51 protein-coding genes and 1 tRNA gene (2 of these 52 only partly in view) are annotated in these 56419 nt (G+C 61.1%); 28 read left to right on the top strand and 24 right to left on the bottom strand.

Going from position 1 to position 56419, the window contains the following annotated elements:
• The 3 genes in view from LNV08_RS21175 to LNV08_RS21165 are tightly spaced (at most 54 nt apart) and all read right to left on the bottom strand, a layout consistent with a single transcriptional unit that may run on beyond the window.
• A protein-coding gene (locus LNV08_RS21175; protein ID WP_263535725.1) for a septation protein A crosses the window boundary here: on the bottom strand, positions 1-215 show its 5' end (the start). Its footprint begins 451 nt before the window's first position; 215 of the gene's 666 nt are visible here — the first part of the coding sequence; the start codon lies at positions 213-215; its stop codon lies off the left edge, out of view.
• A 54-nt stretch (positions 216-269) separates the two neighbouring features.
• The gene (msrB, locus tag LNV08_RS21170; protein ID WP_263535724.1) at positions 270-692 is read right to left on the bottom strand and encodes a peptide-methionine (R)-S-oxide reductase MsrB; all 423 of its coding nucleotides are present in this window, start codon (positions 690-692) and stop codon (positions 270-272) included.
• A complete protein-coding gene (locus LNV08_RS21165; RefSeq protein WP_263535723.1) occupies positions 689-2194 on the bottom strand; it encodes a protein adenylyltransferase SelO in 1506 nt (501 codons plus the stop codon). The genes msrB and LNV08_RS21165 overlap by 4 nt, the downstream gene beginning before the upstream one ends.
• Positions 2195-2397: 203 nt before the next feature.
• On the opposite strand from LNV08_RS21165, the gene LNV08_RS21160 reads away from it, so the two are divergent.
• Positions 2398-4044, top strand: a complete 1647-nt coding sequence (locus LNV08_RS21160; protein ID WP_318014142.1) for a 3-(methylthio)propionyl-CoA ligase — start codon at positions 2398-2400, stop codon at positions 4042-4044.
• A 25-nt stretch (positions 4045-4069) separates the two neighbouring features.
• On the opposite strand, the gene LNV08_RS21155 is transcribed toward LNV08_RS21160, so the two are convergent.
• Entirely contained in the window at positions 4070-5356 is a 1287-nt protein-coding gene (locus tag LNV08_RS21155) for an esterase/lipase family protein (protein WP_263535722.1), read from the bottom strand.
• A gap of 76 nt (positions 5357-5432) precedes the next feature.
• Positions 5433-6362, bottom strand: coding sequence for a DUF3667 domain-containing protein (locus tag LNV08_RS21150; RefSeq protein ID WP_263535721.1), 930 nt, complete (start codon positions 6360-6362; stop codon positions 5433-5435).
• A 147-nt stretch (positions 6363-6509) separates the two neighbouring features.
• On the opposite strand from LNV08_RS21150, the gene LNV08_RS21145 reads away from it, so the two are divergent.
• Complete coding sequence (locus tag LNV08_RS21145; protein WP_263535720.1) at positions 6510-7850, top strand: UDP-glucose dehydrogenase family protein; 1341 nt, start codon at positions 6510-6512, stop codon at positions 7848-7850.
• Here the strand turns inward: LNV08_RS21145 and rfbC are convergent.
• From rfbC to LNV08_RS21100, 9 genes are read right to left on the bottom strand one after another with little or no spacing between them, the layout of a single operon-like run.
• Positions 7839-8393: a dTDP-4-dehydrorhamnose 3,5-epimerase gene (gene rfbC, locus LNV08_RS21140; protein WP_263535719.1), complete on the bottom strand. Its 555-nt coding sequence runs from the start codon at positions 8391-8393 to the stop codon at positions 7839-7841. The two genes, LNV08_RS21145 and rfbC, sit on opposite strands and share 12 nt — an antisense overlap.
• A gap of 2 nt (positions 8394-8395) precedes the next feature.
• A complete protein-coding gene (rfbA, locus tag LNV08_RS21135; RefSeq protein ID WP_263535718.1) occupies positions 8396-9283 on the bottom strand; it encodes a glucose-1-phosphate thymidylyltransferase RfbA in 888 nt (295 codons plus the stop codon).
• Between the two features lie 10 nt (positions 9284-9293).
• Positions 9294-10175: a dTDP-4-dehydrorhamnose reductase gene (gene rfbD, locus LNV08_RS21130; RefSeq protein WP_263535717.1), complete on the bottom strand. Its 882-nt coding sequence runs from the start codon at positions 10173-10175 to the stop codon at positions 9294-9296.
• Positions 10172-11230, bottom strand: a complete 1059-nt coding sequence (gene rfbB, locus LNV08_RS21125) for a dTDP-glucose 4,6-dehydratase (RefSeq protein ID WP_263535716.1) — start codon at positions 11228-11230, stop codon at positions 10172-10174. The genes rfbD and rfbB overlap by 4 nt, the downstream gene beginning before the upstream one ends.
• 15 nt (positions 11231-11245) lie before the next feature.
• Positions 11246-12535 carry a nucleotide sugar dehydrogenase gene (locus LNV08_RS21120; RefSeq protein ID WP_263535715.1) on the bottom strand — a complete coding sequence of 430 codons (1290 nt, stop codon included), beginning with the start codon at positions 12533-12535 and terminating at the stop codon, positions 11246-11248.
• Between the two features lie 38 nt (positions 12536-12573).
• On the bottom strand, positions 12574-14013 hold the full coding sequence (locus tag LNV08_RS21115; protein ID WP_263535714.1) for a mannose-1-phosphate guanylyltransferase/mannose-6-phosphate isomerase: 1440 nt from the start codon (positions 14011-14013) through the stop codon (positions 12574-12576).
• A gap of 24 nt (positions 14014-14037) precedes the next feature.
• On the bottom strand, positions 14038-15054 hold the full coding sequence (galE, locus tag LNV08_RS21110; protein ID WP_263535713.1) for a UDP-glucose 4-epimerase GalE: 1017 nt from the start codon (positions 15052-15054) through the stop codon (positions 14038-14040).
• 10 nt (positions 15055-15064) lie between these two features.
• A complete protein-coding gene (locus LNV08_RS21105; RefSeq protein WP_263535712.1) occupies positions 15065-16312 on the bottom strand; it encodes a hypothetical protein in 1248 nt (415 codons plus the stop codon).
• 46 nt (positions 16313-16358) lie between these two features.
• Positions 16359-17750, bottom strand: a complete 1392-nt coding sequence (locus tag LNV08_RS21100) for an undecaprenyl-phosphate glucose phosphotransferase (protein WP_263535711.1) — start codon at positions 17748-17750, stop codon at positions 16359-16361.
• Between the two features lie 198 nt (positions 17751-17948).
• Here LNV08_RS21100 and LNV08_RS21095 point away from each other — a divergent pair, with 198 nt between their 5' ends.
• The 6 genes from LNV08_RS21095 (at position 17949) to aspS (ending at position 24526) form a co-directional block, all read left to right on the top strand.
• Positions 17949-18473: a hypothetical protein gene (locus LNV08_RS21095; RefSeq protein ID WP_263535710.1), complete on the top strand. Its 525-nt coding sequence runs from the start codon at positions 17949-17951 to the stop codon at positions 18471-18473.
• Positions 18470-20035 carry a ubiquinone biosynthesis regulatory protein kinase UbiB gene (gene ubiB / locus LNV08_RS21090; protein WP_263535709.1) on the top strand — a complete coding sequence of 522 codons (1566 nt, stop codon included), beginning with the start codon at positions 18470-18472 and terminating at the stop codon, positions 20033-20035. Before LNV08_RS21095 ends, ubiB begins: the two co-directional genes overlap by 4 nt.
• 51 nt (positions 20036-20086) lie before the next feature.
• Positions 20087-21538, top strand: a complete 1452-nt coding sequence (locus LNV08_RS21085) for a sodium:solute symporter family protein (RefSeq protein ID WP_263535708.1) — start codon at positions 20087-20089, stop codon at positions 21536-21538.
• A gap of 68 nt (positions 21539-21606) precedes the next feature.
• Positions 21607-21933 (top strand): FmdB family zinc ribbon protein, encoded by a 327-nt coding sequence (locus LNV08_RS21080; protein WP_263535707.1) that lies wholly within the window; start codon positions 21607-21609, stop codon positions 21931-21933.
• A 7-nt stretch (positions 21934-21940) separates the two neighbouring features.
• Positions 21941-22606: a DUF502 domain-containing protein gene (locus LNV08_RS21075; protein WP_263535706.1), complete on the top strand. Its 666-nt coding sequence runs from the start codon at positions 21941-21943 to the stop codon at positions 22604-22606.
• 123 nt (positions 22607-22729) lie between these two features.
• Positions 22730-24526, top strand: coding sequence for an aspartate--tRNA ligase (gene aspS, locus LNV08_RS21070; protein ID WP_263535705.1), 1797 nt, complete (start codon positions 22730-22732; stop codon positions 24524-24526).
• Between the two features lie 81 nt (positions 24527-24607).
• Here the strand turns inward: aspS and LNV08_RS21065 are convergent.
• Positions 24608-25833 (bottom strand): IS3 family transposase gene (locus LNV08_RS21065; RefSeq protein ID WP_263535704.1). Its coding sequence is split into 2 segments (ribosomal slippage): positions 24608-25489 and positions 25492-25833, totalling 1224 coding nucleotides; the frame shifts between segments, so codons are not numbered across the junction.
• Positions 25834-25927: 94 nt separating this feature from the next.
• On the bottom strand, positions 25928-28606 hold the full coding sequence (locus tag LNV08_RS21060) for a PAS domain S-box protein (protein WP_263535703.1): 2679 nt from the start codon (positions 28604-28606) through the stop codon (positions 25928-25930).
• Between the two features lie 94 nt (positions 28607-28700).
• Here LNV08_RS21060 and nudB point away from each other — a divergent pair, with 94 nt between their 5' ends.
• From nudB to clsB, 3 genes are read left to right on the top strand one after another with little or no spacing between them, the layout of a single operon-like run.
• Positions 28701-29159 (top strand): dihydroneopterin triphosphate diphosphatase, encoded by a 459-nt coding sequence (nudB, locus tag LNV08_RS21055; protein ID WP_263535702.1) that lies wholly within the window; start codon positions 28701-28703, stop codon positions 29157-29159.
• A complete protein-coding gene (locus tag LNV08_RS21050) occupies positions 29156-29974 on the top strand; it encodes an endonuclease/exonuclease/phosphatase family protein (protein WP_414858781.1) in 819 nt (272 codons plus the stop codon). Before nudB ends, LNV08_RS21050 begins: the two co-directional genes overlap by 4 nt.
• Positions 29974-31314: a cardiolipin synthase ClsB gene (gene clsB / locus LNV08_RS21045; protein ID WP_263535701.1), complete on the top strand. Its 1341-nt coding sequence runs from the start codon at positions 29974-29976 to the stop codon at positions 31312-31314. Before LNV08_RS21050 ends, clsB begins: the two co-directional genes overlap by 1 nt.
• Before the next feature lie 94 nt (positions 31315-31408).
• Here the strand turns inward: clsB and hutH are convergent, their stop codons facing one another.
• The 3 genes from hutH to hutU are packed head-to-tail and all read right to left on the bottom strand — an operon-like array spanning position 31409 to position 35469.
• Positions 31409-32971, bottom strand: coding sequence for a histidine ammonia-lyase (hutH, locus tag LNV08_RS21040; RefSeq protein ID WP_263535700.1), 1563 nt, complete (start codon positions 32969-32971; stop codon positions 31409-31411).
• Complete coding sequence (locus LNV08_RS21035) at positions 32968-33723, bottom strand: substrate-binding periplasmic protein (protein ID WP_263535699.1); 756 nt, start codon at positions 33721-33723, stop codon at positions 32968-32970. Before LNV08_RS21035 ends, hutH begins: the two co-directional genes overlap by 4 nt.
• Before the next feature lie 36 nt (positions 33724-33759).
• Positions 33760-35469, bottom strand: a complete 1710-nt coding sequence (gene hutU / locus LNV08_RS21030; RefSeq protein WP_263535698.1) for a urocanate hydratase — start codon at positions 35467-35469, stop codon at positions 33760-33762.
• 109 nt (positions 35470-35578) lie between these two features.
• Between hutU and hutC the strand changes: the two genes are divergently transcribed.
• The 11 genes from hutC to LNV08_RS20975 all read left to right on the top strand — a co-directional run bounded on the left by hutC (position 35579) and on the right by LNV08_RS20975 (position 44033).
• On the top strand, positions 35579-36301 hold the full coding sequence (hutC, locus tag LNV08_RS21025; protein ID WP_263535697.1) for a histidine utilization repressor: 723 nt from the start codon (positions 35579-35581) through the stop codon (positions 36299-36301).
• The gene (locus tag LNV08_RS21020; protein WP_263535696.1) at positions 36298-36855 is read left to right on the top strand and encodes a HutD family protein; all 558 of its coding nucleotides are present in this window, start codon (positions 36298-36300) and stop codon (positions 36853-36855) included. Before hutC ends, LNV08_RS21020 begins: the two co-directional genes overlap by 4 nt.
• On the top strand, positions 36852-38081 hold the full coding sequence (hutI, locus tag LNV08_RS21015; RefSeq protein ID WP_263535695.1) for an imidazolonepropionase: 1230 nt from the start codon (positions 36852-36854) through the stop codon (positions 38079-38081). The genes LNV08_RS21020 and hutI overlap by 4 nt, the downstream gene beginning before the upstream one ends.
• 8 nt (positions 38082-38089) lie before the next feature.
• Positions 38090-38899 (top strand): N-formylglutamate deformylase, encoded by an 810-nt coding sequence (gene hutG, locus LNV08_RS21010; protein WP_263535694.1) that lies wholly within the window; start codon positions 38090-38092, stop codon positions 38897-38899.
• Positions 38896-40269: a formimidoylglutamate deiminase gene (locus LNV08_RS21005; protein WP_263535693.1), complete on the top strand. Its 1374-nt coding sequence runs from the start codon at positions 38896-38898 to the stop codon at positions 40267-40269. The genes hutG and LNV08_RS21005 overlap by 4 nt, the downstream gene beginning before the upstream one ends.
• A 256-nt stretch (positions 40270-40525) precedes the next feature.
• Positions 40526-40741: a hypothetical protein gene (locus LNV08_RS21000; RefSeq protein WP_263535692.1), complete on the top strand. Its 216-nt coding sequence runs from the start codon at positions 40526-40528 to the stop codon at positions 40739-40741.
• Between the two features lie 13 nt (positions 40742-40754).
• Entirely contained in the window at positions 40755-41993 is a 1239-nt protein-coding gene (locus tag LNV08_RS20995; protein WP_263535691.1) for a tyrosine-type recombinase/integrase, read from the top strand.
• 35 nt (positions 41994-42028) lie between these two features.
• The gene (locus LNV08_RS20990; protein ID WP_263535690.1) at positions 42029-42481 is read left to right on the top strand and encodes a hypothetical protein; all 453 of its coding nucleotides are present in this window, start codon (positions 42029-42031) and stop codon (positions 42479-42481) included.
• 99 nt (positions 42482-42580) lie between these two features.
• On the top strand, positions 42581-42802 hold the full coding sequence (locus LNV08_RS20985; RefSeq protein WP_263535689.1) for a helix-turn-helix transcriptional regulator: 222 nt from the start codon (positions 42581-42583) through the stop codon (positions 42800-42802).
• Positions 42799-43287, top strand: coding sequence for a helix-turn-helix domain-containing protein (locus tag LNV08_RS20980; RefSeq protein WP_263535688.1), 489 nt, complete (start codon positions 42799-42801; stop codon positions 43285-43287). Before LNV08_RS20985 ends, LNV08_RS20980 begins: the two co-directional genes overlap by 4 nt.
• A gap of 113 nt (positions 43288-43400) precedes the next feature.
• On the top strand, positions 43401-44033 hold the full coding sequence (locus LNV08_RS20975; RefSeq protein ID WP_263535687.1) for a hypothetical protein: 633 nt from the start codon (positions 43401-43403) through the stop codon (positions 44031-44033).
• 190 nt (positions 44034-44223) lie between these two features.
• Here the strand turns inward: LNV08_RS20975 and LNV08_RS20970 are convergent, their stop codons facing one another.
• The 3 genes from LNV08_RS20970 to LNV08_RS20960 all read right to left on the bottom strand — a co-directional run bounded on the left by LNV08_RS20970 (position 44224) and on the right by LNV08_RS20960 (position 45899).
• Entirely contained in the window at positions 44224-44577 is a 354-nt protein-coding gene (locus LNV08_RS20970; RefSeq protein ID WP_263535686.1) for a zinc ribbon domain-containing protein, read from the bottom strand.
• A 216-nt stretch (positions 44578-44793) separates the two neighbouring features.
• Positions 44794-44883: transfer RNA gene (locus LNV08_RS20965), tRNA-Ser, on the bottom strand.
• A 191-nt stretch (positions 44884-45074) separates the two neighbouring features.
• The gene (locus LNV08_RS20960) at positions 45075-45899 is read right to left on the bottom strand and encodes a symmetrical bis(5'-nucleosyl)-tetraphosphatase (protein ID WP_263535685.1); all 825 of its coding nucleotides are present in this window, start codon (positions 45897-45899) and stop codon (positions 45075-45077) included.
• Between the two features lie 111 nt (positions 45900-46010).
• Here LNV08_RS20960 and LNV08_RS20955 point away from each other — a divergent pair, with 111 nt between their 5' ends.
• Together LNV08_RS20955 and LNV08_RS20950 are read left to right on the top strand one after the other, a co-directional pair.
• The gene (locus LNV08_RS20955) at positions 46011-47315 is read left to right on the top strand and encodes a hemolysin family protein (RefSeq protein ID WP_263535684.1); all 1305 of its coding nucleotides are present in this window, start codon (positions 46011-46013) and stop codon (positions 47313-47315) included.
• Positions 47312-48067 (top strand): SapC family protein, encoded by a 756-nt coding sequence (locus tag LNV08_RS20950; protein ID WP_263535683.1) that lies wholly within the window; start codon positions 47312-47314, stop codon positions 48065-48067. Before LNV08_RS20955 ends, LNV08_RS20950 begins: the two co-directional genes overlap by 4 nt.
• A gap of 132 nt (positions 48068-48199) precedes the next feature.
• Here the strand turns inward: LNV08_RS20950 and LNV08_RS20945 are convergent, their stop codons facing one another.
• A complete protein-coding gene (locus tag LNV08_RS20945) occupies positions 48200-49015 on the bottom strand; it encodes an IclR family transcriptional regulator (protein WP_263535682.1) in 816 nt (271 codons plus the stop codon).
• A 160-nt stretch (positions 49016-49175) separates the two neighbouring features.
• On the opposite strand from LNV08_RS20945, the gene hmgA reads away from it, so the two are divergent.
• From hmgA to LNV08_RS20925, 4 genes are all read left to right on the top strand, one after another.
• Positions 49176-50462 (top strand): homogentisate 1,2-dioxygenase, encoded by a 1287-nt coding sequence (gene hmgA, locus LNV08_RS20940; protein WP_263535681.1) that lies wholly within the window; start codon positions 49176-49178, stop codon positions 50460-50462.
• A gap of 5 nt (positions 50463-50467) precedes the next feature.
• A complete protein-coding gene (gene fahA, locus LNV08_RS20935; protein ID WP_263535680.1) occupies positions 50468-51787 on the top strand; it encodes a fumarylacetoacetase in 1320 nt (439 codons plus the stop codon).
• A 218-nt stretch (positions 51788-52005) separates the two neighbouring features.
• Complete coding sequence (locus tag LNV08_RS20930; RefSeq protein ID WP_263535679.1) at positions 52006-54645, top strand: TonB-dependent receptor; 2640 nt, start codon at positions 52006-52008, stop codon at positions 54643-54645.
• Positions 54646-54797: 152 nt separating this feature from the next.
• Positions 54798-56117, top strand: a complete 1320-nt coding sequence (locus LNV08_RS20925) for a sugar MFS transporter (protein WP_263535678.1) — start codon at positions 54798-54800, stop codon at positions 56115-56117.
• A gap of 76 nt (positions 56118-56193) precedes the next feature.
• Here LNV08_RS20925 and LNV08_RS20920 read toward each other — a convergent pair whose 3' ends face one another.
• Positions 56194-56419, bottom strand: partial view of a tryptophan halogenase family protein gene (locus LNV08_RS20920; RefSeq protein WP_263535677.1) — the end only. The gene runs 1301 nt beyond the window's last position; the window shows 226 of its 1527 coding nt (coding positions 1302-1527); its start codon lies off the right edge, out of view; the stop codon is at positions 56194-56196.

Raw genomic sequence — 56419 nt, 5'->3', positions numbered from 1 at the left:
CGCAGCTTGAGGATCAAGGCCTGCGTCAAGGTAGCCAGCATGACCACCACGGTGGCCAAGAGCACGGCGGCTTCGTCTTGCCCCACCTGGCCTCCCGAGACCAGGAAGCCAAAGTGCTCGGTCGCGAATTGGGCCGCCCAGTCCTTGTGTGCGTCGGCGTACTTGAACGTGCCGAAAAACAGCAGCAAGGGCAAAAAATCGAGCAAAAGCTTCATGGGGACGGGAGCAGGGCTGGCGCGAGGGATGCAGTGATAGAGAGAGGCGGCCGATCAGGGCTGCTGGGGCGTGAAGTCTATCGCAGCCGAGTTAATGCAAAAACGCTCGCCGGTGGGCTCGGGGCCATCGGGGAACACATGGCCCAGGTGCGAGCCGCATTGATTGCAGCGCACTTCGATCCGCACCATGCCGTGGGCATGGTCGACCACGCGTTCAATCACCTCGGCGTTGACGGGGGCGAAATAGCTCGGCCAGCCGCAGCCGGCGTCAAACTTGGTGTCGGCCTCGAACAGCGGCGTGCCGCAGCCAATGCATTTGTAAGCACCGGCCTCGAAGTGATCCCAGTATTTGCCGGTAAAGGCGCGCTCGGTCGCGGCGTGTCTGGCCACCGCGTACTGCTCTTGATCGAGCTGAGCGCGCCATTCGGCGTCGGTTTTTTGGACCGGGTAGGTCTTGTCGTCTATGGCTTTGCTCATGATGAACAGCTGACTTCCAAAGTTTGCGCCCAGTCGGGCGGGATGGCGGCGTCGGATGCCCGCTCGGGCTCAATGAAGGGCTGCTGCAACACTTTCAACAGCCGTTCGGTTTCGCTGAAGTCGCCGGCTTGTGCGGCGCGGATCGCGCCTTCGGCCAAGTGATTGCGCAGCACCACGGCCGGGTTGACGGCGCGCATGCGCAGGCTGCGCTGCTCGTCGTCGCTGCTCTCAAAGCTCAAACGGGACCGGTAGCGCTGCAGCCACTGCGTCAGCGCCGCTTGGTCGATGAAGAGATCACGCAGCTTGGCCGGATCGTCTGCCTGGGTGAGCGCGCTCAAGCGCCTGAAGCTCAGCGTGAAGTCAGCGCGGGCGCCGGCCATCAGCTTGAGCCAGTCGTCGATCAGCGCCTGGTCCTGTGCCTGTTCGGTCTGCAGGCCCAGCTTGGCGCGCATCCGGTGCATCAAGGCGGCGGGGAAGGCGGTCTTGTAGGTTTCCAAGGCGGCCAAGAGCGGGGCACCGTCGCGGTCAGCATCACTCATCAGCGGCAATAGCGCTTGTGCCAAGGCGTGCAGATTCCAAAAGCCGATCTGCGGCTGGCGAGCGTAGGCGTAACGGCCTTGATGGTCGGAGTGGTTGCAGACATGGCCCGGATCGAAGCCATCCATAAAGCCGAATGGGCCGTAGTCCAGCGTCAGCCCTAGCATGGACATATTGTCGGTATTCATCACCCCATGGCAGAAGCCGACCGCCTGCCAGTCGGCCATCAGCGTTGCGGTTTGCTGCACGACGCGCTCCAACAGGGCGACATAGGGCTTGGCTGCGGCCAGGCATTCGGGCGCATGGTGGTGAATGAAGAAGTCGGCCAACTGGCGTAGCTCGGCGTGCTGGTGGGTGTGAGCGAAATGTTCGAAATGGCCGAAGCGGACAAAGCTCGGCGCCACGCGGGTGACCACGGCCGCAGTTTCCAAGGTCTCGCGCCGCACCGGCAGCGCGGAGGCGGTGATGGCCAAGGCCCGCGTCGTGGGGATGTTCAAGCCGGCCATCGCTTCCGAGCACAAAAACTCGCGGATTGATGAGCGCAGCACGGCGCGGCCGTCGCCCATGCGGGAGTAAGGGGTGGCGCCCGCACCTTTGAGCTGCAGCTCCATGGGGCCGGCGGCGGTTTCGACCTCGCCCAGCAGCAAGGCGCGGCCGTCGCCGAGTTGACCTGCCCAGGCCCCGAACTGATGGCCGCTGTAAACCGTGGCCAGCGTGCGCATGCCGGGCCAGACCACATTGCCGCTGAGTACATCCAGGGCCTGCCAGTCGGCGCGCTGCCACCAGTCGGCGGGCCAGCCCAACTCGGCGGCGAGGCCAGCGCTGCGGGCCACCCAAACCGGATTGGCCATGCCTTGCGCGGGCAGCTCGGTGTGAAAAGCCTCACCCAGCGCGGCGTAACGGTTCAGCCAAGCGGTGGGCGGCGGCGAGCTTGAGAAGGTGGCATGCGGTGCGGGGCTGTTCATCGGGGCAGTGTATCCAGCGAGCCAGAGCGCTGCCGCCGAAGGGGCAATGCGTCGGCAGAGGCCGCCGCCGGGGCGGTGAATACCCCTATAGCCGTTGCCAAGCGGCTGTAACTCCGGCGACTATGCCGCTGGCGTGGGCAGGCCTAGACTGAATGTGTAAATTGGCGCTGCCTACGCCGGTGCCTCAAACAGGAGATAGACACATGGCTTTGATGGGTCAGATGATGACGATGCCGCTGCTGATTTCGTCGCTGCTCAAGCATGCGGCGCGGCATGCGGGCGATACCGAGATTGTCAGCAAGCGGGTCGAGGGCGATTTGCACCGCTACAACTGGCGCGCAGCGGAGCTGCGAGCGCGCCAACTCGCGCAGGCGCTGGCCCGCTTGGGCTGCGTCCCTGGCGACCGCATTGCTACCTTGGCTTGGAATGGCTACCGGCACCTGGAGATTTATTACGGCGTGTCGGGCTCGGCCCTGGTTTGCCACACCATCAACCCGCGCCTCTTCCCAGAGCAGATCGCCTGGATCGCCAATGATGCACAGGACCGCGTGCTCTGCTTTGATCTGAATTTTCTGCCCCTGGTGGAGAAATTGGCCGAGCACATGCCCAGCATCAAGCACTATGTGTTGATGACGGCTCGCGCTCACATGCCGGCGCAGACTTCCTTGCCGAGCCTGCTTTGCTATGAAGAGCTGATAGAGGCCGAAGACGGCCACTACGCCTGGCCCGAGTTTGACGAGCAGACGGCGTCCAGCATCTGCTACACCTCAGGCACGACCGGCCACCCCAAGGGTGCCGTCTACAGCCACCGCTCTACCGTCTTGCATGCTTTTGCGGCGGCGCTGCCGGACGCGCTGGACTGCTCGGCCCGCGATGTGGTGATGCCTGTGGTGCCGATGTTCCATGTCAATGCCTGGGGGCTGCCCTATGCCTGTGCCATGGTCGGCTGCAAGCTGGTGATGCCGGGGCCGCATATGGACGGCAAGTCGCTGTATGAGCTGTTCGAGGGCGAGGGTGTCACCTTCAGCGCAGGCGTGCCGACCATCTGGCTGGGGCTGCTGACGTATGTGAAAGCCAATGGCCTGAAGTTCTCCAGCTTCAAGCGCACGGTGATTGGGGGCTCGGCCTGCCCGCCGGCGATGATGGCGACGCTGATCGACGAGTTTGGTGTCGACGTCATCCATGCCTGGGGCATGACCGAGATGTCGCCGCTGGGCACCGCAGCCAAATTGAATGCCGCGCAGTTGCAACTGCCCCAAGAGGAGCAGCGCCGCTTGTTGGCCAAGCAGGGCCGAGCGATTTACGGCGTGGATATGAACGTCATCGATGACGACGGTCAGGTCTTGCCTTGGGACGGCGTCAGCGCCGGCAATCTGGTGGTGCGCGGCCCTTGGGTGATCGACCGCTATTACGGTCATGCCGAGTCGGCCTTGATCACGGTCGCCGGGGAGCCGGGCTGGTTCCCGACCGGCGACGTGGCCACCATAGACGCCCAGGGCTTTATGCAGATCACCGATCGCAGCAAGGATGTGATCAAGTCTGGCGGCGAATGGATCAGCTCGATTGATCTGGAAAACATTGCGGTCGCTCACCCCGCCGTGTTCGAAGCGGCGGTGATTGCCTGTGCGCATCCGAAGTGGGACGAGCGGCCGCTGCTGGTGGTGGTTAAAAAGCCCGATGCCGAGCTGACGGCCGAGCAACTGCTGGCCTTTTTCGAAGGCCGCATCGCCAAATGGCAAATCCCGGACGATGTGGTGTTCGTGACCGAGTTGCCGCACACAGCCACCGGCAAGCTGCAAAAGCTGAAATTGCGCGAGCAGTTCAAAGCCCATCGCCTGGCAGGGCTTTGAAATTTTTGAAGGCTGCGGTCCAAAGCTACTGCTTGGTCTGTTTTTGCGGCGTAGTGTGCAGCCAATTCAAGAGTTGCTGGCAGACGACGGGGCTGCTCAGCAACTCCATATGGTTCATGCGGTAACAGACCAGTTGCTCTGACTTGGCAAAGCCTAGATCGCGCCGGGGATCACTGTGCTCGCCCAAGGCGCTGTGCAAGGGCACCAAGCCGTCACCAATCAAGCGGTTGGCGAGAGCCCCGCCGCGTTTAGCGGTCTTCGCGGACATGGTCGCGGCGACCGCGAAGCAGTTGATGCCGGCCGGCAGCGGCGTGATCAGGCGTTGATCGGGCAGTCGATGGAAGCGGTCGTCGCCCTGCCAGTCCTCATCGCGTACATGGCCGTGTCGCAGATCGGTGATGCCGGCGCTGCGCAATTGGCCGAGCTTGGCCAGGGGAGCGGTGTAGGACGTGCTGCCCAGCAGCACATCGATCCAATTGCCGGCTCGCTCCAGCGGCGCGCCGTGATGAGGGGTACCGAGGAAGATGATGTTCTTGAGCAAAGGCAGCCAAGACAGGCTTTGCTGGCCGGCGATGTGGCAGGCACTGCGTGTCAACAGTCCACCCATGCTGTGGGCGACGATGCTGATTTCTTCAAGCGGTACGGGCCAATGTCGGGTCACCAATTCCAGTTGTGCCGCTAGCTCGCGGCCGTTCTGCGAGGTGTGCAGGCCAGAGTTGTAGCGCAGATAGATGGGGGTGTATCCCAGCGCGGCAGCGAGCGCCTGTCCATGATCGACCGTGCGGCCCTTGTCCGAGGCTTGCCACTGCAGATCGTTCATGCACAGACCATGGATCAGCAGCAAGACCTTGCCGTTCGGCTTGAAGTCGGGGGGCAGGGCTTGCCAGTTCAAAGCCAAACCCTTCCAGCGCATGCTCATGGTCGTGGCCAGGGGGTTGCCGGTGGCCAGCAGGTGGTCCCCCATCACGCCGTTCAAGGCCGCCAGCAGAGCGGCTCGCTGAGTGCTCTCTTGTTGCTCTGTACCTTCGCTGCCCGACTGCAGCATTGGCTCGAGCCGCTTCAACAGCGCTTGCAAGCTGGCGCCAACCAAGCGGTTGACGCCATGTACGCTTCGATAGGCCATGCCGGTGACGCCACGCGTCTGCCCAGGTGCCGGGCCGCCGGGCATGCCCAGGCGCGCCCAGATCGACTGATGCACGCCTTCGACAATGCGTGCAATGCCGGCTGTCGCCTGGCTGCCCAACTGGGCAATGCCGCGCAAATCTGTGGCCTGCAGGTGATGGGCCTTACGTCTAGGTTTGTTTGAGTTCATGCTGGCAGAGCCGGCAACAAAAAAGGTCGCCAAGCCACTTGATTGTGGGGCCAGCCCGCTAGAGGCGCGGCTCTATTCAGCTTACCAAGGTCAAGAGGGCAAAGCTGGCGAACACCAAGCCGATGCTGCTGAGGTTCAGTACAAACAGCACAAACGCCCGCGGCAGGGTGCTCCACCAGCGGCAGCGGTAAACGCGGTGCAGGGCGATGAGCGGATAGATCAAGGCGGCCAGGCCAGCCACCGCCGACAAGACCTCAGACTGAATCAATAGCAGCATCACCATCGCAAACCAGAAGGCGTGCAGATGCAGGGCGAAGGTCAGATGCTCGGTGTAGCGCATGCGCTTGTCCCAAAAAATCAGCTTCAGCCACAGCGCGAAGCAGGGCAGCAGCACAAACATGGTCGTGCCTACATTGTTCAGCGCCCGCTCGGACAACTGCACCATCTCCTTGGCCATGCCGGCGTGATCCAGCGTTAGGCGTCGCTCCAGGCGCTTGCACATCGATTCGGGCAGCTTGTCGCAAAAGAATACGCCGTCTTTCAATCCGACCTTGAAGCCGCCCAGCCCGCCGATCTGGATATTCTTGGTGTCGCCGTTCTCAAGCTGTATGGCTTTGGAACTGCTTGTTTTGTCGAACTCTGGGGTATTGGCTTCGATCTTGCCGCTGGTCACCAGGCGCAGCGACAACAAGGCCAGCACGCTGATGGTGAGGTACAGGCGCAGCGGCAGCACATAGCGCCGGCGCCGGCCGGCCAAATACTCCAGCGTCAATTGGCCCGGCAGCAGGAGCAGGCGCCACAGCGTGCGCCACAGCGCGCCCTCGGTCGAAATATAGGCGCCGCCAAACTGTTGAATGAATTCGAGCAAGGTGGGCGCGCGCAGGTTTGATTCCTGGCCGCAGGCGCCGCAAAACTTGGGCCGAGGGTTGGGGAAGGGCGTGCCGCAGTTTGGGCAGTGATCGGGCGCATCGGCGCTGGCGGCGGGCAATTCGTGCGAGGAACTCATGGCGGCATTGTCGGAGCAAGCACGGCTGCTGTGGCGAGCGGCGAATCCTTTCGCAATTTCACAGTGTCTACACAGTCGCCACGTAGCCTAGACGCAGCATAGCGACAGGCGATCCGTTTGGCGCTTCAAACTACCAGGAACATAGACATGAAAGTTACGGCAATTGGCACCGGCTATGTGGGCTTGGTGACGGGCGCATGTCTGGCGGAGATGGGCAATCATGTGTTGTGCCTGGACGTCAACGCCGAAAAGATTCGCATCTTGAACGAGGGCGAAATTCCGATTCATGAGCCCGGTCTGCAGGAGATCGTGCAGCGCAACGTGGCGGCGGGCCGCTTGCAGTTCACCACCGATATTGACCGGGCCGTCAACCACGGCACCATCATGTTCATCGGTGTGGGCACGCCGCCGGACGAAGACGGGTCGGCCGACCTGCAATATGTGCTCGCGGCAGCGCGTTCGATTGGCGCGCGCATGACCGATTACAAGGTGATCGTCGACAAGAGCACGGTACCGGTCGGCACGGCGGACAAGGTGCGCGCTGCGGTGGCGGAAGAGTTGGCCAAGCGCGGCTCGACGCTGGCGTTCTCGGTCGTGTCCAACCCGGAGTTCTTGAAGGAAGGCGCAGCGGTCGAAGACTTCATGAAGCCCGACCGCATCATCATTGGCTCCGATGATGAGCAGGCCACGCTGTTCATGCGGGCCCTGTACTCACCCTTCACCCGCAACAATGACCGCATGGTGGTGATGGACCTGCGCAGCGCAGAGTTCACCAAATACGCGGCCAACGCCATGCTGGCCACGCGCATCAGCTTTATGAACGAGCTGGCGCTGCTGGCCGAGAAGGTCGGCGCGGATATCGAGTTAGTTCGCCGGGGCATAGGGTCGGATCCGCGCATTGGCTACAGCTTTTTATATGCGGGTGCCGGCTATGGCGGCTCTTGCTTCCCCAAAGATGTAAAGGCCTTGGTGCAGGCCGCGCAGGCTGAAGGCGTGTCGCTGCGCGTATTGGCGGCGGTGGAGCAGGCCAATGAGCGACAAAAGATGGTGCTGGTGGACAAAGTGGTGGCGCGCTTTGGGGCCAATCTGAGCGGGCGCCATTTCGCCATTTGGGGCTTGGCCTTCAAGCCCAATACCGACGATATGCGCGAGGCCCCGGCGTTGGTGGTCGTGCAAGAGCTGATTCGCTTGGGCGCGACGGTGACGGCCTATGACCCGGTCGCCATGCCCGAAGCCAAGCGGGTGTTGGGTGACCTGAGAAGCTTGAGTTTTTGCGAGCGGGCCGAGCAAGCGCTAGCGGGTGCTGATGCCTTGGTGCTGGTGACCGAGTGGAAGGAGTTCAAGAGCCCTGACTTTGACGCCATCAAGGCAGCATTGAAGCAGCCGGTCGTGTTTGACGGCCGCAATCAGTACGAACCTTCATTGATGAAGGTGTTGGGGCTGGAGCACCACGGCATCGGCCGCGGTTCGGCTCAATCAGTCAAATAGCCTTGCTGCGTAGGCCAGCAAAGGCGCTTTGGCGTCTTTGTCTGCCAGCAGGGCCGGCACACCGGTGTCCGGCCACTCAATGCCGATCGCGGGGTCATCCCAGCGCACCGCGCCCTCGCATTGCGGGGCGTAGTAGTCGGTGGTTTTGTAGAGGAAGTCCGCCGTCTCGCTCAAGACCAAAAAGCCGTGAGCAAAGCCCGGCGGCACCCAGAGCTGGCGCTGGTTTTCGGCGCTCAGCTCGACGCCTTCCCAGCGGCCGAAGTTGGGGCTGGAGCGACGAATATCGACCGCCACATCAAACACGGCACCGCTGACCACGCGCACCAACTTGCCTTGCGTGTGGGGCGGCAGCTGGAAATGCAGGCCACGCAACACACCTCTGGCCGAGCGGGAGTGGTTGTCCTGTACGAAGCGAGCGTCGTAACCGACCGCTTGATTGAACACGCGCTCGCTCCAGCTCTCGCTGAAAAAGCCGCGCGCATCGCCAAAGACCTTGGGCTCGACGATCAAGACCTCGGGCAGGCGGGTGGGGGTAATGTTCATTGTCAGAAGGCTTTCTCGCTCAACAGCTTTTGCAGGTATTGGCCGTAGCCGTTCTTGGCCAGCGGCTTGGCCAGCGCGGCCAATTGATCGGCCGTGATCCAGCCCGAGCGGTAGGCGATTTCTTCGGGGCAAGCGACCTTCAGACCCTGGCGCTTTTCCAGCGTGGCGATGAATTGGCCCGCTTCCAACAGGCTGTCATGGGTGCCGGTGTCTAACCATGCATAGCCGCGGCCCATGATCTCGACTTGTAACTGCTGCTGCTTGAGGTACTGCGCATTGACGTCGGTGATTTCCAACTCGCCGCGTGGGCTGGGCTTGATGGCGGCGGCGATATCACAGACCTGCTCGTCGTAGAAATACAGACCGGTGACGGCGTAATTGCTCTTCGGCTGCAGCGGCTTTTCGGCAACTGACAAAGCTTTCTTGTTCGCATCGAACTCTACGACGCCGTAACGCTCGGGATCCGTTACATGGTAGGCAAAGACAGTCGCGCCGCTGGTATTGGCGTTGGCGTTTGACAGCAGGCCTTGGAAATCGTGGCCGTAGAAAATGTTGTCGCCCAAGACCAAGGCGCTGGGGCTGCCGCCAATGAAGTCGCGGCCCAGGATAAAGGCCTGCGCCAGGCCGTCCGGGCTGGGTTGCACGCAGTAGCTGATGTTCAGGCCCCAGCGCTTGCCGTCGCCCAGCAGCGCTTCGAAGCGCGGGATGTCTTGCGGCGTGCTGATCAAGAGAATGTCGCGGATGCCGGCCAGCATCAAGGTCGCCAGTGGGTAATACACCATCGGTTTGTCATAGACCGGCAGCAGCTGCTTGCTCATGGCCAGCGTTGCGGGGTGCAGGCGCGTGCCCGAACCACCGGCGAGGATGATGCCTTTGCGATTGTTTGTCATGAAGTCTTCCTCAGAGGATTTCGGTCAGCATGCGATCGACGCCCACTTGCCAAGCTGGCAATGTGAGGCCAAAGGCGGCTTGTAGTTTGTGGGTGGACAGGCGCGAATTCAGCGGCCGCTGCGCGGGTGTCGGGTAATCAGCTGTCGGGATCGGCAGCAGTTGGCCCGCGCTGACCTTGATCGGTGTTCCTTTGGTCCGTGCAAATTCGATCACATGCTGCGCATAGGCATGCCAGCTGGTTTCGCCACTGGCCACCGCGTGATAGGTTCCGCTCAGCGCTGGCCTAGCTAAGGTGGCTCTGAGCATATGGGCCGTCAGGTCGGCCAGCAGGTCGGCACCGGTGGGCGCGCCAATCTGGTCACTGATGACCGTCAAATGCTCGCGCTCGGCGGCCAGGCGCAACATGGTCTTGGCGAAATTGCCGCCACGCGCGGCGTAAACCCAGCTGGTGCGCAGAATCAGGTGTTGGCATCCGCTGGAGCGGATGGCGTCCTCGCCGGCTAACTTGCTGCTACCGTAAATGCTCAGCGGCGCGGTGGCTGCAGTTTCATCGCGGGGCTGATCGCCGCTGCCGTCGAACACATAGTCCGTGCTGTATTGGATCAGCAAAGCGCCCAAAGCCTTGGCCTCCAGAGCCAACAAACCCGGCGCGGTGGCGTTGATTTGCTCTGCCAAGGCTTGCTCGGATTCGGCCTTGTCGACGGCGGTGTAGGCGGCTGCGTTGACGATCACTTGTGGAGCGATGGCCTTGACCTTGGCAAGCAAGCACTGACTGTCGACCAGATCGCCACCGTCATGGCGATCCAGTGCAATCAACTCACCGAGCGGCGCCAAGGCGCGTTGCAGCTCCCAGCCGACTTGGCCGTTCTTCCCGAATAGCAGGATTCTCATGCGCTGTACTGCTGAGCCACCCAATCGCGGTAGGCACCGCTCTGTACCCGCGATACCCAATCTGGGTTGGCCAAATACCACTGCACCGTCTTGCGAATGCCGGTGGCGAAGGTCTCGGCCGGGCGCCAGCCGAGCTCGCGCTCGATCTTGCGGGCATCGATGGCATAGCGCCTGTCATGGCCGGGGCGGTCTTTGACGTAAGTGATCAGGCGCTTGTAACTGCCGGCAGGGTCTGGCCGTAATTCGTCCAGCAAGGCGCAGACGGTGTGCACGATGTCCAGATTGGTCATCTCGTTCCAGCCGCCGATGTTGTAGACCTCTCCAACTTGGCCACCGGCCAGCACGGCGCGGATCGCCGACGCGTGGTCGGTTACATACAACCAGTCCCGTACATTTTGGCCGTCACCATAGATGGGCAGCGGCTTGCCCGCCAGCGCGTTGACGATCATCAGCGGGATCAACTTCTCGGGGAAGTGCAGCGGCCCGTAGTTGTTCGAGCAATTGGTGGTCAGCACCGGCAGGCCGTAGGTGTGGTGCCAGGCACGAACCAGATGGTCGCTGGCGGCCTTGCTGGCCGAGTAGGGGCTGTTGGGCTCGTAGGTCTTGGTCTCGTCGAAAGGCGCGTCGTCGGCCCCCAGCGAGCCGTAAACCTCGTCGGTCGAGACATGGTGGAAACGAAACGCCGCCTTGGCTGCCCCGTCCAACTCGCTCCAATAGGCGCGCGCCGCTTCGAGCAGCGTGTAGGTGCCCTCAATATTGGTGCGCATAAAGGCGCCGGGGCCGCTGATCGAACGGTCCACATGGCTTTCGGCCGCGAAGTGGACCAAGGCGCGCGGCCGGTGTTCGGCCAGCAGCTTGGCAACAAGTGCGCCGTCGCAGATATCGCCCTTGACGAAGCTGTGACGAGCATCGCCGTCCAAGGAGGCTAGGTTCTCCAGATTGCCAGCATAGGTCAGCGCGTCCAATGTCACCACCGGCTCATCTGAGGCGCGCAGCCAGTCCAAGACAAAGTTGCTGCCAATAAAGCCGGCGCCGCCGGTTACAAGAATAGTCATATTTAACTTAACAAATTAGAGACGCCAGACGCGCAGACCAACTGCCTGCAGGGCTTGTTGATCAAAGGCCGCCTTGACGTCGATGAAGGCACCGCCTGGCACCAGCTTGGCTGCCAGATCCGCCGTACTCAGGGCCTTGTAGCTCTTGTGCGCAACCGCTGCGACGATGGCATCGGCTTTCGGAAGTTGCTCCCAAGTGACCGGCCGCACACCGTATTCATGCACGGCTTCCTCCACATCGGCATCCGGGTCGGTGACGATTACTTCGACGCCGTAAGTCTTCAGCTCGGTGATGATGTCGATGACCTTGGAGTTGCGCAAATCGGCGCAGTCTTCCTTGAAGGTCAGGCCCAGGACATTGACCTTGGCACCCTTGATCGCGCTGCCGGCGGCAATCATCTGCTTGATGGTCTGCTCGGCGATGAATTTGCCCATGCCGTCATTGATGCGCCGGCCAGCCAAAATTACTTGTGGGTGATAGCCCAACATGTCGGCTTTGTGCGTCAGGTAGTAAGGGTCGACGCCGATGCAATGGCCGCCGACCAGGCCCGGCTTGAACTTCAGGAAGTTCCACTTGGTGCCGGCCGCTTCCAGCACTTCGGAGGTGTCGATGCCGATCTTGTCGAAGATGATGGACAACTCGTTCATCAAGGCGATGTTCAGGTCACGCTGGGTGTTCTCGATCACCTTGGCGGCCTCGGCCACCTTGATGCTGGCGGCGCGGTGCACGCCGGGGATGATGATCTTTTCGTAGACCTTGGCGACGGTGTCAAGGGTCGCGGGCGTATCGCCGGAGACGATCTTGAGGATCTTGGTCAGCGTGTGTTCTTTGTCGCCTGGGTTGATGCGCTCGGGGGAATAGCCGATGAAGAAGTCGGTCTTCCACTTCAGGCCCGACTCGCGCTCCAGCACCGGGATGCAGACCTCTTCGGTCGCACCGGGGTAGACGGTCGATTCATAGACGACGATGGCACCCTTTTTGAGGTGGCGGCCAACGCTGGTGCTGGCACCGACGAGGGGGCGGAAGTCGGGAATATGGGCGTCGTCGACCGGCGTGGGCACGGCCACGATGATGACGTCGGCCTCGCGCAGGCAGGCCGGATCAAAGCTGTATTCGGCATGTGGTGACTGGCTCATTTCCTCGTCACTCAACTCACGTGAGGGGTCAACACCGGCCTGGCATTTGGCGACCTTGTCCTTGGCAATGTCAAAGCCAATGGTGCGGCCATGCTTGCCGAACTCGATCACCAGGGGCAAGCCCACATAACCCAAACCGACGACGGCAATCACGCTCTTTTCGCTCATTCCCTATTCCCCAAATTAACTAGTTGAAACTTTTGGCCTTAACTGCGGCCGTACGTATCTTCAAAGCGCACGATATCGTCCTCGCCCAGATAGGAGCCGGACTGCACCTCGATAATTTCCAGCGGCACCTTACCCGGATTGGCCAGCCTGTGCGTTTGGCCCAGCGGGATATATGTGCTTTGGTTCTCGCTCAGCAGCAAAACCTTGTCACCATTGGTAATCTCGGCTGTACCGGAAACAACAATCCAGTGCTCGGCCCGGTGGTGGTGCATCTGCAAGCTCAGCGTCGCACCCGGCTTGACCATGATGCGCTTGACCTGGAAACGCTCGCCTGAATCCACGCTGTCATACCAGCCCCAGGGCCGGTGCACCTTGCGGTGCAGGGTCTGCTCGCCGCGCTTTTCGGCGTCCAGACGTGCGACGATTTTCTTCACCTCTTGACTACGGGCGCGGTCGCTGACCAGGATCGCGTCGGGCGTTTCCACCACCACGACATCGCTCAGGCCGACCACGCTGACCAAGCGGCTGGTCGCATGCACCAAGGTGTTGTGACTGTCGCTGAAGATTGCATCACCAATCGCCGCATTGCCGTCGGCGTCCTTGTCTGCCACTTGCCACACCGCGTCCCAGGCCCCCAGATCGTTCCAGCCGGCGTCCAGCGCCAACATGCGCAGCGGGATGTCGCTGCCGGGGCAGCGCTCCATCACCGCATAGTCGACCGACTCGGAAGGCACAGCGGCGAACTCGGCCTTACCGGGACGGATAAATTTGGCGTCAACCGAGCGTGCCGCCCAAGCCGTGCGGGTGGCGGCGGCGATGTCCGGTCGGAAGCGCTCCAAGGCCTTGATCCAGACGCTAGCGCGCAGTACAAACAAGCCGCTATTCCAGAAATAATTGCCCTCGGCCACATAACGTTCGGCCGTGGCGGCGTCGGGTTTCTCGACGAACTGGGCGACACCCAGACCGTTCGCGTCGGCCTCGGTGCGGATATAGCCAAAGCCCGTCTCGGCGCGGTCGGGTGTGATGCCCAGGATCACGATGGCGCCCTCGGCCGCTTGACGTATGGCTTGCTGCAAAGCGGCGGTGAAGGCTGGGCCGTCGGTAACGGTTTGGTCGGACGGGGTCACCACCAGCACCGGGTCTGCGCCATTCTCCAAAGCGTGCAGCGCAGCCAGTGTCAGCGCAGGCGCGGTGTTGCGGCCCATCGGTTCCAGCAAGACGCCGCTGGTCTCCAGGCCGGTTTCGCGCAGCTGATCCAGCACCAGAAAGCGGTGCTCTTCATTGCCGATGATGGCCGGCCCGGCCAGCGCGATGTCGGCCGCGGCGAGCGCGCCCAGGCGTTGGGCCGCTTGCTGGAACAAGCTGGTATTGCCCGACAAGACCAGAAACTGCTTGGGGAAGCCAGCGCGCGACAGGGGCCAGAGGCGGGTGCCGCTGCCGCCGGCCATGATGACGGGCAGAACTTGGATCAGAGACATTCTAGAGTTCCAAAAAAAGAAAAATCAGGCGAAACCTTGCGGATTCATGCTTTGCCAGCGCCAGCTGTCCTCGCACATCTGCTTGAGGTCATGGCGTGCTTGCCAACCCAAGCGTTCAAGGGCAAATTGCGGGTCTGCGTAGCAGGCGGCCACATCGCCGGGGCGGCGGGCGACGATCTCGTAAGGTACGCTTCGCCCGCTGGCCGCCTCATAAGCCTTGACCAGATCGAGCACGCTATAGCCTTGGCCGGTGCCCAGATTGACAGTGATGGATTCCTTGACGCCTAAGAGAAAGCGCAGCGCTGCGACATGGCCCTCGGCCAAGTCCAGCACATGGATGTAGTCGCGCACGCCGGTGCCGTCGGGCGTAGCGTAGTCATTGCCGAATACCTGCAGACGCGAGCGCCGGCCGACAGCAACCTGCGCCACATAAGGCATCAAATTGTTCGGCGTGCCTCGCGGATCTTCGCCGATCAAGCCGCTGGCATGCGCGCCGACCGGGTTGAAATAGCGAAGCGCGGCGGTTTGCCACGCGGGGTCGGCCGCGCCCAAGTCGCGCAGAATTGTCTCGCCCATCAGCTTGGTGGCGCCATAAGGGTTGACGGCCGACAGCGCCGCGTTTTCGCGCAAGGGCAGGCTTTCCGGGACGCCGTAGACGGTGGCGCTGGAACTGAACACCATGCGCTTGCAGTCGAAGCGGACCATGGTCTCGCATATATTGATCAGACCGCCCAGGTTGTTGCGGTAATAGCTGAGCGGCTGCGCACTTGATTCACCGACCGCCTTGAAGGCGGCAAAATGCACAACAGCGTCCGGTTGATACCGCTCGAACACCGCATTCATGGCGCCGGCGTCGCAGACGTCGGCGCGCTCGAACACCGGCTCTTGCCCACTCAAGGTTTTCAAGCGATTCAGCACCTCAGGCGAGCTGTTCGAGAAATTGTCGACGCCGACCACCTCAAAGCCTGCAGCCTGCAAGGCCAGCCAGGTGTGGGAAGCGATATAGCCGGCGGCGCCGGTCAGCAAGATGCGTGCGGTCATGTTGTCGGCTTTAGTACATCAGGATCTGACCGTAGCAGCCGTAGCTGTTTGCATCAAAGCTGTAGATCTCTTGCGAACTGTTGCGTGAGGACTTGTTGAACTGGCAACCCATGGTGATGCCGCGCGAATATTGCCAACGTGCGCCCAGATTGAATGAGTTGTCGCGGTCGGTTTCGTCGGATCGAACGGTTGAGCCTCCGTAGATGCGGCGGCTATTTGAGGTACTCAATCCGCCAGTGAGAAAGACCTTGCCGGTCAACTCGTAATTCGCGTTGACTTGCAGGCCGTTGGTGATGCGGTCTTGTTCGGAACTGGTATTGGCGTTGGTGAACGAAGATTCCAGACCGGTGTCGCGGCTGATGCTGCTCGAGACATTCCATTTGGCGGTCGGCTGCCAGGCCCAAGTGACCCGGCCGGTCACGCCGGAGAAGTCGTTACCCACACCTTGTTTGATCTTGGAGCGACCGGTGCTGATGCGACCGTCCAGCGTGCTGGCGCCGCTGGCTACCCAGCGGGTGGTGAAGTCAATGTCCTTGCGCTCGAACTCGCGGGCGGCCACCGGCACGGTGATTTTCTGTGGCACACCATTGACCAAGATGAAGCCTGTGCGCGTATAGGCCGGGTATTTGTCGTTGGTCACACGGCCGGCCACGCCAAAGCGAAGGTCGGGGCTGGGTTGGTAGACGAGACCGAGGGAATAGCGGTTTTGGTCGAACTCAAACTGCGCGTATTCATCGGCGCTGAAACTGCGCGTGCGGTAGCCGGCGCCTGCCTCCAGCGAGTATTTGGTCACCAAGCCGACCCGCACCACGCCATTCAGATTGGTGTTGTTCTCGACGTTCTTCTTGCGCAGCGCCTCGGCCGTGCGTTCGGTATAGGTACTCAGCGCCTGGCTGTTGTCGATGTTGATGTTGCCGGAAAAGCGCTCGATGGTCGACCAATCCAAGCCGCCCTTGACCGAGTAGCCGACATTGTTGAGGTCGGTGTTTTTGCTGTAGCGGTTGGTGTTGACGTTGACGTCCGCATAGACGCGTTGGCGGCCTATGGGCTGGTTGACGCCGGCCAATAAACTTGCGGTGGCGACGGTATCGTCGTTGGGGCTGTAGACCGAGCGATAGATATTCGAGACGCGGTTGATGCCGAGCGAGCCGCCGTAGTAATAGGGGTTGGATTCGGCCAATGCCGATGTGGCGCCCCCCCAAGCGAGTGTGCAGGCTGCAGCCAAGAGCAGTCGTCGTTGCGCGGTCGGCTTGAACATGTATGTCCTAATTAAATGGAGTTATCTGGCGAAACAGATCAGGCGGTCAATAAGCGTTGCGGTCAAACAGCATCAGGCGGGCGGTACGCGCAATGATCTGCAAATCCAATCCCAAGGACCAGTTGCGCAGGTACTCCAGATCATATTCAACCCGGGCTTCCATTTTGTCGATGGTATCGGTCTCGCCTCGCAGCCCGTTGACCTGAGCCCAGCCGGTTATACCGGGTTTGACCTTGTGCCTGACCATATAAGCCTTGATCAGTTTTCGATACTGCTCGTTGTGAGCCACCGCATGGGGGCGAGGGCCCACAATACTCATTTGCCCCTGCAAAACATTGATGAACTGAGGCAGTTCGTCAAGCGAAGTCCGGCGAATGAAGGCTCCGAACTTGGTGATGCGGGGATCTTCCTTGGTGGCCTGCTTAACCACAGGCCCATTGTCCTGCGTACGCATCGAACGGAATTTGTAGACAATGATTTCCTCGCCGTCTAGCCCGTTGCGCCGCTGCTTGAAAATAATGGGCCCGGGTGAACTGCGTTTCACGCCAATCGCGACGGCGATCAAAATCGGAGAAATCAAGACCAAAATCAAACTGGCCAAAATAATATCGCTGATGCGCTTGATCAACTCATTGGTGCCAGTGAATGGCGTTTCGCAAATGCCCACCACGGGAACGCCATTCATGTCTTGCAGGCGTCCTTGGATGATGCTGATACCAAAGACATCGGGCACAAAAAACAAAGATGCGGTCGTGCCTTGCACTTGTTCCAGCAACTGCACAATGCGCGGCTGAGAGCCTAGCGGCAGCGTGATGTAAACCTCACGAATACTGTGCGCGCGCACATAGTCGCTCAGGTCGCTGAGTTTTCCCAGTAATTTGTTGTTGGCGTCTTCATGCAGGCGATCGTCTTGCCGATCTTCAAAGTAGCCGAGGAAGTCTCGTCCTTGGTCGGGCCCGGCATTCAAGGCCCGCGCAACCTTGGCGCCGAGCGGGCCCGCGCCGACGATCACCGCGCCACGGCGTGCGCCACGGGTTCGGCGCGCACGCTCCCAGCGTCCGATCTGGATGGCGATGATTTGCAGTACCGGCGTCAGGCCCGCCCACCAGTACAAAACCTTGTTCTCGAAGTAGCCCATGCTGTTGGTGGCATAGCCGCACAGGGCAAGAATCACCAGCAATGCGCCCCAGGAACTCAGCAGGTCGACGGCAGCGCTGATGCTGCTGCTGCCGGAGAAGCGGTTTCGACCCGGGAAGGTCAAGGCGAACACCAACAAGCACAGAGTGAGGCCGGACCTGAGGATTGGCTCGTCAAAGTAGGCGCTGACAGCCAAAAAACACAGCACGATGATGCCCGGTTCCAAGAATGCCGCTATCAGCGACTCGACCGACTGCGGCGCGCTGTAAAACGTTCTCTTGTAACTTCTGTCCTCGAACATTGATCTCCCTTACCCTTTGCTGATAGTTTGGCTTTGCCCCATGACTACAGGCACTCCAAGTCGATCGAACCAATAATGCCGACGTCCTCTGCACATCAAGGCAGAGGTTTGGAGCCGGCATTCTCTCTCAAATTTTTCTGAGCTTTGTTTCCCAGTTTCAGAGTTCGTAGGATTGACGCGACTCCCTACAATGCCGGCATGCTGAAATATTGGATGAACCTGGCAACGCCAGCCGCGCAGGATCGCATGATTCTGTTACTGAACCATGTCCTGAGCCGCGAATCTCACGCCACGGCTCGTTTGCTGCCTTTTTCAGGCAGGTCTGTTGTTTTGCATCTGCAGAACTGGCCAGCTTTGCTCCCGGCCGCTCCCGATTTGGTGCTGCTCGTCACTCCCGCCGGCTTGTTTGAGCGCCAAGCTGTGCCGGACACGGTGGCGGCGCTGCGGATTGAGCTGGATGCTGCCAATCCGGCCCTGCTGGCGCTGGGTGCGCTGCTGGGTGATAGACCCAGCGTGTCGGTGCAAGGGGACGCATCCTTCGCGGGTGAGATCAGCTGGCTGATGGAGAACCTGCGCTGGGATATCGAGGATGACTTGGCCGGCATCGTCGGGCCGGCCGCAGCGCATCAGCTCTCCGTCTGGGGGCGCTCTGCCGCCTCGGGCGTCGCGGCCTTGGCGCGCGGTGCGGCGGCCTTCAAGCCGGCCGGACGTGGCGCGGCATGAGGTACTTCGCGCGCCTGTTCGTCATTGTCTGGACGATTCTGCGTTTCGGCCTCGATGAGTTGGCGCTGTCGGGCTTTCGGCGCAAGCGCTTTCGGCTCTTGCGCCGTGCGGTTTCTCTGGGACGCAGCTGGGAGCAGCCGCGCGGCGTGCGCCTGCGCTTGGCGTTAGAGCATCTCGGGCCCATCTTCGTTAAATTCGGTCAGGTCTTGTCGACCCGGCGCGATCTGGTGCCCGAGGACATGATTGAGGAGCTGTCCAAGCTGCAAGACCGGGTGCCGCCGTTTCCCGCCGCTGAATCGCGCGCCCTGGTCGAGAAGGCTTTTGGGCGGCCGGTGGAGGATCTGTTTGGCAGTTTTGAGGCCGAGCCGGTCGCCAGCGCCTCGATTGCCCAAGTGCATTTCGCCACCCTCAAAGACGGGCGCGAGGTCGCGGTCAAGGTCTTGCGACCCGGCATGCTGGACACCATAGACGATGACCTGGCCCTGTTGCGAACCGTAGCGGTCTGGATCGAGCGCTTGTCGGCCGACGGGCGGCGGCTGAAGCCACGCGAAGTGGTGGCCGAGTTCAGCACCTATCTGCATGACGAGTTGGATCTCGTGCGCGAGGCGGCCAATGCGGCCCAGCTGCGCCGCAATATGACCGGCCTGGATCTGGTCATGGTGCCCGAGATGATGTGGGATATGTGCAGCTCCGACGTCATCGTGATGGAGCGCATGCACGGCGTGCCTATCTCGCAGCTGGAGCGACTCAAGGACGCCGGCATCGATATCCCCAAGCTCGCCCGTGACGGCGTGACGATATTTTTCACCCAGGTCTTCCGCGACGGTTTTTTCCATGCCGATATGCACCCCGGCAACATCCAGGTCAGCCTGAATCCGGCCACGTTCGGGCGCTATATCGCGCTCGACTTCGGCATCATCGGTACGCTGACCGAGGTGGACAAAGAATACTTGGCGCAGAACTTCATTGCCTTCTTCCGGCGCGACTACAAGCGTGTGGCCGAGTTGCATATCGCCTCCGGCTGGGTGCCGGCGGGCACAAGAGTGGACGAGTTGGAAAGCGCGGTGCGCGCGGTCTGCGAGCCGCATTTCGACCGGCCTTTGAAGGATATTTCTCTGGGCCAAGTCTTGATGCGCTTGTTCCAGACTTCGCGTCGCTTCAATGTAGAAATCCAGCCGCAGTTGGTGCTCTTGCAAAAAACCTTGCTCAATATCGAAGGCCTGGGTCGGCAGCTCGACCCTGAGCTTGATTTGTGGGCCACCGCCAAGCCGTTCCTGGAGCGCTGGATGAACGAGCAGGTCGGCTGGCGTGCTTTGCTCAACCAAATTCAGAAAGAAGCGCCTCGCTACGCCCAGCTCTTCCCCGAACTGCCGCGTTTGCTGCATGACGCATTGAAACGCCAAGCCTCGCCCTATGAAAGCCAGGCCATCACCGCCTTGCTGATTGAGCAGCAGCGCACTAATCGTCTGCTGAAGGGCTTGCTGTTCGGGGCAGGGGGCTTTGTTTTAGGTTTGGTGGGCGCGCATCTTTTGCTGCGCGCCGGGCTGGTGCTGGGCGGCTGAGGTTTTGGCGATAATCCCGCACGCTTTTGTGTCACCAAACGATCTGTCGCCATGCTTTTGACCCTGGTTTTTGCCTATCTCCTCGTCACCATCGCGATCGGCCTGTGGGCTGCGCGGCGGGTCAAGAACACCGCCGACTTTGCGATTGCCGGGCGCCACCTGCCGCTGGTGATGATCATCACCACGACTTTTGCGACCTGGTTCGGCTCGGAAACGGTTTTGGGCATACCGGCCAAGTTCGTGCAAAGCGGCTTGAATGGTGTGGTCGAAGACCCCTTCGGCGCCGGCACTTGCTTGATCCTGGTCGGCATCTTCTTTGCCGCGCGGCTCTACAAAATGAGCTTGCTGACGATCAGCGACTATTACCGCGAGCGCTACGGTCGGGTGGTCGAGGTGGTGTGTTCCTTCATCATCATCTTGTCGTACCTGGGCTGGGTGGCGGCGCAGGTCACAGCACTGGGCCTGGTGTTCAATCTGCTTTCGGGCGGCGCCATCAGCATTCCCATCGGCATGCTGATCGGCACGGCGTCGATCTTGGCCTACACGCTGTTCGGCGGCATGTGGTCGGTGGCGGTGACCGACTTCATACAGATGATCATCCTGGTCCTGGGCCTGAGCATCATTGCCTATTTCGCGGCGGATATGGCGGGCGGCGCCGACAAGGTGATCGCCCTGGCGAGCAGCAAGGAGTTATTCCGTTTCCTGCCCGAGCCGAGTTTCCACGATATCGTGTTCTTCCTGGCGGCGGCGGTCACGATGATGCTGGGTTCGATCCCGCAGCAAGACGTGTTCCAGCGCGTGATGTCGGCCAAGAATGAATATGCGGCCACGCGTGGCCCGGTGATTGGCGGCATCTGCTACATCTTGTTTGCCTTCGTGCCGATGTTTTTGGTCACCAGTGCCTTGATCATCATGCCCGAGCAGGCCGCGCAGCTGATCGCCGACGATCCGCAAAAAGTCATTCCGACCCTGGTGATGGAGCGCATGCCTTTTGTGATGCAGGTGATCTTTTTTGGGGCGCTTTTGTCGGCCTTGAAGTCCACCGCCTCGGCCACTTTGCTGGCGCCCTCGGTGACCTTTGTCGAGAACATCTGGCGGCAGTTTTTTCCGCGCATCAGTGATAAGCAAGAGCTGCGCACCATGCGCATTGCGGTGCTGATCTTCAGCGTCTGCGTCTGCGTCTACGCGATTGCGCTGGAAGGCACGCCAATTTACGAAATGGTATCGGCTGCCTATCAAGTCACCTTGGTCGGCGCATTTGTGCCGCTGGTTTTCGGCCTTTATTGGAAGCGCGCCAGCACCCAGGGCGCGATCTTTTCCATCGTGCTGGGCTTGCTGGCCTGGGGTTTGTTCAAGCTGACGCCGGCCGGTGAGGTCTTCCCGGCCCAGTTGGCGGGCTTGTTGGCGGGTGTTGTCGGCATGTTGGTGGGCACATTGGGCCCGCAGGCGATCAAGAATGTGCACGCTTCGCACCACAAATTGGCGCATGGCGCCGCCTCGTGAAAGCCTCGGCGGGAGCGGGTTCACGCCGGGCCTTTATAATTTGCGGTTTTGAATCAACGGTTTAGACCATGCCTATCTACGCTTACCGCTGCGCCGAATGCGGTCACGCCAAAGACGCCTTGCAAAGGCTTTCCGATGCACCGTTGACGACCTGCCCGGCCTGTGGCGCCGAGGCCTTTCAAAAGCAAGTCACTGCCGCTGGCTTCCAGCTCAAGGGCTCGGGCTGGTATGTGACCGATTTCAAGGATGGTGGCGCCAAGGCTGCGACCGCCGTAGCCCCCGCTGTACCGGCCGAATCCGCCGCGCCTACGGCTGCGCCAGCGCCGGCTGCGGCACCAGTGGCGGCCCCGGCCGCTGCGCCGGCACCAGCATCCAGCCCTACCGCCTCGTCCTAGGACTGCCTTGAAAAAATACATCATCACCGGCCTGCTGGTCTGGTTGCCGCTGGCCATCACCATCTGGGTGTTGCTCTGGGTGCTAGGCCTTATCAACGGCGTGTTCACCTCGCTGCTGGCCGCTTCGCAAGCCTTGCTGCCGGCTTCAATGGCGCAGAACATCGACGAGCTGCGCCATATCCCTGGCCTGGGTCTGCTGATTTTGGTCGGCGGCATGGCGCTGACCGGCATGTTCGTTGCCAATATTTTTGGCCAATGGTGGTTCAAGCAATGGGACCGACTGCTCTCCAATATTCCTATCGTCAAGAGCATTTACAGCTCGGTGAAACAGGTGTCGGACACGCTGTTTTCCAGCAGCGGCAATGCCTTTCGTGAGGCGGTGCTGGTGCAGTATCCGCATCAGGGCAGTTGGACGATCGCTTTCGTCACCGGCAAGCCTGGCGGTGAAGTCGCGCACGCCTTGGGTGAGCAAGAGCATGTCAGCTTATATGTACCGACCACGCCGAATCCAACCTCGGGTTTCTTTCTGATGATGCCGCGCAGCTCGGTGCGGCCGCTGAAGATGAGTGTTGATGCGGCGCTCAAGCACATCATCTCTATGGGTGTGGTGGCGCCGGATGAAGCGCAGTCACTTGATCCGAATGCAAAGGGGCGGCCCAATCTACCGGGTTGAGCATCTCGGCACATGCTCAGCCCTGAAGGCTTTCAAACCAGCCTCTTAGCGCCACCCTTACCGACAAATTTCGCCGCCCGCGCCAGTCTGCGCTGCGGCTCTGAAGAACACTGGAGTATCCCCATGAGAACTTGTTATGCCGGCCAAGTCAGCGAAAAGCTGCAAGACCAAACCGTGACCTTGATGGGCTGGGCCCATCGCCGCCGTGACCATGGTGGCGTGATCTTTATCGACCTGCGCGATCGTGAAGGTCTGGTGCAAGTCGTCTGTGACCCAGACCGTGCCGATATGTTTGCCATCGCCTCCGATGTGCGCAATGAGTTCTGCCTGAAGATCGTCGGCAAGGTTCGCCTGCGCCCGGCCGGCACCGAGAACGCCAACCTGACCAGCGGCAAGGTCGAGGTTTTGTGCCACCAGTTGGAAGTCTTGAACGCCAGCGTCACGCCGCCGTTCCAGATGGACGATGAGAACCTGTCCGAGACGACCCGCCTGACGCATCGCGTGCTGGATCTGCGCCGCCCTTATATGCAGAACAACCTGATGCTGCGCTACCGCGTCGCGATGGAAGTGCGCAAATACCTGGACGAGCGCGGCTTTGTCGACATCGAAACTCCGATGCTGACCAAGAGCACGCCGGAAGGCGCGCGCGACTATCTGGTGCCTTCGCGCGTGCATGACGGCATGTTCTTTGCGCTGCCGCAAAGCCCGCAGTTGTTCAAGCAATTGTTGATGGTGGCCGGTTTTGACCGTTACTACCAAATCACCAAATGCTTCCGTGACGAAGACTTGCGCGCCGATCGCCAGCCCGAATTCACGCAGATCGATATCGAGACCTCCTTCCTTGGCGAAGAAGAAATTCGCTCGATGTTCGAGGGCATGATCCGTCACGTCTTCAGCAAGAACTTGAATGTTGACTTGGGTGACTACCCTGTCATGACTTACGCCGATGCGATGCACCGCTTCGGCTCGGACAAGCCTGACCTGCGCGTCAAGCTTGAGTTCACCGAGCTGACCGATGTGATGGGCACGGTGGACTTCAAGGTCTTCTCGACACCTGCCACGACCAAGGGCGGCCGCGTCGTTGCTCTGCGCGTGCCTGGTGGCGCCTCGATCAGCCGGGGCGAGATCGACAGCTACACCGAGTTCGTCAAGATTTACGGCGCCAAGGGCCTGGCCTGGATCAAGGTCAATGAAGTGGCCAAGGGTCGCGAAGGCTTGCAGTCGCCTATCGTCAAGAACCTGCATGACCAGGCTGTGGCCGATATCCTGGCCCGTACCGGCGCGCAGGATGGCGACCTGATCTTCTTCGGCGCTGACCGCGCCAAGGTCGTCAATGATGCCATCGGCGCGCTGCGCCTGAAGGTCGGTCACAGCGAGTTCGGCAAGGCCAACGGTCTGTTCAACGACGTGTGGGCGCCGCTGTGGGTGGTGGACTTCCCGATGTTCGAACAGGACGAAGAGGGCGGCCGCTGGAACGCGGTGCACCATCCCTTCACGGCGCCCAAGGATGGCCATGAGGATCTGATGGTCACCGACCCGGGCGCTTGCATTGCCAAGGCCTACGACATGGTCTTGAACGGCTGGGAGCTGGGCGGCGGCTCGGTGCGTATCCACAAGGCCGATGTGCAGAGCAAGGTTTTTAGCGCTCTCAACATCAGCCCCGAAGATGCGCAAGAGAAGTTCGGCTTCCTGCTCGACGCGCTGCAGTACGGCGCGCCGCCGCACGGTGGCCTGGCTTTCGGCCTGGACCGCATCGTCACCATGATGACCAAGGCCGAGTCGATCCGCGACGTGATAGCTTTCCCGAAGACGCAGCGCGCGCAATGCCTGCTGACCGGTGCTCCAAGCAATGTCGACGACAAGCAACTCAAAGAGCTGCACATTCGTTTGCGCAATGCGGTGGCGGCGCCTAAGGCCTGACAGCCTGACAGCCTGGGCGACTGCATTTTTGTGACCCGTCCTGAGATAGGTTGACACTCAGAACGGTTGAAGAAATGCCGGTTACCCGGCCATGGACGCCCGGTGCACTGCATCGGGCGTTTGCATTTTCAACGACAGATGCGGTCGCTCGAAGTTGTAGATCTGAACTGACTCCGCAACCATGCGACGAGCTTGGGCGAGATCTAAAGGCCGATTGAGAAGCAACTCGTTCTTCAGGATGCCATTGACCCGTTCGGCCAAGGCGTTCTGGTAGCAGTCGTAGCCATCGGTCATCGAGCATTTGACACCGTGGCGACGGTGCAGCGACTGGTAGTAGGTCGAACAGTATTGAATGCCACGGTCCGAATGATGAACAAGCTGCTGTTGGGTCTGACGGCCACGCAATGCCATTCTCATAGCTTGGGCAACCTCTTCGGTCTGCAAGCTCGGGTGCACATGCCAGCCAACAATCTTGCGTGAGTGCGCGTCGGTCACCAAGCTCAAATAGACGAACTTGTCTGCTGTGGGCAAGTACGTGATATCAGCGACCCACAGCTGTTCGCTTCGTTTGACCTTGATCTGCTCGGGCCCCTCCTTAACCAAGTTTGGATGCCGCCTGAAGCGATGATGGCTGTCGGTGGTCTTGTGATACGCCCGCCGCGTCGGTACGAGCATCCTGGCGTTGCGCAGCACGTCAAACATGGCGTCTCTCCCCAGGGCGATGCCCGCCTGTTGTAGCGGCTGGCGAAGCAAGTAATGCAGCTTGCGAGTGCCCAGCCGCGGCTGGCGTATCCGCTGCTCATTGACCAACTTCACCACCGCCTCGGCGCGCAGCCCTCGCTCAACATTTGTCTGGCGTCCTTGGTAGTACGCCTGGCGGCTGATGCCCATGTAGTGGCAAGCCCTCGACACGCTCAACCCCTGGACGAGGTCTTGCGCGAGGACTTGTCCACAGGCTTTTTTACGACACGCACGCCGTAGTCCTTCTTCAGCACGTCCACGACGGCTTCGAAGAACTTGGCCCGTTCTTGTGCTTGCGCGAGTTGCACCTGCAGCGCCTTGATTTGTTGCTCCGGCGTGAGCGCTTTGGGGTTCTTGTCTATCGGCATAGCCGCCGATGATGCCGCACGCCCCCAACCTTGGCGACCGTGCTTGCGCAACCAGGTCAGCACCGTGCTGCACCCTTGAATGCCATACCGGGTCTGCGCCTGTTTGTAAGTCAGTTCGCCCTTTTCGACCTGCTCTACAACGGCCAGCTTAAAAGCCATCGTGTAGTCGCGCTGTGTTCGCTTGACGCCTGTATCCATCACACATGCCCTTTCTTGAAGGCAAATGTGTCAACCTGGGTCAGGACGGGTCATTGGCGTCAAAAGGGGCGGCTTAGGCTGCCCTTTTTTTGTTTCAACTCTGCTCTTGCGGCGCCCGGCACGGTATTTCAATGCTGATGCGGGTGCCCAGGCCTACTTCGCTGCTGAGCCTGACTTGGCCGCCCAACAGGCCCGTGACCAGGTTGTAGACAATGTGCAGCCCCAGGCCAGAGCCGCCTTGACCGAGCTTGGTGGTGAAGAAGGGATCAAAGGCTCGCTGCAAATGTTCGTCCGGCATGCCGCGGCCGTCATCCGCAATCTCGATCAAGACGCTGTCCTCAGGGAGTGCGCGCGCCATGATAGACACGCAGCCGGGTCGGCCGGGCTCGAAAGCATGGAGCACGGCGTTGTTGACGATATTCATGAAGACTTGGATCAAGGGGCCGGGGTAGCTGTCCATCTGCAGGCCGGCCGGCACGTCTTCTGCCAGCCGAGTTCCGCTGAGCTTGAGGCTGGGCCCGAGGCTGAGTGCGGTTTCATGCAGCACTTCGCGCAGATCGAAGCTTCTGCGCTGGTAGCTGGATTGATCCACTGCGACTTGCTTGAAGCTGCTGATCAACTCGGCCGCTCGGCTCAGGCTGGCCTCCAACATCGTACTGGCCTCGCGCAGCCCGTCTAAAAAAATCTGCAAGGTCGAGCGGCGCAAGCCGTCTGCGATGGCGGCCTCGAAGGCCTTCTGGCGCGCCGCCAAGGTCGTGGCCATCAGCATGGCGTTGCCAATCGGGGTGTTCAGCTCATGCGCGATGCCGGCGACCAGGCTGCCCAATGAAGCCAGTTTTTCAGTCCGAACCAACTCGGCCTGGGCATGTTTGAGCACGCTGAGCGCTTCGTCCAGATCCTGGTTGCGGCGAGCCAGCTCATCGGTGCGCTCGGCCACCCTTGCTTCCAGGCTGATATTGAGCTGATGCAGTTCGGCCGCAATGCGGAGCTTTTCGGTGACGTCCAGGTAACTGGCTATCACCGTGCGCTCACCATGCACGTCGATATAGCGCCCCGACACCTCGCATTGCCGCACCGAGCCATCGGCATGGCGTAACAGCGCTTGGCCGCTGATTGCTGCTTCATGCTTCAGCATCTCGTCCACAAAGCGATTGCGCTCCGCCGGGTCTATCCAAAAGTCGAACTGCGTGCTGGGCTTGTTGTCACAACTGCCGGGTGCGTAACCGAAGGCCTTGTACCAAGCCCTGTTCCAGAAGGTCGGTGAATCGCTGCCGCTCACCAAGCGTGTGCGTGCCATCGGCAGCGGCGCGTATTCGAACAAGGCCGTCAGGCTTTGCTCGCTTTGCCGCAGCTGCGCCTCGACGGTTTTGAGCTCGGTGATGTCGGTGGCCACGGCCAGCACAAGCCTGGCGCGGCCTTGGCCGATCAAGCGGCTGGAGTAGGTCAGCCAGAGCGCTTCACCTTGCGCATTCTTGGTCTGCACCACGACCGCCGGCAAGCGACCGGTCCGGTCCAGCTCGCGCCCCTTGGCCAGCATGTCCTCCATCGAGGCCACCAGACCAAAGTCGATGGGGCTGCGGCCAATGGCCTGTTGCGCGCTGACACCCAAGGCCTGTGCGAAGGCCGGGTTGACGTCCACATAGTTGCCATCTTGAAAGCTGGCCAATGTGATGGGGTGCGGGAAGGCGTCGAAAATCATCCGGAAGCGTTGCTCGGTGGCATCCAGGTTTTCTGCCATCACGTTGAAGGAGCGCGCCAGGTCGCTGATTTCGTCGTTGCCAACAATCGGGGCACGGGCATGCCGGTCGCCCGCCTGCAAACGTTGCTGAGCCAGGCTCAGCTGCAGCAGCGGGCGCAACACGAAGCGGCGCAGCAGCAGCGCCCCGGTCAAGGCCAAGAGGGCGCACAGCGCCAGGCCCAGCAGGCCCAGCACTTGCAGATTGCCGACCCGCTCGAACAAGCTGGCCTCCGGGAGCGCGTAAATGACCTGCCAGCCCAACTCGGGCAAGGGCTTGGCCAGCACATGCCAGACCTTGTCGCCGATCGCCACGCGCTGCAAGCGGGTGCTCGCATGCGCTTGATTCCTCAAGGCAGCAGTCACCGCATGCGCTTGCGGCTGACTGGCCGCGTTGGCAGGGCTCAAAGCCTGCCCCTCTTCGCCCAGGCCGCCGGCGAGCAAGCGCGCCTTGGCGTCCAGCACCATCAATCGGGCGTCGCGCTGCGCGCCGTTACCGATGGCGAAACTCAGCATTTGTTCAAGCTTGAGATTCGCCAGCAAGGCGCCGACCTGGCGCCCGCGTTCATCGAACACGGGGGTGGCGATTTGCAGAATCAAGTCGCCCGAGCTTTCATTGATGGCCGGCGCCGCTACAGCCTCATGGCCCACCATCAGCGCAGCGTAGGGCCCCGCAGCTGGGTTGCGCGACCCGGTCTCACTTTGCGCCGCTGCCGCCGCCAAGCCTTGCTGCGGCAAAAACTGGAAGGCCTCGAAGCGATCGCTGGCACCTTCCCAGCCGCGCAGGGCCGGTGTTATGTGCGCCGGGTTTGCTTGCACCAATGATTCAGATCGGGCCAGCATGCGCAAGGCATCGCGCGCGCCGCCCAGCTCCAAAGTCAAGCGGCTGATGCTTTGCGCAAGTGTGGCTTGCGCCCGCTCCTGTTGTTCGTCCAGCAGTGAGCTTTGGAGCAGCAGGCTCCCGCCGTAGAGCGCCACGCCCCCCAGCGCCAGCATTGGCGCAATCACGCTGACAACAATTCTGGGCAGCAGCTTCATGAATCCATTCGGCTTATAAACAATGGGCTTGCGGCTTGACTATAGATGCAGGCTTGCGGCGACGTTGCTCACAACTCTCCGCTATGCTTTGGCCATGAGCCCAAGCTACAAAATCCCGGAATCCGTGTTGGTGGTGATTCACACGCCCGAGCTGCAGGTGCTGATGTTGGAGCGGGCCGACCAGCCCGGTTTTTGGCAAAGCGTGACCGGCTCCAAAGACATGCTGGACGAGCCGCTGCTGGAGACCGCCCGCCGTGAGGTGCTGGAGGAAACCGGCATCAATGCCGAGCCCGATCAATTGCGCGACTGGGTGCTGGTCAATCGCTACGAGATCTATCCTGTCTGGCGCCATCGTTATGCGCCCGGCGTCACCCATAACAGCGAGCATGTGTTCGGGCTACAGGTGCCGGCCGGCACGCTCGTGCGCCTGGCACCGCGCGAGCATCTGCAATACCGCTGGCTGCCCTGGCGCGAAGCAGCCGATTTGTGCTTTTCGCCGTCCAATGCCGAGGCGATTCTGCATTTGCCCAAGTTGCTGGAGACCTCGCTATGAGCCATGGCAATGCCTTCAGCCATTCTGTTCAGGACACGCACAGCCAGTTCACCCGCCCGCATCTGCGCGTGGCGACCTACAACATACACAAGGGCGTGCGCGGCATGGGGCCGCAAAAGCGACTGGAGATTCACAACCTTGGCATGGGGGTGGAGGCGCTCAACGCCGATCTGGTGTTCCTGCAAGAGGTGCGCCACTTTCACCATCAAGAGGCGAAGGAATTTCAGCGCACCTGGTTTGGTTGGCCCGATCAGGGGCAGGCAGAGTTTTTGGCGCCCGAGGGCTACGAGGTGGCCTACCGCACCAACGCGGTGACCAAGCATGGTGAGCATGGCAATGCGCTGCTGTCGCGCTTTCCGCTGGGAGATATCGGACATCACGACGTCTCGGATCACCGCTTTGAGCAGCGTGGCCTGCTGCATGTGCCTGTGCAATGGCAGGGGCTGGAAATTCACACCGTGGTCGCGCATCTGGGTCTGTTTCACAGCGGCCGGGTGCGCCAGATCGAGCGGCTGGCCGACTTTATCGGCAAACATATTCCGCCCGACGCCTTGTTGCTGATTGCCGGTGACTTCAATGATTGGGGCGAGCGGCTGGACGCGCCTATGCGCGAACATGGCTTGCAGCGGGCGGTGTCGCCGCAGGGCCGTGGGCGCCACGCCACTTTTCCTTCACGCCTGCCGTTTTTCTCGCTTGACCGCATCTATATGCGCGGCCTGCGCTGTGTTTCGATGCAGGTGCCCAAGGGGCCGGTTTGGGCGCGCATGTCCGATCATCTGCCCTTGTTGGCCGAGCTGGAGTTGCTCGAGGCTTGATGCAGATGGCCCCTAAGGCAGATTGGAATGCCGACGTCAACGGCGACGCCAGCGCGCAGCGCAATTGGGGTCGATCGGCCCAGCCGGACTTTGTCGGCGGCAATGAGCTGCGCCTGCTGCGCGGAGGTGACGAGTTATTCCCTGCGCAGGCGGCGGCGATCGCCAGCGCTCGGCATGAAATTTGGCTGGCGACTTATATCTTTCATTTCGATGATGCCGGCGCGGCGCTGGCGGCGCAATTGGCGGCGGCCGCGCGTCGTGGCTTGCGCGTGCGGGTGGTCGTTGACGGCTTTGGCTCGCGCGCCAGCTTGCCCTGGCTGCGCCAGCAGTTCGAAGGATCGGGCGTGGCGATGGCCGTATTTCGGCCTATCGACCGTTGGTACAGCTGGCTGCAGCCGGGCCAGCTGCGCCGACTGCATCAAAAACTCTGTGTGGTGGACGGCGACCATGCTTTTGTGGGCGGCATCAACGTCATTGGTGACCTGGTCGACCTCAATCATGGTGCGACCGAGCAGCCTCGCTTGGATTTCGCCGTAGCTTTGCGCGGGCCGCTGGTGCTGTCGGTGGCACAGGCTGCGCGGGCGGTCTGGACGCGCGCCTATCTGGGTGCCGATCTAGGCCAGGAGTTACTCGCCCTGGCGCGCAGCAGCGAGCCGCGGGCGCGGCTGCGGCGAATCTGGCGGGGTGTGCGCAGCCCCAGGTCGTCCACCAAAGCTGGTCGGCGCGGAGTTCAAGCAGGGCAAGACCTGACCCCGGGCAGCGACCCTGTTTACGCCGCCTTCGTCTTGCGCGACAACCTGCGCCGGCGCCGCACCATAGAGCACGCCTATGTGGCCGCAATCCAGTCGGCGCAAACGCGCGTCGATTTGATGACGCCTTATTTTTACCCCGGCCATGCTTTCCGCAAGGCGCTGCGAGATGCAGCCAAGCGAGGCGTGCGGGTGCGCCTGCTCTTGCAAGGCAAGCTCGACTACCGCATTGCCGGCATGGCGGCGCAGGCCTTGTACGCCGAGCTTCTCGCTTATGGCGTGAGCATCTATGAATACATGCCCGCCTATTTACATGCCAAGATTTGCGTGGTCGATGAGAGCTGGGCGACGGTGGGCAGCTCCAATATCGACCCGCTTTCCCTGCTGCTGAATCTGGAAGCCAATGTGATCGTGCGTGACGCCGAATTTGCCCGCGATGTGGCCGCGCAGTTCGATGCGGCGGCGGCGCTGTCCCGCCAGGTCGATCGCCATTTCCAGGGGGGCGGCGTGCGCGGTGTCTTGCGCCGCGCCTTGGTGGCCTGGGCCGCCTATGTCTATCTGAGAGTGGCCGGGGCGACCGGTCGTTATTGAGCGCCCCCAAGGCCGCCGCCTCGCGGCGTCCGCCCCCCCCCGAGGGGGAGCAAGAGAACTTGAGCGCCCCGGCGTTTCCTTCTGTCGCCAGGCCTTAGCTCAGCACCACCAGCCCGCCGACATCCTGCACCAGCGCCGTCAGCTCGCCGCTACCGACCAATTCAAACGCATGCGCAATGTCCGGCGCCATGTAATGGTCGGTCGGCATAGCGGGGCAGGTCTTGCGCACCAAGGCGTGCACCTGCTCAAGTGCTGCCGAGCTTTGCAGCGGACGCAGGAACTCGAAGCCTTGCGAGGCGGCGAGCAGCTCGATGCCGATGATGTGGGCGGTGTTGTCCAGCATCTGACCCAGGCGGCGAGCGCCGAAGGTGGCCATGGACACATGGTCCTCCTGATTGGCGCTGGTCGGCAGGCTGTCGACGCTGGCTGGGTGGGCGAGTGATTTGTTCTCGCTGGCCAGCGCTGCGGCGGTCACATGCGCAATCATGAAGCCGGAGTTGAGGCCGGCGTTCGCTGTCAAGAAGGCTGGCAGGCGCGAGACGCTGGTGTCGATCAGCATCGCGATGCGGCGCTCGGCAATCGCGCCGACTTCGGCAATCGCGCAGGCCAAGGCGTCGGCGGCCAAGGCAACCGGCTCGGCGTGGAAATTGCCGCCGCTGACCATGGCGCTGCTGCCATCGGCATTGGCGAACACCAGCGGGTTGTCGGTGACGGCATTCGCTTCGCGCAAAAGCACATCACGCACATAACGGCTTTGGTCCAGGCAGGCGCCCATCACCTGCGGCTGGCAGCGCAGGCAATAAGGGTCTTGCACGCGCTCGTCACCTTCTTGGTGCGAGGCGCGGATGGCGCTTCCGGCGAGCAGTTGGCGATAGGCGGCTGCAGTCTCGATCTGGCCGGGCTGGCCGCGCACCGCATGGATACGGGCATCGAACGGGCCGTCGCTGCCGCGCGCGGCGTCGAGCGACAGCGCGCCACTGATGATGGCCGCCGCAAAGACGATCTCATAGCGCAGCAGGCCTTCGAGTGCCAAGGCTGTGCTGGTCTGCGTGCCGTTGATCAAGGCCAGGCCTTCCTTGGCCTGCAGGACCAGCGGCGCAATGCCGTGTTTCTGCAGCTCGGCCAGTGCTGGTTTGCGTTGGCCGTCGACGAGCATTTCGCCTTCGCCCAACAGGGCCAGCGTCATGTGGGCGAGCGGTGCCAGGTCGCCTGAGGCGCCGACCGAACCTTGCGCTGGCACATAAGGGATCAGGCCAGCGTTGAAGACCGCCAGCAGGCTTTGCACGACTTCTTCGCGCACGCCGGAGTGTCCTCGTGCCAGGGACGCCGCCTTGGTCGCCAGCATCATGCGCACAACGCCGGGCTGCAGCGGCGCGCCGACGCCGACGCAATGCGAGCGGATCAGGTTGAACTGCAGCGTGGCCAGATCTTCCTTGCTGATGCGGGTGGAGGCCAGCTTGCCGAAGCCGGTGTTGACGCCGTAGACGGGCGCATCGCCGGCGGCGGCCTTTTGCACCACGGCGGCGGCGCGGCGGATGATCTCGGCGCTGCTGGCATGCAGGCTCAGCGTGACATTGCCGTTACGGATTTGGCGCAGTTGGTCGAGTGTGATTTGTCCCGGGGTCAGGGTCAGAGATTGTGCGTTCGATGGGGTCATTTGCTTGCGCCTGTAAAGGTTTCTAGGTCGATGTTTTGTAAGCCTGCTTCGGCCTTGGCGATGAGCTTGTCCATGTCGCCGCTGGCCTTCATCTGGGTGATGACGGCGCCGATGCGACTGGCCAAGGCCTGGTGTTTGGGGTGCAGGTAGTGGAAGAGTTCGTAACGGGCCAAGTCGGCGGAGACCTGGATGTCCGTCAAGCCCTGGCGCTTGATGACGTAGCGGCCATTGATGCCGGTGTCCAGCGCCGCGTCGAAACGGCGAGAGTTCAGCATCTTGAAGAGTAGATCCGCTCGCTGAGTCAAGGTGGTGGCCGGGTGGCCTTCGGTCAAGTCGGACGAGTGGGCGACGCCGCGGATGGCGCCCAAGCTGTAGTGGGCCAAATCTTCGCGGCGGTGAATCTCCGCCGCACGGCTGCGCAGGCTGAAGGCGTTGCTGGTGAGTACATAAATGGCTGGCTCCACCCGATCGAGTGTTGGGTTGCTTTCACCATAGGCGCGAATGCGAGCCACCTCACCATCCTTCAGCCCTGATAGCGTTGCCTTGGTCGCCCGCGCCGGCGGCAGCGGCTCAATGATCATGGCCAGCCCGGCGCGACGATAGACTTCTTGCAGCAGTTGTGCGGCCACCCATTGTTCCGCCAGGCGCTCGTTCGCCGCCAACTGCAGCGGCGCGCTCTGGCCGAACGCTCTGCCCACGCACAAAGCGAGCAAGCCGCAGCAGAGCAGCGATCTTGAGACCTGGGTGAACATGGCAACTCCTCAGTCGGGCCAATGGACTCTATGCGCTCAGCCTTGTCGCTGCAACATCGGCATATTCAGCCCGCGCTCGGCGGCGGTTTTCTTGGCGATCTCGTAGCCGGCGTCGGCATGGCGCATCACGCCGGTGCCGGGGTCGTTCCAGAGTACGCGTTCCAGGCGCTTCGCCGCTGCGTCGGTGCCGTCGGCCACGATCACGACGCCGCTGTGCTGGCTGAAGCCCATGCCGACGCCGCCGCCGTGGTGCAGGCTGACCCAGGTGGCACCGCCGGCGGTGTTGAGCAGCGCGTTGAGCAGCGGCCAGTCGGAGACCGCGTCCGAGCCGTCCATCATGCTTTCGGTTTCGCGGTTCGGGCTGGCGACCGAACCGCTGTCGAGGTGGTCGCGGCCGATCACGATCGGCGCTTTCAACTCGCCCGACTTGACCATTTCATTGAAAGCCAGGCCGGCGATATGACGCTCGCCCAGGCCCAGCCAGCAGATTCGCGCCGGCAGGCCCTGGAAGGCGATGCGCTCGCGCGCCATGTCCAACCAGCGGTGCACATGGGCATGATGCGGGAACAATTCCTTGATCTTGGCGTCGGTCTTGTAGATGTCTTCCGGGTCGCCGGACAGCGCCACCCAACGGAAGGGCCCCCGGCCTTCGCAGAACTGCGGGCGCACATAGGCGGGCACAAAGCCGGGGAAGTCGAAGGCGTTCTTGACGCCTTGCTCTAGCGCCACCTGGCGAATATTGTTGCCATAGTCGACGGTCGGAATGCCCATGGCCTGGAACAGCAACATGGCCTTGACATGCACGGCGCAGCTGGCTGCCGCAGCGGCCTTCAGCTCGGCATGTTGGGCCGGGTCGGCTGCCGCCGCCTTCCATTGTTCAACCGACCAGCCTGCCGGCAGATAGCCATTGATCAGATCGTGTGCCGAGGTTTGATCGGTAACCAGATCGGGCTTGACGCTGGGGTCGGTCTTGCATCGCTCGGCCAAGGCCGGCAGGATGGTGGCGGCATTGCCGAGCAGCGCGATCGAGATCGCCTTGCCTTCGGCTGAGTATTTCTTCAAGCGTGCCAGCGCGTCATCGAGGTCGGTGGCTTGCTCGTCCACATAACGGGTCTTGAGGCGGAAGTCGATACGGCTTTGTTGGCATTCGATGTTCAAGGAGCAGGCGCCGGCGAAGGTGGCGGCCAGAGGCTGCGCGCCGCCCATGCCGCCCAGGCCAGCGGTTAGCACCCAGCGGCCTTTCAGTGAACCACCATAGTGTTGGCGGCCCGCTTCGGCGAAGGTCTCGTAAGTGCCTTGCACGATGCCCTGCGTGCCGATATAGATCCAGCTGCCGGCCGTCATTTGGCCGTACATCATCAGGCCCTTGCGGTCCAACTCGTTGAAATGCTCCCAGTTGGCCCAGTGCGGCACCAGATTGCTGTTGGCTATCAAGACGCGCGGCGCGTTCGCGTGGGTCGGGAAGATGCCGACCGGCTTGCCCGACTGCACCAGCAGGGTTTCGTCCTCGTTCAGCGTCTTCAGTGAGTCAAGAATGGCCTCGAAGCAATCCCAGTTGCGGGCGGCCTTGCCGATGCCGCCGTAGACCACCAATTCGTCTGGGTTTTCGGCCACTTCCGGGTCCAGATTGTTCTGCAACATCCGGTAGGCGGCTTCGGTCAGCCAGCTTTTGCAGCTCAAGGCAGTGCCGGTGGGGGCGCGCACGACGCGGGGCTGGGCTTTGCTGGGGGTGGGCTTGTTGCTCATAAAGACTCCTGCTGATGAACCGGAAGTTTGGCGAAATGACTGGCGAATCGGTTTTCGAATGTTGGGCAATGTACTTGTCTATACAAGTACAGTCAAGTAGCATGCGCTCATGCCAAGAAAAACAAGTTCGGTACCAGCGCCGCAGTATTTGAAGGTCAAGAACCACTTGCGCGAGCGCATTGCCTCCGGCCATTGGGTGGCGGGAGACTTGCTGCCCTCAGAGGCGGAGTTGGTGGCCTTGTTCGAGGTCAGCCGCATGACCGTTAACCGGGCTTTGCGCGAGTTGACCCAGGAAGGCTTGGTCGAGCGGCTGCAAGGCGTGGGTACTTTTGTGGCGCAGTTGCACCGCATCTCGTCAACGCTGAATGTGCGCGATGTGCATGACGAGATCTTGCAGCGCGGCCACCAGCACACCGCCAAGGTACATAGCCTGGCGACGCTAAAGGCCGATGGGCCCCAAGCGGCCGACTTTGGCTTGGCGCTGGGAGCCGAGCTCTTCCACAGCGTGATCGTGCATTTCGAGAACGGGGTAGCGATCCAGTGCGAAGACCGGCTGGTCAACCCGGCCTGCGCGCCAGCTTATTTGGGCCTGGATTTCGCGAAGACGACGCCGACCAATTATTTGCTTGAGGTTGCGCCTTTGTCGGAGGCGCGTTACACGATAGAGTCACTGCTGCCGTCGGCGCTGGAGGCCAAGTTGCTGGGCATTTCCAGGCGCGATCCTTGTCTGGTCGTCAAGCGTCGCACCTTCAGTCGCGGCCAAACCGTCACCACGGTGCGGCTCACCCATCCGGGTTCGCTGTACGTTCTTGAGGGGAGTTTTCAAGCATGAGTTGGAGTCAAGTTAGCGCAGATGACGTAGCCCCCCAGGCTTGGCGCAATGGCGGAGGACAGACCCGCGAGTTGCTCGCCTGGCCGCATCCGGCCGATTGGGCCTTGCGCATCAGTGTGGCCGATATCGAGCGCGATGGGCCGTTCTCGGCCTTTGATGGCGTGCAGCGTTGGTTCGGTGTGCTGCAGGGCGATGGGGTGCGACTGGCGGACTGGGAACTGCGGGCCGGCGACGAGCTGATCAGCTTTGACGGTGGCTTGGCGCCGCCCTGCGAGTTGATCGGCGGCAGCACCCGCGACTTCAACCTGATGCATCGCCGCGGCCGTGGCCAGATGCAAGTGAAGGCTGCCGCCAGCACCCCCGCTGCTTGGCAGGCGCAAGGCCGCTGGGTCGGTTTGTTCACAGCCGCAGGTGGGCGCTTGCTGCATGGTGGGCGGGCCATGAGCTTGGGCGCGATGAGCCTGGCCTGGTGCGAGAACCCTGCGGCGCAGGCCTGCAGTTTTGAAGGCCAGGGCGCAGCCTGGTGGATGATTTGGAGCGAGACACAAACATGAGTAGCAGCAGCGTATTCAAACTCTGGACCCATGCCCGCCTGGCCACATTGGCCGGCGACGCTGAAGAGAACCCCTGGGGCTGGGTCGAGAACGGGGCGATGTTGTCGCAGGGCGAGCATCTGCTCTGGGCCGGTGATATCGCTGACCTCGACGGCGAGTTCCGCAACGGCCTGGCGCAGGAGATCGACCTTGGCGGCGCGGTCGTCACGCCGGGCTTGATCGACTGCCACACCCATCTGGTTTACGGTGGCCAGCGCGCGGCCGAGTTCGAGCAGCGCTTGCTCGGCGCCAGCTACGAAGAGATTGCGCGCGCCGGCGGCGGCATCCGTTCCAGCGTCGCTGCCACCCGCGCTGCCAGCGAACATCAGCTCTACGCGCAGGCGGCGCACCGCGTCTTGAATCTGCTCAAGGAGGGCGTTACGACCATCGAGGTCAAATCGGGCTATGGCTTGAGCCAAGCCTCGGAGGCCAAGATGCTGCGCGCGGCCCGTCGTCTCAAAGGCCTGGGTGTCGATGTGCGGACCAGCTACCTGGGCGCGCATGCACTGCCGCCCGAATTTGAGGGGCGCCAAGACGCTTATGTGACCGCGCTGATCGAATGGATGACCCCGCTGCACCGCGAAGGCTTGATCGACGCGGTGGATGCCTTCTGCGAAGGCATAGGCTTCACGCCGGCACAAACCCGGCGCGTTTTCGAAGCGGCCCAGGCCTTGGGCCTGCCGGTCAAGCTGCATGCCGAGCAACTCAGCGACCAGGGCGGCAGCCAGTTAGCGGCCGAGTTCAAGGCTCTGTCTTGCGATCATCTGGAGTATCTGAGCGAAGCCGGCGTGCAGGCCATGGCTGCCAGTGGCACGGTGGCGGTGCTGCTGCCCGGGGCTTATTACTTCCTGCGCGAAAGCAAATTGCCGCCGGTGCAGGCGCTGCGCGAGGCGGGTGTGCCTATCGCGATAGCCACCGATCACAATCCCGGCACATCGCCGACCCTGTCCCTGCTCTTGATGCTGAATATGGCCTGCACCCTGTTCCGCCTGACGCCCGAAGAAGCGCTGCGCGGCGTCACCGTCAACGCGGCGAGGGCCTTGGGGCTGAGCGACCGGGGTCAGCTGACGGCCGGGCAGCGCGCCGATTTCTGCGTTTGGGATGTGGAGCATCCGAACGAGTTGGCCTATTACTTTGGCCGCAACCCCTTGAAGCGCGTCGTCCGTGGCGGGGTGGAGCGAACATGAAAGCCGTCATGGACACTGCTGTTTTCAAACTGCGCCAAGGCAGCACGCCGCTGCTGATCAGCATGCCGCATGTGGGCTCGGCCATTCCTGCCGACCAGGCTCGCCGTTATCAACCGCGCGCGCTGCTCAGCGAGGACACCGACTGGCACCTGGAGCAGCTCTACGGTGGCATTGCCGGTGAGCTGGACGCCGGGCTGATCGTTCCGCATTACTCGCGTTTTTTGATCGACCTGAACCGCCCGCCTGAGGACACGCCGATGTACCCGGGGGCGTCCAATACCGAACTATGCCCGACGCGGTTTTTCAGCGGCGAGCCGCTCTATCTGCCGGGTCAAGAGCCCAACCGCGCCGAGCAACTGCGTCGCCGCGAGCTTTACTGGTTGCCTTATCACCGCGCCCTGAATGCCGAGCTGCAAAGGCTGAAGTCGCTGTTCGGCTATGCCTTGCTATTCGATGCGCACAGCATCTGCTCCGAGCTACCTTGGTTGTTTGAGGGGCGCTTGCCTGACCTGAACCTGGGCACGGTGGAAGGGCGCTCCTGCGCCGCCGAGCTCAGGTCCCAATTGAGCGCCGTGTTGGCGAGCCAGTGCGACTACACCCAGGTCGTCGACGGTCGCTTCAAAGGCGGCTTCATCACCCGCCACTACGGCCAGCCCGAGCAGGGCGTGCATGCGGTGCAGTTGGAAATGTGCTGGCGCTGCTATATGGAAGAAGAGGCGGCACCGTTTCTGTATGACGCGCAGCGCGCAGCGGCGGTGCAGCCTTTGCTCAAGAGCTTGCTGCAAGAAATGAGTGGCTGGAGGCCGATGAAAACATGAGAGCAGCCCCTATTTTTTGGGCCGAGCAAGCTTGGGTGGATGGGCGCTGGCAGCATGACGTGCGTTTGGAGGTGGGGACGGACGGCCACTGGCAAAGCATCACGCCCGGCGTGCCCTTGGCCGAGGGCATGCAGGCCTTGGCCGGCCCTGTCATGCCAAGCCTGGTCGATACCCACAGCCACGCATTTCAGCGCGCTTTTGCGGGCCTGGCCGAGCGGCGCGACAGTGGCGATGACGACTTTTGGTCTTGGCGCGACCGCATGTACGGTCTGGCGCTACGCATCACGCCGGCGCAAATGCAGGCGATTGCCACCCAACTTTATGTCGAGCTGCTGGCTGGCGGCTACACCCAGGTCTGCGAGTTTCATTACCTGCATCACCGAGAAGACGGCAGTTCATACCCCGATGAGTTGGCCATGAGTTGGGCCTTGGCCGATGCGGCGGCTGCGGCCGGCATGGGCCTGACCCTGCTGCCGGTGCTGTACGCGCGTTCGGGCTTTGGAGCGAGCGGCCTGCGTGAGGATCAACGCCGTTTCAAGACCGATGCCGATTGGGTCTGGGATGCTAGCCAAGCGGTCAACGCTGCCCGGCGGCCTTTGCTCAATGCAGGCGTAGCGCTGCATTCCTTGCGTGCGGCCAATGCCGATGACATTCGCAGTTTGCAGGCCTTGGTGGCTGAGGCGGATGTTCCCATCCACATCCACATCGCCGAGCAGACCCAAGAGGTGCGCGACTGCCTGGCCGCTACCGGGCAGCGGCCCATGCAGTGGTTATGCAACGCACTCAAGCCCGATGCGCGCTGGCATTTGGTCCACGCCACACACAGCAGCCGAGAAGAAATCGAGCAAGTCGCCCTCAGCGGCGCCAGCGTCGTCATCTGCCCCGGCACCGAGGGCAATTTGGGCGATGGTTTGATCGACTTACCCGGCTGGTTGGCGGCTGGTGTGCCGATCAGCATAGGTTCCGACAGTCATGTGACGCGCGCTTGGGGCGAGGAGTTGCGCTGGTTGGAATATGGCCAGCGCTTGGGCCTGCAGCAGCGCAATGTGGCGGCTTTGCCTGGGCAGCAGCCCAGCACGGCGGCGCGCTTGTTCGAGGCCGTGCGCGCAGGCAGTGCAGCACCGGCAGGCTTCAAGCAGTGGGGTCTGGAAGTCGGGGCACGGGCTGACTTCCTGGTGATCGACAGCGCAGCGAGTGGCTTGCTGGGCTTGCCTGCGGATTATTTGCTCGACGGTCTGGTCTTCTCGGCCCAGGGTCAGGTCTTGCGGGAGGTCTATGTGGCCGGCCAAGTTCGACTCCAGCAGGGGCGGCATGTGGCTCAAGATGCCATCGCTGGCGGGTTTCAGTCGGCGCTGGCGGCCTTGCGTTGAGATTGCGTTTGGCAATAAAAAAGCGGCCCCTCACCGAGGGGCCGCTTTTTTTCCGCATTTGGCGGAAGCTGTGTCCGTCTCCGTAGAACTACCGGTTGTCTCATTCAGACTCGCTAACTGGATTTGCCATAGAGGAATCGTCTACCTTTTAGCTCGCTGCGTATCATGTTGTATCATCCAATCTCAGCTTTTATGTTGGGCCTTAAGTTGGGCCTGGAGGCTGAAGGCCTAGAAACCCAAGCCCTGGAGATACCCCATGTCGTCAAACCGCTATTCCAGCCAATCGCCTGAACTGTCCTCAGTCTCTATTGAGTTGCGATCCGCACGCTTCGTGCTGGCCGAGGGCGACGCCTTCCATGATTTGACCCCTGATGAGCAGGACGCAGCCGTCTTGGAGTTTGTGATGGTGAGCCGCGCCACGCTGAGCGCTTCGCCTGAATTGCAGGCATGGGTCAACGCTGGCAAGCACTGAGCAGGAGCGCACCATGCCCAAGAAGGCCAAGGAGCTATCCGCCCTGGAGGTGTCGCGCCTCACGTTGCCAGGGTTCTATGCAGTTGGGGGCGTTTCTGGCCTGCATGTGCGAATCAAGCCGACTGGGGCCAAGGGGTGGATGCTCCGCGTCAAAGTTGGCGACAAGCGCCGCGATATTGGCCTTGGGGGCTACTCGCAGACTGGAATGACCTTGGCCAAGGCCAGGGAAGCCGCTCTAGCCGTCCGCGCCGATCTGGCCAAGGGGGTAGACCCAGTGGAGCAGAAGAAAGCCGCCAGAAGCGAACTCATAGCCGCTCAGGCCAAGGAACTGACCTTCAAGCAGGCCGCGCAGCAGTACATCAAGGCCCATGAGGTGGGCTGGCGCAATGCCAAGCATGGGCAGCAGTGGCGAAACACCCTGGAGCAGTACGCTTACCCCTTCATCGGAAGTCTGATGGTGCGTGATGTTGAAATGGCGCATGTCCTCAAGGTGCTGGAGCCGATCTGGCAGACAACGACCGAGACCGCCAGTCGACTCCGTGGCCGGATGGAGAAAGTATTGGACTGGGCCAAGGGCCGGGGCTACCGATCAGGCGACAACCCTGCCGAGTGGAAGGGCAACTTGGACGCCCAACTGCCCAACCCCGACAAGATCGCCAAGGTCGAACATCACGCCGCTTTGAAAGTCTCCGAAATTGGAGCCTTCATGGTGCGCCTTCGTGCCGCCGATGGGATGGGGGCGCGAGCGTTGGAGTTTGCGATCTTGACGGCAGCGCGTAGCGGAGAGGTTCGAGGCGCGACATGGGCCGAGGTTGATCTGGAGGCCAAGGTCTGGACAGTTCCTGGCGACCGCATGAAAGCAGGGAAGGACCACCGCGTACCGCTTTCACCGGCAGCAGTTCAACTGCTGGAGGCATTGCCTCGTATCGAAGGGGTTGATGCCGTCTTTCCCGCGCCGAGAGGTGGCAAGCTGTCCGACATGACCATGACCGCCGTATTGCGCAGGATGAAAGTTGACGCCGTGCCACATGGTTTCCGCTCCACCTTCCGCGACTGGACTGCCGAGCGCACCCACTACCCGAGCGATGTTTGCGAAATGGCGCTGGCCCATGTGGTGGCGAACAAGGTCGAGGCCGCATATCGCCGTGGCGATCTTTTCCAGAAGCGGGTGAATCTCATGGCCGACTGGGCGGCGTTTGTTGGCCGGGTTGAAGTTGCCGGCGAGGTGATTCCGCTGCGAGGTGTGGCGTGAGTCAGCAGGAGGAGGTCTTTTTTGACATAGACCGCATGAGCGACTGGATAGAGGCCAAAAGCCGAGCCAATCAAGGCGCAATCGAACTGCTTGCAGCGTTTGTGGAGAGGTATGGCGTCCACACCGAAGAGGAGCGGCGCTTCGTAGCTGCTGCCATCATGCGCCGCCCCGATGCTCGCAAGAGCAAGCTCCACACAGAAATACTCATGGACGAGTTGGACAGCGCACTGAGAAACCGGAGCTTCTATAACGAGACCATCTTGGCCGATCTTCAGCGTCGTCTAAATCGTGTGCGCCAGTGGCTGGTTGGTCGCGGCTGGTCAAAGGTCGACATCGACAAGGAATTTGCTGCTCGGAACTGCCTAAATCTAAAGAGGATGACGATGGATCAATGCTATTCCAAGGTTGCTGACCGTCATGGCCTGACGGTTGAAGCTTTGAAGAGGGCGCATATCAGGCGCAACAAAGCAAAAGCTACTCAGCCTTAAAAGGTTTGGTGACACGATCAGAGAAATATCGTCACCTGACGATTGAGACGCAAAAATACACAGTAAGACCATGACATCAGCGATCAGGAGACGCAAATCATGGCCCACCAAGACCCAGCCGGAGCAGCAAGCAGTTTGCCAAGCACTGGCTACACCCGCGAGAAAAAGCTACTTCAATTCATTCCTGTTGGCCGCGCCACTCTATGGCGCTGGGTAAAGGCTGGAGAGTTTCCAGCACCTTTGAAACTGTCAGGAAGCATCACAGCTTGGCGCGTAGAAGACGTTCACGCCTGGATCGCAGCAGCCGGGAGGCAGAAGTGAGTCGCCGCACCAAACTGCCGCCCCAAAAAGGCGATGCCCCGAACCTTGGACAGTCGGGGCATCAGGAGCAGCAAAAGGAGCAAGCAAAAGCTACAGGTCGAAAGTTTAGCCGTGCTGGCACCGATTCGCGTAGCCGTGTCGCTGCCGATATTGCCGCCAAGGAGGTGAAGGCGAAAGTCCTGCCCTTGAAATTGGTACGCACCACGACCAGGGCGGCCCGCCAACTCCAGCAAATCCTCCGCGACTCACCCGGCAACAGTAGCGAGGTGCAGCGCCAGCGAATTAGGCAGGCGCTAAAGGTGCGCGGGGGAGTGACCACGCCAGAGCTACGCCAGCATTTAGACATTCACTCGCCCGCCTCGCGTGTAGGTGAGTTGCGCAGGGAAGGCTCCAACATCATCACCGTGATGGTGCTACAGGAGACGATGCCAAACTGTCGCCACCGCTTCGCCCAATATCGCATTGCGCCTGGAGGGTCTATGTGATGGCCCGCAGTTCTCGCCCTTGTCCTGTAGCCGTTGACGGTCATTGGTTCGGTGTCCCGGTTCCGTTCTTGCAGTCCAGGGCATGTGCTGAACTGTCGCCGTTGGCCTGCAAAATGTTGCTGACGCTGATGGGACAGTTGCGCAGCAATCATTTCTGCAATGGGCGAATCGACGCGCACCCATCAACGATGCTGGCCTATGGCTGGCGCAGCGTATCAAGCGCAAGAGCGGCGCTGAAAGAGTTGATGGACGCCGATCTGGTGGTCTGCACGCGCCAAGGCCACAAGGGAAGCATTGGCCTCTACGGAATCACGCTCTTTCCGATGCACTGCGAACCCAAGGGCTTGGACGTTGGGCCGGGCGCTTGGACGGTGTCCGACTGGCGTAATCGCAAAGGCTCAGACTGCAAGCCAACCAAGGATCAGCCCGCCAAGTGGAACCGACCCAGGAGTGGTGAAAAACAGAATCGCCAGTCCCGCAGCGGGAACGGAAAGGGCTTATCCGCACCCGCAGCGGGAATGAACCCACCCGAACCAGCCCCTTGCGTTCCCGCTGCGGGTGCGCATTGGGCCATTTCGGGTGGAAATGCATTCCCGCTGCGGGACTCTCCTCTGAGAGAAGCCATCTACCAGCAGCGCCAGCAGTCGGATAGCAGCCTGCCCGCCCATCTCACACGGCTTGGTCGGCTACTGATTCGCCGCATCGCGCATGGCCGACAACCGGGCTACTCCCAAGCCAGAGCTTGACCCTCAGTCCCCTTTTTTATAGTCGGGAACATTGGGCCTTTTTTATAGTTGGGAAATATTCCGGTTGGCCGGGCCTTATGGCCAAAGGGCGATCAGAGGGCGGCGCTTATCTTGGCCTGGAATATGGCTCGCCTTACCAAGCCCGCCATCCGATCCTTGGCGATCTAGACCGCCTCCCTGACGTTAGGCGCTAGCGAAACTCATATGAGCAAAAGCGGCAAACAGTCGCCGCCGCCTTGACAGTTTCGGCGCACTGCGGGCATTGCTTCTCTTGTGCAACCTCCCGAAACTCATAGGTAACAGTAAGAGTACCCGGAGGCTTGACCAAAATCATGTAGATGAATATGAAGATCCCCACAATCACGAAGCAAAGCAGCAGCGCAAAAATGAATGAGCCGCAGCCATAGGTTCCCTGAGTGAAGTTCTCGGAAGTCGGGTAGTAACCCTTGGCCGCTTGCTTCTCAGCGTCTTTCAGGAACAGCTTTCTGGCTTGGGCCTCATTGCCTCGATATTCTTCGACTATGTGTTTCTTCTTTTCAAACAATTTTTCCCCCTGATTTATTGATAGGCAGGGTATCGTACCCGCAAAGAAAAAGGCCCGACAGCTTGCGCGTTGGGCCTTCTTTTTGGGGGTGTGCTGAGTGCACTTGAACCAGATAGACGTTCAGGCGACCCAATCCGCAAGGGTTGCTCTGTTCGTTGGGCCTTATGTTGGGCCTGATACAAAAAACTGCCAAAACACCCGTAAACACTGGGGTATTGGCGGAAGCTGTGAGATTCGAACTCACGGAGGGGATAAACCCTCGCCGGTTTTCAAGACCGGTGCCTTAAACCGCTCGGCCAAGCTTCCTGGAACTTTCAAATTCAATTGTGCCAGCGACGAGTCGCCGGTTTTGCCTGCACTCACATCGCTGTCGCGATATGAGCTTCGGCGCAATCGCCGCTAAAGCGTCGATTGAGCAAGACCGGTGCCTTCAACCGCCGAGGCCTTGCCTACTTGGGCGCGACGCGAAACCGTGCATCGAACACAAGGGCGAGATTCTAGCCCGGCTTTTGCGCTTGCTCACATTTCACCGAAATCAGCTCCAGCGACTGGCCGTTTTCGACGCTGGCCGCCGTGAGGCGCCCACCCCAGACGCAGCCGGTGTCGAGTGCGAGCAAATGCGGGCGCTGCACAAGGCCCAGCGTTGACCAGTGGCCGAAGGCAATCGGCACTGCGTCGGTGCGCCTGTTTGCAGCGTCGAACCAGGGGCGGTGGCCGGGCGGCGCGCTGTCGGCGCTGTCTTTGGTCTTGAAGTCCATCCGTCCTGCAGCGTCCACAAAACGCAGCCGGGTCAAGGCATTGACGATGCAACGCAACCTGGCCGGGCCGACCAAGGCAGCGTCCCAGGCGGCTGGCTCATTGCCATACATTTCACGAACAAAGTCGCCCAGGTCGGGGCCGCGCAGTACCGACTCAACTTCGCCGGCCAATGCCAAGGTGTCTTCAAGCGTCCACTGCGGCAGCACGCCGGCATGCACCATCAGCCAACCTTGTGCATAGCAGGCCATGCGTTGGTGGCGCAGCCAGTCCAGCAGGGCTGCGCGGTCACGGGCGTCAAGAATGCCTTGGACGGTGTCGCTGCGATGCGGTTTTTTGACGCCGTAGGCAATCGCCAACAAATGCAGGTCGTGGTTGCCCAACAAGCAGGTCGCCGAGTTGCCCAACTCCATCAGCCGCCGCAAGGTGGCCAAGGAGGCCGGCCCGCGGTTGACTAAGTCGCCAAGCAGGTAGAGCCGGTCGCGCGAGGGCGAAAAGTCAATCTTGAGCAAGAGGCGTTCGAACGCGTCGCAACAGCCTTGCAGGTCACCAATCAGATAGTTCATATCGGGATTGTGCGACTTCTATCGTCACGGCCTTCTGCTACGCTTGCGGCCTCTTGCTTCTTGACTGCGCCACCAAGGGACAACCCTGCTTATTCTTTGCTGACGCCCCCAATGGATACCGCCTTTCTCATTTTCTTGTTGTTCTTGAATGCTTTTTTTGCGATGTCGGAAATGGCCTTGTCGGCCAGCCGCAAAGCGCGATTGCAGGTTTTGGTGGAGGCAGGGGAGCCCGGTGCGCGGGCGGCCATGGATTTGCACGACAACCCGACCAAGTTTCTTTCGACCGTGCAGGTCGGCATCACTTCGATCGGTGTGCTCAATGGCATCGTCGGTGACGCGGCTTTCTCGGGCCCGCTTGCACATTGGTTGGGCGAACAGTTCGGCCTGCATGACCGCGCTGTGGAGATCGCTTCGACCGCCTTGGTGGTGGTCATCATCACCATCGTGACGATAATTTTCGGCGAGTTGGTGCCCAAGCGTATCGGGCAGATCTACCCTGAGACGGTCGCTCGGCGGGTAGCGCCGGCGATGAATTTTTTGTCGGCGGCTGCGCGACCTTTGGTGAAGTTTTTGAGCTTCAGTACCGAGGCTATTTTGGGCCTGATGGGGCAGGGCGGACGGGCTCAGCGTGGCGTGACCGAAGAAGAGATCGCCGCCAGCCTGGATGAGGGGCGCGAGGCAGGCGTGATCGAGGAGCATGAGCATCAGATGGTGCGCAATGTGTTCCGACTCGATGAGCGCGAGATCGGCTCGATGATGATTCCGCGCGGTGAAATCGCCTGGCTGGACGTTACCGACACGCCGCAACAGGTGCTGGAAGTCTTGCGTGGCCATGGCTATAGCCGCTATCCGGTCTGCCGAGATGGGCTGAGCGAGGTGCTGGGCATCGTGTCGGCGCAGGTGCTGTTGCAGCGGGCGCTGAGCGGCGCGCCGCTGTCTTTGTCCGAGGACCTCGAAGTGCCGGTGTTTGTGCCCGAGACGCTGTCGGGCATGGAGTTGCTGGAGCAATTCCGTGTCTCGGATGCACCCTTGGTGTTTGTCGTGGATGAGTACGGCGAGGTGCAGGGCGTGATCTCTGTGCGCGACGTGTTGGAAGCCATTGCGGGGGAGTTCAATGCGCCCGGTGATGGTGATGCTTGGGCGGTGCAACGCGAGGACGGGAGCTGGCTGCTGGATGGCCTGATCCCGGTGACCGAGTTGAAGGACCGCCTGGCCCTGAAAGAGCTACCCGAAGAGGATCGTGGGCGCTACAACACCCTGGCCGGCATGGTGATGCTGCTGCTGGGGCGCTTGCCGCGCACGGCCGATGTGGTGGAGTGGAATGCTTGGAGATTCGAGGTCGTGGACCTGGATGGCAAGCGTGTTGACAAAGTGTTGGTCAGTCGTCTGACCGTAGATGGAGAGAGTGAAAAATGAGTGCAAGCCCAATGATGTACGGCAATTTGACGCCGCTGGACCGTGTCGCGCACAAGAATCTGCGCCTGAAAACGGAGTTGCCGACGCTGGACCGGGTGAAGGGCATGAACTCCTTGTTCCTGGCCGTGGTCGAGTTTGCTGAGGCCTGCAAAGAGTACCCGATCGTGTTCGTGCGCGTGGGTGATGCGCCGGCCGAGGGTGCCAAGCCCGTGGTCGCGCCGCTGGCCGTGCTGGGCCTCAAGCCCTCCAGTAACTTGTTCGTCAAAGACGGCAAGTGGACGGGTCACTATGTGCCCGCGTATCTGCGCCGTTATCCCTTCGCCATGGCTCGCCTGGAGCAAGACTCCGACACCATCGCCGTTTGTTTTGACAGCGAATGGGCCGGTTTTTCGGAGAGCGAAGGCACTTCGCTGTTCGCAGCCGACGGTCAGCCGACCGAGTTCTTGCTGAACGCCAAGACTTTCTTGGAGAACTTCGAGCAAGAGTCCGAGCGCACTCGGGCCTTCTGCCAGATGTTGGTTGAGTTGGATCTATTGCGCGATATGCGCTTTGAGGCCACCTTGGCCAGCGGTGAGAAGATCGACGTCGAAGGTTTCTTGGCCGTTGATGAGCAAAAGCTGGCCGGATTGGACGATGCCAAGGTGGTCGAGTTGCACCGCAACGGTTTGCTGTCGCTGCTGGAAATGCACCGCGTGTCGATGGGCAATATGAATCGCCTGGCCAGTCAAGAAGGCACTGCTGCAGCGGCCTGATCGGCGCGAGCAGCAAGAACGCCGGTCCTTTTGTCCGGCTGATAGAAAAGCGAGTCAGCGCGAGCAGGCTCGCTTTTTTTACTTGGCCGATCTGATTCGCCGATCTGATGGCGCCGCAGCAAGCTTGGGCGCTTAGCTTTGCGCCGGCTCACGCCAGCCCAGCTGACGTGACAAGTCGGTGCTTGCACTCTTTAGCGCCAAGGCAATCGGACCGTGCAGATTCAGGTCGAAATTGCCGCTCGGGCCAATTGCCGTCAGGCTCAGCGCGATCCGGCCTTGGTCATCAAAAACCGGCGCGGCCAGGGCGCTGACCCCGAGCACGATACCGTCGTGAGCGCTGGCAAGGCCGTCCTTGCGCGCCAAGGCCAGCAAAGCCGCAAACTGAGCGTCAATTTTTGGCGCCGCTGCGGCTTGCTGCGGCGCTTCGGCGGCCAAGGCCGATAAGACCAAGTCGGTGGGTAAATGCGCGGCGAACAGGCGGCCCGAGGCCGTGCCGCGCAGCCCCATCACCGTCCCGTGCCGCATGCTGATGTGCACGGGGCTGGGCGCTTCGGCCACGCGCACAATGGTCGGGCCGCGATTGCCCCACACGGCGATGGCGACCGTGTGGCCCAGTTGCATGGCCAATTCTTCGATGCGCGGCGTGGCCAAGCGCACCGGGTCGTATTGCTGCAGGCTGATGAGGCCGAGTTGCAAGGCCAGCGGACCCAGACCGTAGCGGCCACTCACCGCTTCTTGCTCGACCAGGCCCAGTTTGATAAAACTGACCAAATAGGGGTGAGCCTTGGCCGGAGCCATCGCAGCTTCGCGCGCTAAGTCCTTCAGCGCCAAGGGCCGGCCATGGTGCACCAGCGCCGTCAACAAGGCCCCGCCGACCTCGATGCTCTGAATGCCGCGTGGGCCGCCACGTTGATGCTTGTCGGTGTTGGGATGTGCAGGGCTTGTCATGGCGAAAGATTAGACCCGAAGTGCGCCCGCCAAAACTTGCTCATTTTCCCTGTATGGTTAGCTATAGACAAATTAAAGTGGCGCTGGTTTAATTCCGTGCCGGCAAAAAGCCTTCGGTGCAGCCGGCTTCGCCTTTCCCGTTTTTAACCCTGAGTTGCCCATGAGCGCCTTGAATTATTCAGCCGGTTTCGGCAATCAACATCAAAGCGAAGCCATCGCTGGCAGCTTGCCGATAGGGCGCAACAGCCCCCAAAAAGTGGCCCATGGCCTGTACGCCGAGTTGCTCTCGGGCAGCGCCTTCACTGCGCCGCGCAATGAGAATTTACGCAGCTGGCTGTATCGCCGCCAGCCTTCGGTGGTGGTCGGCAGCTTCCTGCCGCTGGCCCACGCCTACCTTTGCACCGGCGCGCGTGAGGGTCAGGTGTCGCCACCCGATCCCATGCGCTGGGCGCCGATAGAGATGCCGGCCGAGCCGACCGATTTCGTCGAAGGCCTGCGCACCATGGCCGTCAATGGTGACCCTGACGCGCAGCTGGGCATTGCCGCGCATTTGTACGTGGCCAACCAGAGCATGGGGCGGCGCGCCTTCATCAATGCCGACGGCGAGATGCTGATCGTGCCGCAGCAAGGTGTCTTGCGCATCACGACCGAGTTGGGTTTGCTCGACGTCGCACCGGGCGAGATCGCCCTGCTGCCGCGCGGCATGGCATTCAAGGTCGAGCTGGATGGCCCTTCGCGCGGCTATGTGTGCGAGAACTACGGCGCCGCCTTCCGCCTGCCCGAGTTGGGCCCGATTGGCTCCAACGGGCTGGCCAATGCACGCGACTTTTTGGCGCCGGTGGCGGCCTTTGAGGCCACGTCAGGTGCCTACGAGATCGTCAAGAAGTACGGCGGCAGCCTGTGGTGCGCAGTCCAGGCGCACAGCCCCTTCAATGTGGTCGCCTGGCATGGCAACCTAACGCCTTACAAGTACGACACCAAGCATTTCATGACCATAGGGTCGATCAGCTTTGATCACCCCGACCCGAGCATTTTCACCGTGCTGACCTCGCCATCCGACACCGCCGGCTGGGCCAATTGCGACTTCGTGATTTTCCCGCCGCGCTGGATGGTGGCCGAGGACAGCTTCCGCCCGCCCTGGTATCACCGCAATGTGATGAGCGAGTACATGGGCCTGGTGCTCGGCCAGTACGACGCCAAGCCCGAAGGCTTCAAGCCCGGTGGCTCCAGCCTGCACAATGCCTATGTGCCCCATGGCCCCGATACCGAGGCCTTTGACAAGGCTAGCAATGCCGACTTGGCGCCGCACAAGCTCGACAACACCCTGGCCTTTATGTTCGAAACCCGCTGGCGTTTGCTGCCGACCGAGTTCGCGCTCAAGGGCGGCGCGCTTGAAACCAATTACGCCGCCTGCTGGGCTGGCCTGACCGACAACTTTCAGGAATGAATGCCATGAGCCTGCTTGACCACACCCACAACCCAGAAGCGCAAAGTTTTGTCGCCAGCGCCAATCTGGCTGGCACCGACTTCCCGCTGCAGAACCTGCCCTACGGTCTGTTCCGCCGCGCCGGCTCGAACGAGAGTGCCCGCGTTGGCATCGCCATTGGCGATCAAATCCTTGATCTGCGACTGGCCGCGAGTGCAGGGCGCTGGAGCTCGGCCGTGCAGGTTCTGCTGCAGCCCTTGGCCGACGGCGACTTGAACAGCTTCATGGCCCAAAGCGCTTCCAAGCGCCGGCTCGTACGGCATGCCTTGTTCGACGCTTTGGCCGAAGGCTCTAAGCAGCAGTCTGCACTGACAGCCTGCTTGCTGCCGCAAGCGCAGGCCCAGATGGCTGTGCCCTGCCGCATCGGCGACTACACCGATTTCTACACCGGCATTCACCACGCCACCACGGTGGGCAAACTGTTCCGCCCAGACAACCCATTGCTGCCCAACTACAAATGGGTGCCCATCGGCTATCACGGCCGCAGCAGCTCGATCGGGGTCAGCGGCAGCACCGTGCGCCGCCCTTTGGGTCAGTTGATGCCGCCGGGCGCCGAAGTGCCGGTACGCGCAGCCTGTAAGCGCCTTGATCATGAGTTGGAGCTGGGTCTGTTTGTGGCCGGCGGCAATGCCCTCGGAGAGCCTATTCCGATGGCCGACGCGGACGAGCATATGTTCGGCGTGACCTTGCTGAACGACTGGTCGGCCCGCGATATGCAGGGCTGGGAGTACCAGCCGCTGGGCCCTTTCCTGGCCAAGAACTTCGCCACCACGATCTCGCCCTGGATCGTCTCCATGGACGCGTTGGAGCCCTTTCGCATTGCCTTTGCCCATCCAGCCAGTGATCCGCAGCCGCTGCCTTACCTCGACTCGGACAAAAACCGCAGCGAGGGCGGCTATGAGATCGAGCTGGAGGTTTGGTTGCAGACCGAGACCATGCGTGCCGCTGGTGAGCCGGCAACGCGCTTGATGCGCTCCAACTTCAAGCATGCCTATTGGACCTTGGCGCAGATGCTGACGCACCACGCCAGCAATGGCTGCAATCTGCAGCCCGGTGATCTGCTCGGCACGGGCACCCAGTCGGGCCCCGAGGCCAGCGAAGGCGGCTCGATGTTGGAGCTGTCCTTGGGTGGCAAACAAAGCCTGGGCTTGCCTAACGGCGAGACGCGTGCATTCTTGGCCGACGGCGACTGCGTCAGCCTGCGCGCCTTTGCGTCGAAAGACGGTGCCCGCCGCATCGGTTTTGGCGAATGTTCGGCCACCATCGTGCCCGCGCCGCAAGTCTGAATTTGCCGTAACAAGGGTAGACCCTGATCGGGAGATCAGGGTCTACCCGCACCCGCGCAGGTCCCAATCTTGCGCTGCCGGCTGGCTTTGTAACTTGGCTGCAATGAAGTCCAACAAAACGCAACGCCATGCGCCAAGGCCCGCTTGAGCCGCTAAATTGCGGCCTCGAACTGATTTATCCAAATCCCTTCGTCCACAAATTCAAACGGAGCCAACCCATGTCCCAGCCCCTTTTCAAGCAGAAACTTCTGCCCAGCCTTATCAGCCTGATGTTGGGCGCCACGGCGTTTCACAACGCCAGCGCCGCTGACGAAGCCCCTCAAGCCGCTGCCGCAACGACAGCTCAAGCGGGCAAGAATGCCGAGCTGGAAACGGTTGAGATTCGCGGCGTGCGTGCCACGCTGCAGCGCAATCTGTCGGAGAAGCGCGAGCAGAACGCCATCGTTGATTCGATCCGCTCGGAAGATGTGGGCAAGTTCCCTGACCGTAACGTGGCCGACTCGCTGCAGCGCGTGCCCGGTATCTCGGTGGACCGCACCTGGGGTGAAGGCAAGGCGATTTTTGTGCGTGGCACCGACAAGAGCCTGAACATGACCCAGCTCAATGGGCAAGCGGTTTCATCAAGCGAATGGTGGCTGAATGAGCCGCAAACCCGCAGTTTCAACTACGACATCTTGCCGTCCGAAATCGTCGGCAGCATCAATGTCTACAAGAGCCCGTCTGCCGACCAAGACGAAGGCAGCATTGGTGGTTTGGTGAACGTCAAGACACGCAAGCCGCTGGACTTCAAGGATCAGCTCACCGCACAAGTCGGCGTTGAGGCCATCTACAGCAAGCTGCCCGCCAAGACCGACCCTCAGTTGTCGGGCCTGCTTAACTGGAAGAACGACGACAAGACCTTCGGTGTGATGGTGGCCGTCAACCGGCAGACCCGCACGATGCGCCGCGACGGCCTGGAAACTTTTGGTGCAGGCAGCACCACGCCCGTAGTGGACCAAAACGGCGTCAAGACCGATGCCTATGCCTCCTGGGGTGGTGGTTCTGCCATCTTCCGCCAGGACCGCGAGCGCACCACCGCCAATATTGCGCTGGAATTCAAGCCCGTGCGCGAGGCCGACATCATTCTGAATTACATGAATTCAGACATGAAGATGGACAACAGCAATCAAAACTACCTGTGGCAAGCGGATGGTTTGCAGGACGCGAACGGCGTTATCAACGTCGTTGATCCAAAGTTCATCAGCACGGCGAATGGAAAGAAAGCCCTGGTCGGCGGCATATTGCCCAAGGTGGGTGGTGTCTCGTTCGAGCCAATTTATCGTGAGTCCTTCATGAAGTCGGACGTGCTGGACCTGGACGGCAGTTACCAAGGTAACAACTGGAAGGCTCACGGGCAGGTCGGCACGACGTCAAGCTCGGGCGGCAGCACGCATGATCGTCACTTCTGGATGACTGGCGATTCTCGCGTTCAACTGGACCTGGCGAAAGACAAGTACGGCGTCAAGTATCTCGACATCAATCCGCTTGATCCGAAAGTCTTGACCCTGCAGGGCGGTGATGACCGCACGCGTGAAATGAAGGGCAAGGAGAACTATGTTCAAGGCGATCTGGTTTTTGATTTGACGACGCCGTTCTTCAATGCGGTCAGCGTCGGTGCGAAGTTCCGCGACAACACGCTTGAAAACACCCGCATCCAAGGTGTGACCAATACCAAGTCGCCCGATTGGAAGCCTTTTTCCCTGGCCGACTTGTCCACCGGCCCATCGCCGATGTTGAGCCAAGCGGGCGCTACATCAGGCACCTTGACCCAATATGCATGGTTTGATGACGGTTTGGTCGCCAGCAAGGCCATCCCGATGTACGACAAGGTGATGGTCTACGCGCCACTATTGGGTTCAAACTACAAGATCAACGAAAAAATCTCTGCGGCCTATGTCAAGGGTGATTTTGCAGTAGATAAATTGCGTGGCGATGTGGGCGTACGCTTTGTGAAGACAAAGCAGACTTCGGAAGGCAATATTGTCAATGCGAGTGAGAAGTTTGAACACGTTGTCTTGAATAATGACTATAACGATGTGTTGCCAAACCTCAATGTCGCCTATGACCTGAGCAAGAAAGTCATTATCCGAGGTGCTGTTTCAAAGGTGATGGCGCGACACTCCTTTGATTTGCTAAGCCCTGGCTTTACGCCTGACGGCACCGTGCTGACAAAAGGTAAGGCAGGAAATCCATTCTTGAAGCCGATTCATGCGAATCAAGCCGAAATTGGCGCCGAATGGTATTTTGACGATGCGGCGGTTATTGCAGCTACTGCGTTTATAAAGAAGCTCGACACCTTCGCCTACAAGCAATATACGAAGGAAGTCATTGGCGGGAAGACCTTCGACGTTCAACGCCCTTATAACGCCGACAACGGCGCCGACATCAAGGGCTTTGAGCTGCAATGGCAGCAGCCCTTCGGTAATACCGGTTTCGGTGCGGTCGCTAACTACACCTTTACCGATGCCGTGCCAGGCAAGGCAAAGCCAAGTGATCCAAAACTCAATGTTGTGGGGAACTCCCGTGACCAGTTCAACCTCAGTGGCTATTACGAAAAGAACGGTATCAGCCTGCGCGTTTCTTATAACTACCGCTCCAAGTCCTATGGCGACCTTGACTCCGGTGGCCAGAATATCAACAGTGCTTACGGCCAGTGGGATGCGACAGCGAGTTGGGATATCACGCCAAAGCTGAGCTTGTTTGCAACGGGCGTGAATCTGAACAATGAATTGGTGAAAACCAATACATCGGATGGTGTCCCGATCGGACTGTATGAAAACGGCGCTCGTTACAGCGTCGGTCTGCGCGCCAAGTTCTGACGGGAACCGGCTAGTCGCGGTCCCAGAGTCTCAAGGGATCGCATCAATGAAAAAGCCTCCCCGTCCTCAGGGAGGCTTTTTTTCTCGCCCACGCCCAAGCACTTTAGCGGCAGGTGTTGGGGCAGGAGTGTTTGAAATTTATGGATTCCGTCATGAACACCAATGTCCAAAAGGTCAGCCGGGCGCCCAGCGTCTTGCTGCCCATGCTCTTCATCGGGCTGATGTTCTTCATCCTCGGTTTTGTGACCTGGTTGAATGGCTCGCTCATTCCCTTTCTGAAGATCGTCTGCGATCTGAATAACTTCCAGGCGCTATGGGTGACCTTCGCCTTCTACATTGCCTACACGGTGATGGCCTTGCCCTCGGCCGCCGTGCTCAGCCGCATCGGCTACAAGAACGGCATGACAGTGGGGCTTGGCGTTATGGCTGTGGGCGCGATGCTGTTCATTCCGGCTGCCAAGTCCAGCTATTACGGCATCTTCTTGCTGGCGCTGTTCACGCTGGCCACCGGTATGACGCTGATGCAGACGGCCATCAATCCCTATATCGTCTGTATCGGCCCGCGTGAGAGTGCGGCCACCCGCATCAGCATCATGGGCCTGTTCAACAAGGGGGCGGGCATCGTTGTGCCCTTGGTGTTTGCGGCGGTGATGTTGTCAGGCATAGACATGCACTCCGAAGCGGCACTGGCGGCGCTGGATGCTGGCGCGCGCGCGCAGGTCCGTGCTGACTTGTCTGTACGGCTGGTATTCCCCTATGCCGTGATGGCGGCGGTCTTGCTGTGCTTTATGGTCGTCGTTCACTTCTCCTCTTTGCCCGAGTTGTCGCTTGACGAAGAGGGCACGCAGACCGAGGTCGACCGGTTTGGCGTGTTCCAGTTTCCGCAGGTGGTGCTGGGCGCGCTGGCGCTGTTCGCCTATGTCGGTGTTGAGGTGATTGCCGGCGACACGATTGGGCTTTACGGCCAAACTCTCGGCGTCAAAAACTTTGCCGTGCTGACCTCTTACACCATGGGTTTCATGGTCTTGGGCTATTGCTTAGGTGTGCTGACCATCCCCAAGCTGATGTCGCAAAAGGCGGCTTTACTCATGTCTGCGCTCAGCGGTATCGCGTTTACGGCCGGCATCATCATGAGCTCAAGCACCGATACCAGCCTCTCGCAAGCGCTGCTCGGCTGGGCCGGCGTGCCGGTGGTGCCCAACACGGTGATGTTTTTGGCCCTGCTGGGTTTTGCCAATGCCTTGGTTTGGCCATCGTTGTGGCCGCTGGCGCTGGAAGGCCTTGGCAAGTACACGGCAGCCGGCTCCGCCCTGCTGATCATGGGCATTGCCGGTGGCGCTTTATTGCCCATGTTGTACGGACATTTCTCCGATGCAGGCAACTCACAGGCCGCATACTGGGTGATGCTGCCCTGCTACGGCCTGATCCTGTTCTATGCGTTGGTGGGTCACAAGATGCGGCGCTGGAAGTAGGCCTAGACAGCCCCGCAAAACGCCGCAGGCCTTTATTGTGTTTTGCGGCGTTTTGCTTTTGCGCGCTCGCTTTCGCCTACTTCAGCAGTTGCAAATACTGACGGTGTCCGTAGAACTGCGTCACCGTGTCTGTCAGGGCGGCGCGCGCTTGTTCAGCGCTCATGAGCTCTTGTCGCTGAGCAGTGCTCAGAGGCTTCAGATCCGCCGGAAAGCGACCCATGCCGGCCAATAAACAATACCAAGACGGCCGGATATACATCAAGGCCTCGCCATGCCGAGTCAGTTCAGCCTCGAAGTCACCG

The sequence above is a fragment of the Paucibacter sp. TC2R-5 genome (genome assembly GCF_025717605.1).
Lineage (GTDB): Bacteria > Pseudomonadota > Gammaproteobacteria > Burkholderiales > Burkholderiaceae_C > Paucibacter_A > Paucibacter_A albus.
The sequence above is the reverse complement of the archived record's forward strand: the minus strand, read 5'-3'. Positions and strand labels throughout refer to the sequence as shown.

Excerpts from the sequence above, each read along its gene's own strand:
- galE (WP_263535713.1), bottom strand. The coding sequence starts at position 15,054 with ATGACCGCACGCATCTTGCTGACCGGCGCCGCCGGCTATATCGCTTCC.
- LNV08_RS21005 (WP_263535693.1), top strand. The coding sequence starts at position 38,896 with ATGAGAGCAGCCCCTATTTTTTGGGCCGAGCAAGCTTGGGTGGATGGG.
- LNV08_RS21145 (WP_263535720.1), top strand. The coding sequence starts at position 6,510 with ATGAAAGTTACGGCAATTGGCACCGGCTATGTGGGCTTGGTGACGGGC.
- LNV08_RS20955 (WP_263535684.1), top strand. The coding sequence starts at position 46,011 with ATGGATACCGCCTTTCTCATTTTCTTGTTGTTCTTGAATGCTTTTTTT.
- LNV08_RS20925 (WP_263535678.1), top strand. The coding sequence starts at position 54,798 with ATGAACACCAATGTCCAAAAGGTCAGCCGGGCGCCCAGCGTCTTGCTG.
- msrB (WP_263535724.1), bottom strand. The coding sequence starts at position 692 with ATGAGCAAAGCCATAGACGACAAGACCTACCCGGTCCAAAAAACCGAC.
- LNV08_RS20960 (WP_263535685.1), bottom strand. The coding sequence starts at position 45,899 with ATGAACTATCTGATTGGTGACCTGCAAGGCTGTTGCGACGCGTTCGAA.
- rfbD (WP_263535717.1), bottom strand. The coding sequence starts at position 10,175 with ATGAGAATCCTGCTATTCGGGAAGAACGGCCAAGTCGGCTGGGAGCTG.
- aspS (WP_263535705.1), top strand. The coding sequence starts at position 22,730 with ATGAGAACTTGTTATGCCGGCCAAGTCAGCGAAAAGCTGCAAGACCAA.
- ubiB (WP_263535709.1), top strand. The coding sequence starts at position 18,470 with ATGAGGTACTTCGCGCGCCTGTTCGTCATTGTCTGGACGATTCTGCGT.
- LNV08_RS21160 (WP_318014142.1), top strand. The coding sequence starts at position 2,398 with ATGGCTTTGATGGGTCAGATGATGACGATGCCGCTGCTGATTTCGTCG.
- LNV08_RS21000 (WP_263535692.1), top strand. The coding sequence starts at position 40,526 with ATGTCGTCAAACCGCTATTCCAGCCAATCGCCTGAACTGTCCTCAGTC.
- LNV08_RS20950 (WP_263535683.1), top strand. The coding sequence starts at position 47,312 with ATGAGTGCAAGCCCAATGATGTACGGCAATTTGACGCCGCTGGACCGT.
- nudB (WP_263535702.1), top strand. The coding sequence starts at position 28,701 with ATGAGCCCAAGCTACAAAATCCCGGAATCCGTGTTGGTGGTGATTCAC.
- hmgA (WP_263535681.1), top strand. The coding sequence starts at position 49,176 with ATGAGCGCCTTGAATTATTCAGCCGGTTTCGGCAATCAACATCAAAGC.
- LNV08_RS20985 (WP_263535689.1), top strand. The coding sequence starts at position 42,581 with ATGGCCCACCAAGACCCAGCCGGAGCAGCAAGCAGTTTGCCAAGCACT.
- LNV08_RS21095 (WP_263535710.1), top strand. The coding sequence starts at position 17,949 with ATGCTGAAATATTGGATGAACCTGGCAACGCCAGCCGCGCAGGATCGC.
- rfbC (WP_263535719.1), bottom strand. The coding sequence starts at position 8,393 with ATGAACATTACCCCCACCCGCCTGCCCGAGGTCTTGATCGTCGAGCCC.
- LNV08_RS21105 (WP_263535712.1), bottom strand. The coding sequence starts at position 16,312 with ATGTTCAAGCCGACCGCGCAACGACGACTGCTCTTGGCTGCAGCCTGC.
- LNV08_RS21080 (WP_263535707.1), top strand. The coding sequence starts at position 21,607 with ATGCCTATCTACGCTTACCGCTGCGCCGAATGCGGTCACGCCAAAGAC.
- LNV08_RS21050 (WP_414858781.1), top strand. The coding sequence starts at position 29,156 with ATGAGCCATGGCAATGCCTTCAGCCATTCTGTTCAGGACACGCACAGC.
- LNV08_RS20995 (WP_263535691.1), top strand. The coding sequence starts at position 40,755 with ATGCCCAAGAAGGCCAAGGAGCTATCCGCCCTGGAGGTGTCGCGCCTC.
- LNV08_RS20945 (WP_263535682.1), bottom strand. The coding sequence starts at position 49,015 with ATGACAAGCCCTGCACATCCCAACACCGACAAGCATCAACGTGGCGGC.
- clsB (WP_263535701.1), top strand. The coding sequence starts at position 29,974 with ATGCAGATGGCCCCTAAGGCAGATTGGAATGCCGACGTCAACGGCGAC.
- LNV08_RS20930 (WP_263535679.1), top strand. The coding sequence starts at position 52,006 with ATGTCCCAGCCCCTTTTCAAGCAGAAACTTCTGCCCAGCCTTATCAGC.
- LNV08_RS21165 (WP_263535723.1), bottom strand. The coding sequence starts at position 2,194 with ATGAACAGCCCCGCACCGCATGCCACCTTCTCAAGCTCGCCGCCGCCC.
- LNV08_RS21150 (WP_263535721.1), bottom strand. The coding sequence starts at position 6,362 with ATGAGTTCCTCGCACGAATTGCCCGCCGCCAGCGCCGATGCGCCCGAT.
- LNV08_RS21020 (WP_263535696.1), top strand. The coding sequence starts at position 36,298 with ATGAGTTGGAGTCAAGTTAGCGCAGATGACGTAGCCCCCCAGGCTTGG.
- LNV08_RS21155 (WP_263535722.1), bottom strand. The coding sequence starts at position 5,356 with ATGAACTCAAACAAACCTAGACGTAAGGCCCATCACCTGCAGGCCACA.
- fahA (WP_263535680.1), top strand. The coding sequence starts at position 50,468 with ATGAGCCTGCTTGACCACACCCACAACCCAGAAGCGCAAAGTTTTGTC.
- LNV08_RS20990 (WP_263535690.1), top strand. The coding sequence starts at position 42,029 with ATGAGCGACTGGATAGAGGCCAAAAGCCGAGCCAATCAAGGCGCAATC.
- rfbB (WP_263535716.1), bottom strand. The coding sequence starts at position 11,230 with ATGACTATTCTTGTAACCGGCGGCGCCGGCTTTATTGGCAGCAACTTT.
- hutI (WP_263535695.1), top strand. The coding sequence starts at position 36,852 with ATGAGTAGCAGCAGCGTATTCAAACTCTGGACCCATGCCCGCCTGGCC.
- rfbA (WP_263535718.1), bottom strand. The coding sequence starts at position 9,283 with ATGACAAACAATCGCAAAGGCATCATCCTCGCCGGTGGTTCGGGCACG.
- LNV08_RS21115 (WP_263535714.1), bottom strand. The coding sequence starts at position 14,013 with ATGTCTCTGATCCAAGTTCTGCCCGTCATCATGGCCGGCGGCAGCGGC.
- LNV08_RS21085 (WP_263535708.1), top strand. The coding sequence starts at position 20,087 with ATGCTTTTGACCCTGGTTTTTGCCTATCTCCTCGTCACCATCGCGATC.
- hutG (WP_263535694.1), top strand. The coding sequence starts at position 38,090 with ATGGACACTGCTGTTTTCAAACTGCGCCAAGGCAGCACGCCGCTGCTG.
- LNV08_RS21100 (WP_263535711.1), bottom strand. The coding sequence starts at position 17,750 with ATGTTCGAGGACAGAAGTTACAAGAGAACGTTTTACAGCGCGCCGCAG.
- hutC (WP_263535697.1), top strand. The coding sequence starts at position 35,579 with ATGCCAAGAAAAACAAGTTCGGTACCAGCGCCGCAGTATTTGAAGGTC.
- LNV08_RS21035 (WP_263535699.1), bottom strand. The coding sequence starts at position 33,723 with ATGTTCACCCAGGTCTCAAGATCGCTGCTCTGCTGCGGCTTGCTCGCT.
- hutU (WP_263535698.1), bottom strand. The coding sequence starts at position 35,469 with ATGAGCAACAAGCCCACCCCCAGCAAAGCCCAGCCCCGCGTCGTGCGC.
- LNV08_RS21120 (WP_263535715.1), bottom strand. The coding sequence starts at position 12,535 with ATGAGCGAAAAGAGCGTGATTGCCGTCGTCGGTTTGGGTTATGTGGGC.
- LNV08_RS20975 (WP_263535687.1), top strand. The coding sequence starts at position 43,401 with ATGTTGCTGACGCTGATGGGACAGTTGCGCAGCAATCATTTCTGCAAT.
- LNV08_RS21060 (WP_263535703.1), bottom strand. The coding sequence starts at position 28,606 with ATGAAGCTGCTGCCCAGAATTGTTGTCAGCGTGATTGCGCCAATGCTG.
- hutH (WP_263535700.1), bottom strand. The coding sequence starts at position 32,971 with ATGACCCCATCGAACGCACAATCTCTGACCCTGACCCCGGGACAAATC.